This window comes from Branchiibius hedensis (assembly GCF_900108585.1).
GTDB lineage: Bacteria > Actinomycetota > Actinomycetes > Actinomycetales > Dermatophilaceae > Branchiibius > Branchiibius hedensis.
Genome location: NZ_UESZ01000001.1, coordinates 1888131 through 1945801, shown reverse-complemented (window position 1 = coordinate 1945801; position 57671 = coordinate 1888131). Strand labels below are relative to the sequence as shown.

The 57671-nt window shown below is 67.2% G+C and carries 52 protein-coding genes, 1 tRNA gene and 1 pseudogene (2 of these 54 cut by a window edge); 43 read left to right on the top strand and 11 right to left on the bottom strand.

Annotated elements, in window-relative coordinates; genetic code table 11:
* From DR843_RS09480 to DR843_RS09440, 9 genes are all read left to right on the top strand, one after another.
* Window positions 1-920, top strand: the 3' portion of a protein-coding gene (locus tag DR843_RS09480) for a sulfate adenylyltransferase subunit 1 (RefSeq protein ID WP_109685297.1). The gene continues 397 nt to the left of window position 1, outside the view; only the last 920 of its 1317 coding nucleotides appear in the window; its start codon lies beyond the left edge, outside the window; it ends in the stop codon at window positions 918-920.
* A 69-nt stretch (window positions 921-989) separates the two neighbouring features.
* The gene (locus tag DR843_RS09475) at window positions 990-2069 is read left to right on the top strand and encodes an ABC transporter substrate-binding protein (RefSeq protein WP_109685295.1); all 1080 of its coding nucleotides are present in this window, start codon (window positions 990-992) and stop codon (window positions 2067-2069) included.
* Window positions 2066-2866 carry an ABC transporter ATP-binding protein gene (locus DR843_RS09470; RefSeq protein ID WP_109685293.1) on the top strand — a complete coding sequence of 267 codons (801 nt, stop codon included), beginning with the start codon at window positions 2066-2068 and terminating at the stop codon, window positions 2864-2866. The genes DR843_RS09475 and DR843_RS09470 overlap by 4 nt, the downstream gene beginning before the upstream one ends.
* Window positions 2853-3734: an ABC transporter permease gene (locus DR843_RS09465; protein WP_109685291.1), complete on the top strand. Its 882-nt coding sequence runs from the start codon at window positions 2853-2855 to the stop codon at window positions 3732-3734. The genes DR843_RS09470 and DR843_RS09465 overlap by 14 nt, the downstream gene beginning before the upstream one ends.
* Window positions 3735-3847: 113 nt before the next feature.
* Entirely contained in the window at window positions 3848-4420 is a 573-nt protein-coding gene (gene rimP / locus DR843_RS09460; RefSeq protein WP_109685289.1) for a ribosome maturation factor RimP, read from the top strand.
* Window positions 4420-5463, top strand: a complete 1044-nt coding sequence (gene nusA, locus DR843_RS09455; protein ID WP_109685287.1) for a transcription termination factor NusA — start codon at window positions 4420-4422, stop codon at window positions 5461-5463. Before rimP ends, nusA begins: the two co-directional genes overlap by 1 nt.
* Window positions 5464-5509: 46 nt before the next feature.
* A complete protein-coding gene (locus DR843_RS09450) occupies window positions 5510-5809 on the top strand; it encodes a YlxR family protein (RefSeq protein WP_172461489.1) in 300 nt (99 codons plus the stop codon).
* Between the two features lie 184 nt (window positions 5810-5993).
* Window positions 5994-8897 (top strand): translation initiation factor IF-2, encoded by a 2904-nt coding sequence (infB, locus tag DR843_RS09445; protein WP_109685285.1) that lies wholly within the window; start codon window positions 5994-5996, stop codon window positions 8895-8897.
* 206 nt (window positions 8898-9103) lie between these two features.
* Window positions 9104-10456 carry an MFS transporter gene (locus DR843_RS09440; RefSeq protein WP_109685283.1) on the top strand — a complete coding sequence of 451 codons (1353 nt, stop codon included), beginning with the start codon at window positions 9104-9106 and terminating at the stop codon, window positions 10454-10456.
* Window positions 10457-10472: 16 nt separating this feature from the next.
* Here the strand turns inward: DR843_RS09440 and DR843_RS09435 are convergent, their stop codons facing one another.
* Window positions 10473-11456, bottom strand: coding sequence for a linear amide C-N hydrolase (locus DR843_RS09435; RefSeq protein ID WP_109685281.1), 984 nt, complete (start codon window positions 11454-11456; stop codon window positions 10473-10475).
* A gap of 85 nt (window positions 11457-11541) precedes the next feature.
* Between DR843_RS09435 and DR843_RS09430 the strand changes: the two genes are divergently transcribed.
* Window positions 11542-12954, top strand: coding sequence for a pyridoxal phosphate-dependent decarboxylase family protein (locus tag DR843_RS09430; protein ID WP_245934068.1), 1413 nt, complete (start codon window positions 11542-11544; stop codon window positions 12952-12954).
* Window position 12955: 1 nt separating this feature from the next.
* On the opposite strand, the gene DR843_RS09425 is transcribed toward DR843_RS09430, so the two are convergent.
* The gene (locus tag DR843_RS09425) at window positions 12956-13333 is read right to left on the bottom strand and encodes a VOC family protein (RefSeq protein ID WP_109685277.1); all 378 of its coding nucleotides are present in this window, start codon (window positions 13331-13333) and stop codon (window positions 12956-12958) included.
* Window positions 13334-13387: 54 nt separating this feature from the next.
* Between DR843_RS09425 and DR843_RS09420 the strand changes: the two genes are divergently transcribed.
* The 10 genes from DR843_RS09420 (at window position 13388) to DR843_RS09375 (ending at window position 24901) form a co-directional block, all read left to right on the top strand.
* A complete protein-coding gene (locus DR843_RS09420; protein WP_109685275.1) occupies window positions 13388-14248 on the top strand; it encodes a helix-turn-helix domain-containing protein in 861 nt (286 codons plus the stop codon).
* Window positions 14249-14314: 66 nt separating this feature from the next.
* Window positions 14315-15388 (top strand): PDDEXK nuclease domain-containing protein, encoded by a 1074-nt coding sequence (locus DR843_RS09415; protein ID WP_109685273.1) that lies wholly within the window; start codon window positions 14315-14317, stop codon window positions 15386-15388.
* A 4-nt stretch (window positions 15389-15392) separates the two neighbouring features.
* Window positions 15393-16361, top strand: coding sequence for a TRM11 family SAM-dependent methyltransferase (locus DR843_RS09410; protein WP_211310210.1), 969 nt, complete (start codon window positions 15393-15395; stop codon window positions 16359-16361).
* A 39-nt stretch (window positions 16362-16400) separates the two neighbouring features.
* The gene (gene rbfA, locus DR843_RS09405; protein WP_109685269.1) at window positions 16401-16814 is read left to right on the top strand and encodes a 30S ribosome-binding factor RbfA; all 414 of its coding nucleotides are present in this window, start codon (window positions 16401-16403) and stop codon (window positions 16812-16814) included.
* On the top strand, window positions 16747-17691 hold the full coding sequence (truB, locus tag DR843_RS09400; RefSeq protein ID WP_109685267.1) for a tRNA pseudouridine(55) synthase TruB: 945 nt from the start codon (window positions 16747-16749) through the stop codon (window positions 17689-17691). Before rbfA ends, truB begins: the two co-directional genes overlap by 68 nt.
* 81 nt (window positions 17692-17772) lie before the next feature.
* Window positions 17773-18882: a Nickel transporter NicT gene (gene nicT / locus DR843_RS09395; protein WP_245934067.1), complete on the top strand. Its 1110-nt coding sequence runs from the start codon at window positions 17773-17775 to the stop codon at window positions 18880-18882.
* A gap of 44 nt (window positions 18883-18926) precedes the next feature.
* Complete coding sequence (locus DR843_RS09390; protein WP_109685265.1) at window positions 18927-19874, top strand: bifunctional riboflavin kinase/FAD synthetase; 948 nt, start codon at window positions 18927-18929, stop codon at window positions 19872-19874.
* Between the two features lie 7 nt (window positions 19875-19881).
* Window positions 19882-21018, top strand: coding sequence for a rod shape-determining protein RodA (rodA, locus tag DR843_RS09385; protein WP_109685263.1), 1137 nt, complete (start codon window positions 19882-19884; stop codon window positions 21016-21018).
* Between the two features lie 87 nt (window positions 21019-21105).
* Window positions 21106-22920: an AMP-dependent synthetase/ligase gene (locus tag DR843_RS09380; protein WP_109685261.1), complete on the top strand. Its 1815-nt coding sequence runs from the start codon at window positions 21106-21108 to the stop codon at window positions 22918-22920.
* 19 nt (window positions 22921-22939) lie between these two features.
* Window positions 22940-24901, top strand: coding sequence for a TIGR03960 family B12-binding radical SAM protein (locus DR843_RS09375; protein WP_109685259.1), 1962 nt, complete (start codon window positions 22940-22942; stop codon window positions 24899-24901).
* 75 nt (window positions 24902-24976) lie between these two features.
* On the opposite strand, the pseudogene DR843_RS09370 reads toward DR843_RS09375, so the two are convergent.
* A pseudogene (locus tag DR843_RS09370) lies at window positions 24977-26272 on the bottom strand (MFS transporter).
* A gap of 70 nt (window positions 26273-26342) precedes the next feature.
* On the opposite strand from DR843_RS09370, the gene DR843_RS09365 reads away from it, so the two are divergent.
* Window positions 26343-27329 (top strand): GlxA family transcriptional regulator, encoded by a 987-nt coding sequence (locus tag DR843_RS09365; protein WP_211310209.1) that lies wholly within the window; start codon window positions 26343-26345, stop codon window positions 27327-27329.
* A gap of 32 nt (window positions 27330-27361) precedes the next feature.
* Here the strand turns inward: DR843_RS09365 and DR843_RS09360 are convergent, their stop codons facing one another.
* Together DR843_RS09360 and DR843_RS09355 are read right to left on the bottom strand one after the other, a co-directional pair.
* The gene (locus DR843_RS09360) at window positions 27362-28363 is read right to left on the bottom strand and encodes a hypothetical protein (protein ID WP_109685257.1); all 1002 of its coding nucleotides are present in this window, start codon (window positions 28361-28363) and stop codon (window positions 27362-27364) included.
* Window positions 28364-28581: 218 nt separating this feature from the next.
* On the bottom strand, window positions 28582-30456 hold the full coding sequence (locus DR843_RS09355; protein WP_245934066.1) for an ABC transporter ATP-binding protein: 1875 nt from the start codon (window positions 30454-30456) through the stop codon (window positions 28582-28584).
* Window positions 30457-30644: 188 nt separating this feature from the next.
* On the opposite strand from DR843_RS09355, the gene DR843_RS09350 reads away from it, so the two are divergent.
* Genes DR843_RS09350 through DR843_RS09340 form a run of 3 tightly spaced genes read left to right on the top strand, consistent with a single transcriptional unit; the run spans window position 30645 to window position 33658 of the window.
* Window positions 30645-32441, top strand: coding sequence for an NAD-dependent malic enzyme (locus DR843_RS09350; protein ID WP_109685255.1), 1797 nt, complete (start codon window positions 30645-30647; stop codon window positions 32439-32441).
* 13 nt (window positions 32442-32454) lie between these two features.
* Window positions 32455-32934 carry a MarR family winged helix-turn-helix transcriptional regulator gene (locus tag DR843_RS09345; protein WP_170119815.1) on the top strand — a complete coding sequence of 160 codons (480 nt, stop codon included), beginning with the start codon at window positions 32455-32457 and terminating at the stop codon, window positions 32932-32934.
* A gap of 4 nt (window positions 32935-32938) precedes the next feature.
* Window positions 32939-33658 (top strand): 3-keto-5-aminohexanoate cleavage protein, encoded by a 720-nt coding sequence (locus tag DR843_RS09340; RefSeq protein ID WP_109685253.1) that lies wholly within the window; start codon window positions 32939-32941, stop codon window positions 33656-33658.
* Here the strand turns inward: DR843_RS09340 and DR843_RS09335 are convergent.
* Window positions 33655-34362, bottom strand: coding sequence for a TIGR03936 family radical SAM-associated protein (locus DR843_RS09335; protein WP_245934065.1), 708 nt, complete (start codon window positions 34360-34362; stop codon window positions 33655-33657). The two genes, DR843_RS09340 and DR843_RS09335, sit on opposite strands and share 4 nt — an antisense overlap.
* Window positions 34363-34738: 376 nt before the next feature.
* On the opposite strand from DR843_RS09335, the gene DR843_RS09330 reads away from it, so the two are divergent.
* From DR843_RS09330 to DR843_RS09295, 8 genes are all read left to right on the top strand, one after another.
* Window positions 34739-37261: an Rne/Rng family ribonuclease gene (locus tag DR843_RS09330; RefSeq protein WP_109685251.1), complete on the top strand. Its 2523-nt coding sequence runs from the start codon at window positions 34739-34741 to the stop codon at window positions 37259-37261.
* 104 nt (window positions 37262-37365) lie between these two features.
* The gene (rplU, locus tag DR843_RS09325; protein ID WP_109685249.1) at window positions 37366-37674 is read left to right on the top strand and encodes a 50S ribosomal protein L21; all 309 of its coding nucleotides are present in this window, start codon (window positions 37366-37368) and stop codon (window positions 37672-37674) included.
* Window positions 37675-37718: 44 nt separating this feature from the next.
* Complete coding sequence (gene rpmA / locus DR843_RS09320) at window positions 37719-37985, top strand: 50S ribosomal protein L27 (protein ID WP_109685247.1); 267 nt, start codon at window positions 37719-37721, stop codon at window positions 37983-37985.
* A 93-nt stretch (window positions 37986-38078) separates the two neighbouring features.
* Complete coding sequence (gene obgE, locus DR843_RS09315) at window positions 38079-39641, top strand: GTPase ObgE (RefSeq protein WP_109685245.1); 1563 nt, start codon at window positions 38079-38081, stop codon at window positions 39639-39641.
* On the top strand, window positions 39628-40776 hold the full coding sequence (proB, locus tag DR843_RS09310; RefSeq protein ID WP_109685243.1) for a glutamate 5-kinase: 1149 nt from the start codon (window positions 39628-39630) through the stop codon (window positions 40774-40776). Before obgE ends, proB begins: the two co-directional genes overlap by 14 nt.
* A gap of 231 nt (window positions 40777-41007) precedes the next feature.
* Complete coding sequence (locus DR843_RS09305) at window positions 41008-43143, top strand: RCC1 domain-containing protein (protein WP_170119814.1); 2136 nt, start codon at window positions 41008-41010, stop codon at window positions 43141-43143.
* 133 nt (window positions 43144-43276) lie between these two features.
* Complete coding sequence (locus DR843_RS09300) at window positions 43277-44095, top strand: DedA family protein (RefSeq protein ID WP_109685239.1); 819 nt, start codon at window positions 43277-43279, stop codon at window positions 44093-44095.
* 74 nt (window positions 44096-44169) lie between these two features.
* A complete protein-coding gene (locus tag DR843_RS09295; protein WP_109685237.1) occupies window positions 44170-45471 on the top strand; it encodes a glutamate-5-semialdehyde dehydrogenase in 1302 nt (433 codons plus the stop codon).
* Here DR843_RS09295 and DR843_RS09290 read toward each other — a convergent pair.
* On the bottom strand, window positions 45456-46454 hold the full coding sequence (locus DR843_RS09290) for a glycosyltransferase family 2 protein (RefSeq protein ID WP_109685236.1): 999 nt from the start codon (window positions 46452-46454) through the stop codon (window positions 45456-45458). The two genes, DR843_RS09295 and DR843_RS09290, sit on opposite strands and share 16 nt — an antisense overlap.
* A gap of 87 nt (window positions 46455-46541) precedes the next feature.
* On the opposite strand from DR843_RS09290, the gene DR843_RS09285 reads away from it, so the two are divergent.
* The 11 genes from DR843_RS09285 (at window position 46542) to DR843_RS09235 (ending at window position 52237) form a co-directional block, all read left to right on the top strand.
* Entirely contained in the window at window positions 46542-46730 is a 189-nt protein-coding gene (locus tag DR843_RS09285) for a hypothetical protein (protein WP_109685234.1), read from the top strand.
* 17 nt (window positions 46731-46747) lie between these two features.
* Window positions 46748-47338, top strand: coding sequence for a nicotinate-nucleotide adenylyltransferase (nadD, locus tag DR843_RS09280; RefSeq protein WP_109685232.1), 591 nt, complete (start codon window positions 46748-46750; stop codon window positions 47336-47338).
* Between the two features lie 28 nt (window positions 47339-47366).
* Window positions 47367-47723: a ribosome silencing factor gene (gene rsfS, locus DR843_RS09275; RefSeq protein ID WP_109685230.1), complete on the top strand. Its 357-nt coding sequence runs from the start codon at window positions 47367-47369 to the stop codon at window positions 47721-47723.
* Complete coding sequence (locus DR843_RS09270; RefSeq protein ID WP_170119813.1) at window positions 47720-48346, top strand: histidine phosphatase family protein; 627 nt, start codon at window positions 47720-47722, stop codon at window positions 48344-48346. The genes rsfS and DR843_RS09270 overlap by 4 nt, the downstream gene beginning before the upstream one ends.
* On the top strand, window positions 48343-48879 hold the full coding sequence (locus DR843_RS09265; protein WP_109685228.1) for a DUF4442 domain-containing protein: 537 nt from the start codon (window positions 48343-48345) through the stop codon (window positions 48877-48879). Before DR843_RS09270 ends, DR843_RS09265 begins: the two co-directional genes overlap by 4 nt.
* A gap of 83 nt (window positions 48880-48962) precedes the next feature.
* Window positions 48963-49035: transfer RNA gene (locus DR843_RS09260), tRNA-Ala, on the top strand.
* 151 nt (window positions 49036-49186) lie between these two features.
* On the top strand, window positions 49187-49540 hold the full coding sequence (locus DR843_RS09255) for a helix-turn-helix domain-containing protein (RefSeq protein WP_170119812.1): 354 nt from the start codon (window positions 49187-49189) through the stop codon (window positions 49538-49540).
* Window positions 49540-50829, top strand: coding sequence for a tyrosine-type recombinase/integrase (locus DR843_RS09250; RefSeq protein ID WP_109685223.1), 1290 nt, complete (start codon window positions 49540-49542; stop codon window positions 50827-50829). Before DR843_RS09255 ends, DR843_RS09250 begins: the two co-directional genes overlap by 1 nt.
* A 32-nt stretch (window positions 50830-50861) precedes the next feature.
* On the top strand, window positions 50862-51146 hold the full coding sequence (locus tag DR843_RS09245; RefSeq protein WP_146202545.1) for a hypothetical protein: 285 nt from the start codon (window positions 50862-50864) through the stop codon (window positions 51144-51146).
* 243 nt (window positions 51147-51389) lie between these two features.
* A complete protein-coding gene (locus DR843_RS20080) occupies window positions 51390-51566 on the top strand; it encodes a hypothetical protein (RefSeq protein ID WP_170119811.1) in 177 nt (58 codons plus the stop codon).
* A 56-nt stretch (window positions 51567-51622) separates the two neighbouring features.
* Entirely contained in the window at window positions 51623-52237 is a 615-nt protein-coding gene (locus DR843_RS09235) for a hypothetical protein (protein ID WP_109685217.1), read from the top strand.
* Between the two features lie 24 nt (window positions 52238-52261).
* Here the strand turns inward: DR843_RS09235 and DR843_RS09230 are convergent, their stop codons facing one another.
* The 4 genes from DR843_RS09230 to DR843_RS20075 all read right to left on the bottom strand — a co-directional run.
* Window positions 52262-53134 carry a class F sortase gene (locus tag DR843_RS09230; protein ID WP_109685216.1) on the bottom strand — a complete coding sequence of 291 codons (873 nt, stop codon included), beginning with the start codon at window positions 53132-53134 and terminating at the stop codon, window positions 52262-52264.
* A 103-nt stretch (window positions 53135-53237) separates the two neighbouring features.
* Complete coding sequence (locus tag DR843_RS09225) at window positions 53238-55934, bottom strand: hypothetical protein (protein WP_109685214.1); 2697 nt, start codon at window positions 55932-55934, stop codon at window positions 53238-53240.
* A gap of 139 nt (window positions 55935-56073) precedes the next feature.
* Window positions 56074-56955: a M15 family metallopeptidase gene (locus DR843_RS19795; RefSeq protein WP_177647420.1), complete on the bottom strand. Its 882-nt coding sequence runs from the start codon at window positions 56953-56955 to the stop codon at window positions 56074-56076.
* A 97-nt stretch (window positions 56956-57052) separates the two neighbouring features.
* A protein-coding gene (locus DR843_RS20075; RefSeq protein WP_170119810.1) for a peptidoglycan-binding protein crosses the window boundary here: on the bottom strand, window positions 57053-57671 show its final stretch. 656 nt of this gene lie beyond the right edge of the window; 619 of the gene's 1275 nt are visible here — the last part of the coding sequence; its start codon lies beyond the right edge, outside the window — the gene reads right to left on this strand; it ends in the stop codon at window positions 57053-57055.

Below are 57671 nucleotides of genomic sequence, written 5' to 3'. Positions count from 1 at the left end.
GCGTCCAAACCCGCCGGCACGCAGCGATTCTCGCTCTGTTGCGGGTCCCCACAGTCGTCTTCGCGGTCAACAAGATGGACGCAGTCGACTGGTCCCAGGAGCGGTTCCAGCAGGTGGCGGCCGATGTGCGTGAGGTCGCGGCGAAGGTCGGCCTGCGGGGTGTCGATGTCGTCCCGGTGAGTGCGCTCACCGGCGAGAACATCGTCGATGGTGGGCCCGCCTGGTACACCGGCAAGCCGTTGCTTCCGCTCCTGGAAGAGTTGCCCTCCGGCGGGACCGGTGACTTCGAACCGTTCCGGTTCCCGGTGCAACTGGTGATCCGGCCGCGCACCGAAGCGCATCCGGACTATCGGGGCCTGGCGGGTCGCGTGGCCAGCGGCAGCGTGCGGGTCGGCGATGAGATCACCGCGCAACCCTCGGGTCAGACCTCGACGGTGACCGGCATCGACGGACCCACTGGTTCCCAACAGCAAGCAACCGCAGGTGAATCCGTCACCTTGTTGCTGGCCGACGAACTCGATGTCGCCCGCGGCGAAGTCCTCGTCCGCGAAGGTGAGAACGAGCAGTGGGGGTCCGCGATCGGCGTACTGCGGCAAATCGACGGGGTGCTCACCTGGTTGTCCGAGAAGGCGTCCGCGCCCCGCCAGCGGGTGCTGGTCAAAGCGGGCACGCGCACCGTACGCGGGATGCTCGGACCGGTCGCCGCCACCTGGGACGCTGACGAACTCACCTGGCGAGCAGAGGGCGATCGTCTGTGTCTCAACGACATCGGGCAGGTCAGCGTCCAGCTGGCCGAACCCGTCGCGCTCGACGACTATGCCGAACTGCGGGGGACCGGCGCCTTCCTGGTGATCGACCCCGACACGGGCGCAACCGTTGCTGCCGGCCTTGCCGGAGCGAGTGACCGCCTCACCGCCTGACCGACTCTTGCCCTACCCAGTAATTCCCCTATCGCAATTCCCTACGTTTCCCATAGGAGCACCACCGCCATGACCAACCGGTTCTCGATCGCCCTCGCCTCCGCGGCTGCCGCCGCCCTGGCCGCCGCGGCGGTTGCCGGGTGCTCCTCTTCGGATGCCTCCAGCAACGCCACCCAGTCGGGCAACGGCGTCGCCAGCACGTTGCGCCTGGGCTACTTCCCGAACGTCACCCACGCCGTACCCGTCCTGGGCGTCGACGAGGGGTTGTACGCCAAGGCGTTGGGCAAGACCAAGCTGGAGACCCAGACCTTCAACGCGGGCCCCGCAGCGACCCAGGCGTTGCTGTCCGGAGCCATCGACGCGGTGTACGTCGGCCCCAACCCGGCGATCAACGCCTACTCCAAGAGCAACGGCGAGGCCGTGCGGTTGATCGCCGGCGGGGCGTCCGGTGGCGCCGGGCTCGTGGTGAACAGCAAGATCAACTCGGTCAGCGACCTGGCCGGCAAGACCATCGCCACCCCGCAACTGGGTGGCACCCAGGACATCGCCGCCAAGTACTACCTCAAGCAGCAGGGATTCACGGTCAACGGATCAGGCGCCAAGAACGTCACGATCGTCGCGCAGGACAACGCCCAGACTCTCGACCTGTTCAAGCAGGGTCGGATCGACGGTGGTTGGTTGCCCGAGCCGTGGCTGACCCGGCTGGTGGTCCAGGGCGGCGGACATGTGCTGGTCGATGAGAAGACGCAGTGGCCCGGCGGCCAGTTCATCACCACCAACCTGCTGGTCTCCACCAAGTTCCTCAAGCAGTACCCGCAGACCGTGAAGGATCTGCTCGAAGGGCAGGTCGACACCGTCGACTGGATCAATGCCAACCAGAGCACCGCGGCAACCGACCTGGACGCGGCTTTGAAGAAGCTGACCGGGAAGGCGCTGCCTGCGGGTGTCGCCGCCAAGGCGCTGAGCAATGTGACGCTGGGCTGGGACCCGTACGCATCGTCGCTGCAGACGGTCGCCGACCATGCCGTCGATGTGGGCCTGCTGAAGAAGACCGACCTGAAGGGGATTTACGACCTGACCCTGCTCAACGAGGTCCTGAAGGCCAAAGGCAAGCCCGAGGTCTCCGACGCCGGTTTGGGGCAGAAATGACGACCACGACCCAGCAGAAGCAGGCCGCGCAGGTGCAGGTCGACACTCCCCGGGTGCGCGTCGAGGACGTCTCCAAGGCGTTTGAAGGTGGGGACGGCACCCAGGTGCTGGCTCTGGACCACATCAACCTCACCGTGGCCGCCGGGGAGTTCGTGACCGTCCTTGGCGCCTCCGGTTGTGGCAAGAGCACCTTGCTCAATCTGATCGCCGGGCTCGACCAGCCGACCAGCGGCCGCATCGAGATCGCCGGCGGCAAGCAGGCTGCGCTGATGTTCCAGGAGTCGGCGTTGTTCCCGTGGTTGACCGCCGCCGGCAACATCGACCTGGCCCTCAAACTCGGCGGTACGCCGCGTGGTGAGCGAGCGCACCGCCGTCAGGAACTGCTCGACCTGGTCCGCCTCGGTGGCGCGGGGGACCGGCGAGTGCACGAACTCTCCGGTGGTCAGCGCCAGCGAATCGCGCTGGCCCGCAGCCTCGCCCAGGGCGCGGACGTGTTGTTGATGGACGAGCCGTTCGCCGCGTTGGACGCCATCACCCGCGACGTGTTGCACGAGGAACTCTCGCAACTGTGGAGCAGCAGCGGGATGACCGTCATCTTCGTGACCCACAACGTGCGCGAAGCGGTGCGCCTCGGCCAGCGGGTCGTGCTGTTGTCCAGCCGGCCCGGACGGGTGCTGAAGACCTGGGACATCGAACTGTCCCAGCCGCGCAACATCGAGGATCCCGCCGTCGGTGCGCTCTCCACCGAAATCACCCTGGCCCTGCGAGAGGAGATCGTGCGCCATGTCAACCGCTGAGTTGTCCTCCACCACCGAGCTGGACCAGATCAGTGACGGACTCGACGCGCTCGAGGACCAGTCGATCAGCCAGCGCCGCCGACGCATCGACTGGGTTGCCATCGTTGCGCCGATCGCCGTCGTTGCCGCGCTCATCGGCGTCTGGCAGTTGATCTACCTCTCCGGCATCAAAGACCCGTGGGTGCTGCCCAGCCCCGGCACCGTGTGGAGCACGCTGTGGCAGTCGATCCGCTCCGGCGATGCTTGGAGCGCAATCTGGGTCAGCCTGCACCGCGGTCTGATCGGCTTCGCGGTGTCGGTGGTCATCGGGACCGTTCTGGGTCTGCTGATCGGTCAGTTCGCGGTGCTGCGCAAGGGCTTCCGCCCGCTGTTGTCGGCGATGCAGTCGCTGCCTTCGGTGGCGTGGGTGCCCTTCGCCATCGTCGTCTTCCAACTCAGCCCGGCCACCATCTACCTGGTCGTGCTGCTGGGCGCAGTGCCCTCCATCGCCAACGGGCTGATCGGTGGACTGGACCAGACCCCGCCGCTGCTGCGTCGGGCCGGCGCGGTACTAGGGGCCAACCGATGGGAGATGGTCCGCTACGTGCTGCTTCCGGCGGCGCTACCGACGTACGTCTCGGGTCTGAAGCAGGGTTGGGCGTTCGCCTGGCGCTCGCTGATGGCTGCCGAACTGGTCGCGAACGCACCGAGCCTCGGTTCCGGTCTTGGCCAGATGTTGGAGAACGGCAGCACCCAGTCCGACATGCCCACGGTGATCGCCGCGATCGCGCTGATCCTGGTCGTCGGCATCGTCATCGACCTGTTGATCTTCGCTCCCTTGGAGCGTCGGGTCTTGCGGGCGCGGGGGTTGACGCCGGCCGGCCTCTGAGCGCGGTTGCGCGGCAGCGAGCAGTCGCTGCCCCACGGTAGGGTTGCTGACGTCCCACCCACCGCGGCACGCTGCTGCGCGGTGACAACCGAATCCACAACAGGAGAGCCGTCATGAGCACCTCGTCGACCGCGCGCACCGAGCGGATCGCGCAGGAACTCAGCGAGCGATTGGCTCCGTTGCGGTTGCGGGTCGAGGACCTCACCGTCGCCCCGGCGGGCAAACGGCGAATCGTGCGTGTCCTGGTTGACCGCGACATTCCCGACGAGGGGCCGGCCACGACGACTGCGACCGCTCCGGTGGACCTTGACCTGGTTGCCGACGCCACCCGGGTGATCGGCACGGCCCTGGACGACACCGACCTGATGGGCGACGCGGCGTACGTGCTGGAAGTCAGTTCACCCGGCACCGACCGGCCGCTGACCAGTCCACGGCACTTCCGGCGCAACGTCGGTCGCCTGGTGCGGATCACCCGCGAAGGCGCGGATCCGGTCGAGGGTCGCATCGTGTCCGCCGACGCCGACGGCGTGACGCTGTTGGTGACCGGGCCCAAGGGCGCCACCAGTGAGACCTCATTGACGTACGCCGAGTGCGGGCGCGCGGATATCCAGGTGGAGTTTTCGAAGGTGGGCAAAGAGACTTCAGACACGGACGTCGACGAAGACGGTGAAGGGGACGAAGCCTGATGCACATCGACATGGCCATCCTGCGGACGCTGGAGCGGGAGAGCGACATCCCGCTGGACGTGATCATTCCGGCGATCGAGCAAGCGCTGTTGACCGCCTACCACCGCGAGAGCGATACCTATCAGGACGCCCGGGTGGAGTTGGACCGCAAGAGCGGTGACGTGCGGGTGCTCGCGCGCGAACGCATCGACGTCCCGGTCGAGCCCACCGACGAGAACCCTGAGCCGACGCCTCGCTTCGAGTTGGGCCCGGAATTCGACGACACTCCCTCGGACTTCGGTCGGGTGGCAGCGGCGACCGCCCGCCAGGTGATCGTCCAGCGGATGCGCGACGTAGCCGATGAGGCAGTGCTGGGGGACTTCCGCGGCAAGGAGGGCGACGTCGTCGCCGGGGTCATCCAGCAATCGAACGACCCGCGCAACGTGCACGTGGACCTCGGCACCGTCGAAGGGATCCTGCCGTCGGCGGAGCAGGTGCCCGGTGAGGTCTACAAACACGGGGAACGGATCCGCTGCTACGTGGTCAGTGTGAAGCGGGGCATGAAGGGCCCGCAGATCACCTTGTCTCGGTCGCATCCGAACCTGGTGCGCTCGCTGTTCGCCCTGGAGGTGCCCGAGATCGCCGACGGCACCGTGCAGATCGCCGCTATCGCGCGGGAAGAGGGGCACCGCAGCAAGGTGGCGGTGGCCTCGAAGTCGCCGGGTGTGAACGCCAAGGGCGCCTGCATCGGGCCGATGGGTTCGCGGGTGCGTGCGGTGATGAACGAATTGAACGGCGAGAAGATCGACATCGTCGACTACAGCGAGATCCCGCAGGAGTTCGTCGCGGCCGCCCTGTCGCCGGCGCGGGTGCTCTCGGCCACGATCGTGGATCCACGGGCCCGCATCGCCCGGGTCGTCGTACCCGACTTCCAGTTGTCGCTCGCGATCGGCAAGGAGGGGCAGAACGCCCGCTTGGCCGCTCGGTTGACCGGGTGGCGCATCGACATCGTGCCGGATACGGCCCCGGAAGCCAGCGGTTCCGCCGCTGATCGGGACGCCTGAGCCGACCCTGCCGTGGTCGGTGGCAGCACCGGCCTGAGGTAAACTCATGGAGATCCATCACTCACGCGTGCGCACTTGTATCGGGTGCGGACAACGAGATGATCGATCAGCGCTGGTGCGGGTAGTCGCGGATCGGCGGGCAGCGGAGCCGGTTTCGCCGGTCCCTGTGCTGCCCGATGTCCGTGGCGTGCTGCCGGGCCGAGGGGCCTGGTTGCATCCGAGCGCCGATTGCTTGAGTAAGGCGATCCGGCGACGGGCCTTCGGTCGCGCGTTACGACTCACCCAGGCGGTGGATACGAACGCGGTGCAGCAGTTCGTGGCGGAACGCCACGGAAGGCTCGACTGACACCGACGCACACAACGAAGTGCACACCACCCGTCGTACTGCCGGATCTCCGGCTGCGGCATAAGACCGAGAGCGGGTTCGACGCTGATGAGTGACCGATGAGTACTCAGCGATGAGCATCCCCAACAACTGACGGTCCGCGTCACCCCGATTCGGACCGTCACCAACCTCAACGAGGAGAAGCGTGGCAAAGGTCCGGGTCCACGAGCTCGCCAAAGAGCTCGGAATCGGCAGCAAGGAACTACTGGCCTACCTGAAGGAGCAGGGCGAATTCGTCAAGTCGGCGAGCTCGACCATCGAGGCTCCGGTAGTCCGCAAGATCAAGGAAAACCCGCCAGCGACGGCTGCCCCCGCGGCAGCAAAGTCCGCACCAGCGAAGGCAACTGCGGCCAAGGCCACCCCGGCCAAGCCGACGATCAAGCGCGCGCCGTCAGCGCCCGCTCCCACCCAGCCCGAAACAACTGCTCCGGCAGCCGCCACTGCGGCTCCCGCAGCTCCGGCTCCGGCTACGCCCGCGGCACCGGTGAAGCCGGCCCCCGCGGCGCCGGCGCCTGCTGCGCCAGCTGCTGCGGCACCGGCTGCCGCTGAGGCCACGCCGCAAGCTCCGGCAGCCGAGGCGCCCGCCGCCCGTGCGGCGACCCCCGGTGCTTCGGGTCCCCGTCCGGGTCCGGCGACACCGCGGCCGTCCACTCCTGCGCCGGCTCCCCGCTCCGGTGGCAACGCCCCGCGACCGGGCGGCTCTGCCCGGCAGGGCGGTTCGGCTCCCCGTCCCGGTGGTGCCCGTCCCGGCAACAACCCGTTCGCGCCCCGCCAGGGGATGCAGACCGGTTCGGCTCCGCGGCCCGGCAACAACCCGTTCGCCCCGAACCAGGGCATGCCCCGTCCGGCCGCCGCGCGTGGCGCCGGTGGTGCGGCCGGACCCCGTCCGGCTGCTCCGCGCCCCGGAGGCGCAGGCCGCCCGGGCGCCGGTGCCGGTGCTGGTGGCCCGCGTCCCAACCCCGGCATGATGCCGGGCAAGTCCTCCGTCGGCGGTCCCGGTGCTGGTCGCGCCGGCGCCGGTGGCCGTGGCGGTCCCGGTGGCGGTAACCGCGCCGGTGGTGGGGGCTTCGCTGGTCGTCCCGGTGGCGGTGGCAACCGTCCCGGCGGTCGCGGTGGCACCCAGGGTGCGTTCGGACGTGGCGGCGGAAAGGTCCGCGGTCGCAAGTCCAAGCGCGCCAAGCGCCAGGAATTCGAGCAGATGCAGGCGCCCACCATTGGTGGCGTCAGCGTCCCGCACGGTGACGGTAAGACCGTGGTGCGCGTGCGCCGCGGTGCCACGCTGAGTGACTTCGCCGACCGCATCGATGCCAACCCGGCATCGCTGGTGACGGTGCTCTTCCACCTCGGTGAGATGGCCACGGCCACCCAGTCGTTGGACGAGGACACCTTCAAACTGCTGGGTGCCGAGCTTGGCTACAACATCGAGGTCGTCTCGCCCGAGGACGAGGAGAAGGAGCTGTTCAGCGCCTTCAACATCGACCTGGACGCCGAGGCAGAGGCCGAGGACGAAGACGACCTGCAGCCGCGGCCGCCGGTCGTGACCGTCATGGGTCACGTCGACCACGGTAAGACGCGCCTGTTGGATGCGATCCGCAACGCCGACGTCGCCGAGGGCGAGGCCGGTGGCATCACCCAGCACATCGGTGCCTACCAGGTGCACACCAACCATGAGGGCGAAGACCGCGCGATCACCTTCATCGACACCCCCGGTCACGAGGCGTTCACCGCCATGCGTGCCCGTGGTGCCAAGGTGACCGACATCGCGATCCTGGTCGTCGCTGCCGACGACGGTGTGATGCCCCAGACGATCGAGGCGTTGAACCACGCGCAGGCGGCCGACGTGCCGATCGTGGTCGCGGTCAACAAGATCGACGTCGAGGGTGCGAACCCGGCGAAGATCCGTCAGCAGCTGACCGAGTACAACCTGGTCGCTGAGGAGTACGGCGGCGACACCATGTTCGTCGATGTGTCCGCCAAGCAGGGTCAGAACATCGACGCGTTGCTCGAAGCGGTCCTGCTGACCGCGGACGCGGCGCTGGACCTGCGGGCGAACCCGGACAAGGACGCCCGTGGTGTGGCGATCGAAGCCAACCTGGACCGTGGCCGCGGTGCCGTCGCGACCGTGCTGGTGCAGTCCGGCACGTTGCACGTCGGTGACGCGATCGTGGCCGGTACGGCGCACGGCCGCGTCCGGGCGCTGCTGGACGAGCACGGCAAGAACCTGCCCGAGGCAGGTCCGTCGCGACCGGTGCAGGTCATGGGTCTGGCTTCCGTCCCGCGCGCTGGTGACACGTTCATCGTGGCGCCGGATGACCGCACGGCCCGTCAGATCGCGGAACGTCGCGAGGCCGCCGACCGTCAGGCCTCGCTGGCCAAGGCACGCAAGCGGATCAGCCTGGAGGACCTCAACGAGGCCCTGGAGGCGGGCAAGGTCGAGACGCTGAACCTGATCCTGAAGGGCGACGTGTCCGGTTCGGTCGAAGCCCTCGAGGACGCGTTGCTGCAGATCGACGTGGGCGACGAGGTGGACCTGCGGATCATCGACCGTGGCGTGGGTGCCATCACGATGAACAACATCAACCTCGCCGTGGCCTCCGACGCCATCATCATCGGCTTCAACGTGCGGGCCGAGGGCCAGAACGCGGAGTACGCCGAGCACGAGGGTGTCGAGATCCGCTACTACTCGGTCATCTACCAGGCGATCGAGGACATCGAGTCCGCGCTGAAGGGCATGCTCAAGCCGGAGTACGAGGAAGTCGAGTTGGGTTCGGCGGAGATCCGCGAGATCTTCCGCTCCTCCAAGTTCGGCAACATCGCCGGTTCGATCGTGCGCAGCGGCGAGATCAAGCGTGGGTCGAAGGCCCGTATCACCCGCGAGGGCGTCGTGGTGTCCGAGGACGTCGAGGTTGCCGGTCTGCGGCGCTTCAAGGATGACGTCACCGAGGTCCGTGAGGGCTTCGAGTGCGGTATCAACCTCGGGTCCTACAACGACCTGCAGATCGGTGACTTGATCACGACGTACGAACAGCGGGAGAAACCGCGCGACTGACGAAGAGCGAGGGCGGAGGTGTCGACGAAGTCGGCGCCGTAGCCCGAGGTCGAGGAAGTGGCGCCATAAGCACCGCGTTTAGTCAGCTGTCGCAGTAGTGCGCAGAACAGCGATTCCTCGGAGATTTTCAAACGGAATTCTCCGGGGAATCGCTGTTTTCGGATGTCGCGCCATCGCTTCGCGGTCCGGCGGATAACGTGACCGCCATGTCCGACACTGCTGCGCCCCTTCCCAAGCGAATCCTGAACGGGTACGGCCTCGGCAGTATCGCCACCGGCACCTTCGGCACCGTTCCTGGGCTGCTGCTGCTTCCGTATCTGACCGACGTGCTCGGCGTCGCGGCAGGCGTGGCGGCGTTCATCGTCTTCGTCCCCAAAGCCTGGGATGTGGTGATGAACCCGCTGGCCGGTCGGATCTCGGACCGGTCCACCAACCCCGGCGGCCGGCGCCGACCGTTCCTGCTCAAGGGCGGCTTGGCGCTCGCCGTCTTCTTCGCCCTGATGTTCGCCGGCCCAACAGCGCCGAAAGGCCTGGCCGCAGGATGGGTGGTGGCGCTGTTCGTGCTGTGCGCCACGGCGTACGCCTTCTTCCAGGTGCCGTACATCGCGATGCCCGCCGAGATGACCCAGGACTACCAGGAGCGCACCCGGCTGATGACGCCGCGGGTGATCATCATCGCGGTGGCCATCCTGATCTCCGGCGCCACGGCGCCGTTGGTGGTCAACGCGTTCGGCGAGAAGACGGCTTCTGGGTATCGCGCAATGGGACTGTACGTCGCGTTGCTGCTGGCCGTCGGAGTTGTGGGCGCCTGGTGGGCGACCAAGGGTGCCCCTGAGCGGCAGAGCGTCTCCGCCGAGGGTGGGATCAAGCAACAGTTGTCGGCCGTTGCCCACCACCCCGACTTCCGAGCCCTGCTGATTTCGTTCGTGATCCAGTCGCTGGGCGTCGGTCTGTTGCTCGCCGGTGTCGCGTACGTCGCGGAGGACCTGCTGCATAAGAAGGCTGCGTCCTCGCTGCTGTTCGCAGCGTTCGTCGGACCGGCGTTGCTGGTCACGCCGTTGTGGGCGAAGTATGCACACCGCCGGGGCAAGTTGTCCGGGTTCCGGGTGGCCACGGTCGTGATGACAGTCGGGATGCTGTTGCTCTTCGTCGGCCTGCCCAATCTGCACGCGCTGGTATATCTCGCCGCCGCCGTCGTCGGTATCGGGTACGCCGGTGGCCAGATCCTGTCGCTGGCGATGTTCGCCGACGCTGCTGGATTCGACCCCAGCGGCCGCGATGAGAACAGGGTGGGCGTCTTCAGCGGTGTCTGGACCGCGGGGGAGACCCTGGGGCTGGCGCTGGGGCCGGCGGTGTTCGGTCTCGTGCTCGCTCTCGGCGGCTACCTGTCTTCGACAGCGGGTAAGACCGTGGAGCAACCGGATTCGGCGTTGTGGGCGATCCGGCTCGGCTTCACCCTCCTTCCGGCCGCGCTCGTGCTGATCAGCCTCATCCCGTTGCGGGCCTACCGGCTCGACGAGAAACTGGCGCACCGATCCGTTTCTGATTCACCGCACTAGCGGGCTGCGCACTGGGTCAGAGTCCAGCGAACGCGATCGGTCCGGAGTCAACGAATCGCGAGGCAACGTCCCCTGTCTGACCACTGGCCTGCAGCGCCGCCAGGTCGAGGCGCTTGACCGGCGCACCCTCAGATAGATCCAGATCTGCAAGAGCGACCCAGCATCCACCGATCGCGGTGGCCGAGTCGTAGTAGTAGGTCAGGCTCTTGTGGTCGGTCAGGGTCCGCCACCGGGTCGAGGAGATGTTGGGCTGGTCGGGAGTGGACAGGCCGAAGGGCACCGACGTGTTGCGAACGACGGACAACACACTGGCGAGAGCCTCGTCGCGGTCCTCGACCTGCGGAATCGCGTTGATGTAGAAACTCGCGCGTGCGAAGCGGTCTGCGGCACGGTTGGTGCCAGGCAACACCACGGTGCCGCCGATCTGGTTCCAGTACGACGTGACCGCCAGTTGTTCATCGAAGGTGGGGGAGTTGGTCATCACCTGGTATTTACGGTCGTGGTGGATGACCAGTTTGCCGTCGATGTACTCGAAGATCGCACTGTCGCCAGTGGCATCAGAGACCGACAGGTGCATGGTGGCTAGACGCTTATCGTCGCCGGGCACGCCGGCCGTCACGATGGTGAACTCCTCGGCAGCCAGCGCGTCGACGGTCTCCGCCACGGTCGCGAACATGTCGAGCACGTACTGTGCCCACAGAGAGATCGCTACCAGTTTCTTGCTTCCGTCCGGCGTTTCGTAGTGGGACTCCGCCAGCCACAACACATTCGCGCACAGCCCGGCCTCGTTGAGTCCGTCGGTGGTGCAGACGTCGTAGCCGGATGCCATCACGCTGCCGTACTTGGAAGTCCATTCATACGACAAGTCACCGGCATGCCCGTTCTGGGCGATTCCCCGGGGAAACACCCACAGATTGCTGCCGAGGTCGTATTGCCAGTCCATGCTCCGGCCGGTGATGACTCGGTCACCTTTGCCGAAGTACACCATTCTCGTGCACATCTCAGCTCCTTTGCCTCGTGGGGCCGCTTCAGTCTGGCAGAGCGTGAGGACGCCGAAAAGAGGCGCACCGTGCGACCATCACGTCGTGAGCACCCAGCAGATTCTCGAGGCGTTGCAGCAGTTGCGAGCAGCCGATCTACCCACCCACGGCGGCCGCACGTTGGCCTACGTGTATGACTCCGGGGTTGCAGAAGCCGATGAGTTGGGCCGTGCCGCTCTGGCGATGTACGGCGGCACGAACGGCCTTGACCCGACGGCGTTTCCGAGTCTTCTGCAGATGGAACGCGACCTGGTCGACTTCGCCCGGCCGATGTTCCACGGTGCTGATGCAATGGTCGGGACCGTGACCTCAGGTGGGACCGAGTCGATCCTGCTCGCGGTCAAGACCGCACGGGACGCGGCGGCCGTCGAGAAGCCCGTGATCGTCGTACCGGACACGATCCACGCGGCCTTCCACAAGGCGGCGCACTACTTCGGGGTCGAGCGGGTGAGTGTGCCGGTCGACCCGGTGACCTTCCGCGCGGATCCGGCCGCGATCGGAGTGGCGCTGGAAGAGTACGGCGATCGGGTGGTGCTTGTCGCGGTCTCGGCCCCGTCGTACGCGCACGGCGTCCTTGACCCGGTCCAGGAGGTCGCGGACCTGACTCGGCCACGTGGGATCCGGTTGCACGTGGACGCGTGCATCGGCGGCTGGGTGCTGCCGTGGACGGACGACCTGCCCGCCTGGGATTTCGCGGTCGACGGCGTCACCAGCATTTCGGCCGACCTGCATAAGTACGCCTACACGCCCAAGGGCGTTTCCCTTCTGCTGCATGCAGATCCGGGATACCGGCGGGCGCAGTTCTTTGCCAGCGCGGACTGGCCCGGCTACACGATGCTCAACTCGACGGTGCAGTCGACCAAGTCCGGCGGGCCGCTGGCGGCCGCGTGGGCGGTGGTTCGTTACTTCGGCGTGGACGGTTATCGGCGACTGACGCAGGAGGCCTTGGCCGGGACGCAGGCGGTGACCGATGGAGTGGCCGGGATCGATCACCTCCGTGTTGTCGTGCAACCGGATTCGACCCTGGTTGCGATCGGAGCCGACGAGGCACTGGACGTCTTCACGCTGAGTGACCTGATGCTGGACCGGGGCTGGTTCGTGCAGCCGCAGATGTCGTTCAAGGAGTTCCCGGCGACCCTGCACGTCAGTCTGTCCGCAGCGACGGCAGCTTCAGTTCCGGACTTCCTTGCTGCCCTGCGTGATTCGGTCGATGCGGCGGTGGCCGCCGGACCGATCGAGGTCGATTCTGCGCTTCGTGAGGCGGCGAGCGCGATCGACCCCGCCACGCTCGACGACGTGACCTTCGACGCGCTGCTGCAGATTGCCGGTCTCGCCGGAGGGAACGGTGAGGTGGCGGCACCGGAGCGGATGGCACCGGTCAATGCGCTGCTCGACGTCGCACCCCCGGCCGTGCGCGAGGCGTTGCTCGTCGCCTTCCTTGATCGCCTGTCGCGCTGACTCAGCCCCAGTTGGCCAGGTTCGTCACGCAGAACGGGTGGCCGGCGGGGTCCAACAGCACCGTCCAGCGCTCGGCGCCGGGCTGGAAGTCCGGTTTGGTAGCGCCCAACTCGACGCACCGGGCGACCATGGCCTCGACGTCATCCGCCCCCAGATCCAGGTGGAACTGTTTGGTGCCCTCGTTGGGCCACGCGGGGGCAGTGAAGTCGGGTGTGGTGCCGAAACCGAGCGCGGTGCCGTCGCCTTTGAGCATGGCGTACCCGTCGCCCTCGTACGCCACCTCCCACCCGAGGACGGCCTGGTAGAAGTCGGACAGCACCTTCGCGTCAGGGCAATCGATGCTCACCATGGCGAGCGTGGCTGGGGCGGTCGTTGACATGTGGGGTCCTTCGATCGGCGTACGTTGTCGGGCCACTCTCCTAGGCTCGCGGTAATGGGCACTAGGACAAATCCGACACACCTCGCCGAGCGCGGCGTACTGCTCGACCCGGCTGGGTTCGCGCAGCACGCGACGCTGCAGCGCTGGGTGCCCCAGGAGCACGCGGAGTTCGTCGAGCACTACTGGTCGGTGTCCTGGGACCTACCGGCGGGGACGAAGTACGTCGCGTCCCTGGTCCCGGTGTCGGCGGTGAACCTCACTGACGAGTGGGGTGGCTCGATCCGACACGGCGCCGAACGTCCCGGTTGCTACGTGACCGGGGTCGTCAGCCGGCGGCGCTTCGATGTGACGCTCTACGGGTGGGGCCACGTCGTCGGCGTGCGGTACCGACCCGGCGCGTTCTCGGTGATGACCGGGATCGACGCAAGTACGTTGCGGGACAAGACCTTTCGTGCGGAGAAGTACGTCGATCGGATGGACCCGTTGGAAGACGTCGCCCCGCGGAACCCGAACGCAGGATTCCGGCTCGACTCCTTCATCGGCAACCAGATCGCGCGCTACGTCTACGACCTCGACGAGGCGCAGGCGTTGCTGGCCCGTCTTGCGGTCATCGATGCGGCGGAGGCGGATTCTGTGGCCGACCTGGCCGACCGAGTCGGGCTGTCCGAGCGTTCGGTGGAACGCCTGAGCAACACCTACATCGGCGTCGGACCGAAGTGGTTGCTCATGCGACGGCGGGTCCACCGTTCCCTCGAGCGGCTGAACACCGCTGACTACGAAAGCCTTTCAGATCTCGCCCACGAACTGGGCTGGTTCGACTACGCGCACTTCAGCCGGGAGTTCAAACGGATCGTGGGGCAGACGCCGCGGGCGTACGCCGCTCGACTCGCGCAGACTGCCGGATCGCACCAGTAGGGCGACCGATAGCTCCAGGCACCGCGCCTTCCAATGGCTGTCGGTGCCTAGCGAGAGACTCAGCCCATGCCTGACAAGTCGCCCGCGCTGACCGATCCGCCGGAGGGGTACGCCGAGTGGTTCGCCGACCTCAAAGTCCAGATCCGTGCTGCCCAGCAGCGTGCATCCCTGGCCGTCAACACCGAACTGATCGTCCTCTACTGGCAGATCGGTCGCGACATCTTGCAGCGGCAGGCTGCCCAAGGCTGGGGAAGCAAGGTCATTGATCGGCTCTCACACGACCTACGCGAGGCGTTTCCGGATATGGCCGGGTTCTCGCGTTCAAACCTTCTGTACATGCGTGCTTTCGCGCAAGCGTGGCCGACCGGTGAATTTGTCCAACAGCCTGTTGGACAAATTCCATGGGGCCACAACATCGTCCTGCTGACCAAGCTCAAGGACGTCGATACCCGACTCGCATACGCCGCCGCCACGATTGAGCACGGTTGGTCCCGCAACACCTTGGCGATCCAGATCGAGACCCGCGCCATCGAGCGGCAAGGCAGCGCCGTCACCAACTTCCCGGTGACCTTGCCTCCAGCACAGTCGGATCTCGCACAGGAGGCGCTGAAGGACCCGTACAAGTTGGACTTCCTGGGGCTTGATGCGGATGCCCGGGAGCGCGAGATCGAACAAGCCCTCGTTGACCACGTCGCTGACTTCCTCCTCGAGCTCGGCGCTGGGTTCGCCTACGTCGGGCGGCAGGTGCATCTGGATGTCGGAGGAGACGACTTCTTCCTCGACCTGCTCTTCTATCACCTCACCCTTCGGGCCTACGTGGTGATCGAGATCAAGGCCGGCAAGTTCAAGCCAGAGCACGTCGGCCAACTCGGGTTTTACCTCACCGCGGTCGATGCTCAGGTCAAACGCGAGGAGGACGCTCCGACCATCGGCCTGCTCCTGTGCAAGACCAAGAATGAGTTGGTAGCCGAATACGCACTTCGCGATAGCGCTCGACCGCTCGGGATTTCGGAGTACGAGCTGACCACGGCTCTACCGGAGCAGTTGCAGACGAGTCTGCCAACCATCGAGCAGATCGAGCGCGCGTTGGCCAGCGACGGCCCGAATGACGAGAGCGAGGAGTCGGGGCCGCTACCGTGACCGGGTGACACATTTCCTGGTCCTGGTCTCGCCGTCGGCGAATCGGGTGTACGCCGCCGATGCCCCTCGGCTCGCCGCCGCGGAGGCCACCGAGTTGCTCGGCCGTCCGGCCCACGAGGTGCAGCTGGCCGGAGTTCCGTACGTCGAGTGCGAAGCCACCGAAGACGACGTACCCACCTTGTCCAACCTGTCCTCGACGCTGGCCATCTTCCAGTGGGAAGGCGACCTGCTGCGGCCGATTCCGTTGCAGCGCAATGAGATCTATCCCGATGACCTCGTGACGATCCAGAAGTACCAGGGCAAGACGAACGAGACGTGGACCCGACTATGCCTCAACGTGACCGCCGCGCACGCCACGACGCGGACCGCGAAACGCACCGTGATGGATCCGATGTGCGGTCGCGGAACCACGCTGAACCTGGCAATGCTGCTGGGCTACAACGCCATTGGTGTCGACGTAGACAAGCGGGACTTCGAGGCGTACGACGTCTTCATCAAGACCTGGTTGCGCAGCCACCGGCTCAAACACACCATTGCCACCACGCACCGCGGCACCCGCCTGGACCTCGAAACCGCTTGTGACAAGGATGCTTTCAAAGCCGGAGACACCCAAAAGGTCACCTACCTGCGTACCGACACCACGGCACTGGACGGTGTGGTCCCCAAAGCCAGTGCCGACCTGATCGTCACCGACACGCCGTACGGTGTGCTGCACGGCTCCCACGCCGGCCGCGAGCTCAGCCGGGCGCCGCTGGAACTGCTCGATGCCGCACTTCCGGCGTGGCTGCGGACCCTCAAAGCCGGCGGCGCGATCGGGCTGTCCTACAACCGGCACGTCGCACCCACCGATGACCTCGAGCAGCTGCTGGAGCGGCACGGACTGCAGGTCGTCGTACGGGACACCTTCCGGCACCGCGTGGACGCATCGATCGATCGGGACCTGATGGTCGGCGTACCCGTCGGCCGCAACTAGGCTGGTAGCTCCGATTCACGGCTAGGAAGGTGGCTCGCCATGGCTGATCCGGCACGCGCGCGCAAGGTGGCAGAACGCATCAAGACGCTGGTCGCGGAGTATCTGGAGCGCGAGATCAACGACGAACGGCTCGGATTCGTGACGATCACCGACGTCCGGGTCACCGGCGACACCCAGCATGCGTCCGTCTTCTACTCGGTGATGGGCAGCGAAGAGGACCGTGAGACGGCCGAGACCGTGCTGAACGAGTACCGCGGGCGGATCCGCACCTACGTCGGGCAGGGCCTGGGCATCCGCCTGACCCCGTCGCTGGAGTTCATCCACGACGCGGTGCCCGAAGGCGCCGAGCAGATCGAGAAGGCGCTGGCCGAGGCGCGGGCAAGGGATGCTGAACTGGCGAAGGCCGCGGCGGCGGCCAAGCCGGCGGGAGACGCCAATCCCTACAAGGAGTGACTCGCCCGACGGTCTGCTGATCGTCGACAAACCGGCCGACTGGACCAGTCATGACGTCGTGGCGCGAGTGCGCCGGTTGGCCGGCACCCGCCGGGTGGGCCACGCCGGCACGCTGGATCCGATGGCCACCGGTGTCCTGGTCCTCGGGTTGAACCGGGCGACCAAGCTGCTGACCTTCCTGGTGGGCTGCGACAAGACGTATGAGGCGACGATCCGGTTGGGGGAGTCGACGATCACCGACGACGCGGAGGGCTCGGTGATCGCTTCCGCCGATGCGTCGGCGTTGACGGACGCCGATATCAGTACGGCGATCACGGGGCTGACCGGTGACATCCAGCAGGTGCCCTCCTCGGTCAGTGCGATCAAGGTGGACGGGCAACGAGCCTATGCGCGGGTGCGTGGTGGCGACGAGGTGAAGCTCGCGGCGCGGCCGGTACGGGTGTCGTCCTTCGACGTACTCGCCCGTCGCGCTGCGGGTAACTGCGTGGATCTCGATGTGCGCGTTGAGGTTTCGTCCGGCACCTACGTGCGAGCGCTGGCGCGCGACCTGGGCACAGCACTCGGTGTAGGCGGGCACCTGACTGCCCTTCGACGTACGACGGTCGGCCGGTTCACCCTCGACCTCGCCACGCCGCTGGCTGACCTGGACCCCGACGGGCTGCCGGTGATTCCGATGGCGCAAGCGGCTCGTGAGCAGTTCCCGGTGCGTCCGCTGGACGAAGACGAGGCCCGCAGGCTGCGGTTCGGTCAGAAGCTCTCGTTGGCCGGCCCCGTCGGTGACCCCGTCGCGGCGATCGCGCCAGGCGAGGACCTGGTCGCCATGCTGGACCAATCGGGGGACGTTCCTCGCTCGCACGTCGTGTTCCCGATCAGCTGAGGGCCGTCCGGTCGCGGCGGGCGGAAGACCGTTCGAAGGGCCAGACGCGACAAGGTCGCATCAACCGATAGGCTGCCGATCATGTCGGTTATGGACTCCGTGCGCAGTGTCGGGAGCAACGTCAGAGGCTTGACCCGCGGCGAGGTCCGATCGATCGCTGGTATGGCGGCGTTCATCCTTGCGCTGCACGTAATCGGCTGGGGCACATTGGCGTTCATCGTCGCGCCGGAGCACTACGCGGTCGGCACCGACGGCACCGGCAAGGCCCAGTTCTTCGGGATCGGTCTGGGCATCACCGCCTACACCCTCGGCATGCGGCACGCGTTCGACGCCGACCACATCGCCGCGATCGACAACACCACCCGCAAACTGCGCGGCGAGGGCCAGCGACCGGTCAGTGTGGGCTTCTGGTTCTCCCTTGGCCACTCCAGCATCGTCTTCGGGCTCTGCCTGCTGCTCGCGCTCGGGATCAAGGCGCTGTCCCGGACGGCCACCACCGAAGGCACCACGCTGAACACCATCCTGGGCACGTTCGGAACGACCGTGTCCGGCGTCTTCCTCTGGGCGATCGGCATCATCAACCTGATTGCGCTGATCGGCATCATCAAGGTCTGGCGCAGCCGTAAGTCCGGCGAACTCGACGAGGCCGCTTTGGAGGAGCACCTGAACTCCCGTGGCTTCCTGGCCCGGATCCTCAAACCGATGCTGAACGCGGTGAAGAAACCGATCCAGATGTACCCCGTGGGGCTGCTCTTCGGGCTCGGCTTCGACACCGCCACCGAGATCAGCCTGCTGGTCCTGGCCGGGGGAGCAGCCGCGTCCGCGCTGCCCTGGTACGCGATCCTCACGCTGCCGATCCTCTTCGCCGCCGGGATGAGCCTGTTCGACGCGCTGGACGGCATTTTCATGAGCAAGGCCTACGGCTGGGCGTTCACCAAGCCGTTGCGTCGCCTCTACTACAACGCCACCGTCACCAGCGTCTCGATCGTGGTCGCGCTGATCATCGGCACGATCGAGTTGTGCGGTGTCATCGCCGACCGTTTCGACATCACCGCTGGTCCGGTCGCCTCGCTGGGCTCCATCGAGTTGGACAACATCGGCTTCGTGATCGTGGGCATCTTCGTCGGCACCTGGATCCTCGCGCTCGCGGCCTGGCACGTCTTCGGTCTGGACAAGCACGAACTGGCCTGAGCCCGCGCCGTGAGCGACCCTGGCGGGCTGGGTAAGGTTGGCGCGTGCTGCGCCTCACCGCCCTGGACATGGTCCCGGCCGATCTGCAGGCATCTGTTGTCACCATCGGCAACTTCGATGGCGTGCACCGCGGACACCGGGCGCTGTTGACGACCTTGGTGCAACGAGCGCGGGCCGAGCACCTGACCAGCGTGGCGGTTACCTTCGAGCCGCACCCACTCGCCGTACTGCACCCTGATCGCGCGCCCAAGGCGCTCATCGGCCTCGAAGACCGGCTGGACCTGCTCGAAGAGCTCGGCGTCGACATCACGCTCGTGCTGCCCTTCACGCTCGAACTGGCCGCCCAGACACCGCGCGAATTCGTCGAGGAGGTCTTCGTCGACGCGTTGCATGCCCGCCTGGTGATGGTCGGGCGCGACATGCGTTTCGGCGTGCGCAACTCCGGCGACGTGCACACCCTGGCCGAGCTGGGCCAGGAATTCGGGTACGACGTGGCGATCGTCGACGACGTCGGCACCGATCGGCGCTACTCCTCGACCGACACCCGGGCCCGGATGACCCAGGGCGACGTCGCCGGCGCCGCAGAAATCCTCGGGCGCACTCCCGAGGTGCACGGCGTGGTCGTGCGCGGCCTGCAACGCGGTCGCGAATTGGGCTATCCGACGGCGAACCTGGCCGCCGACGCCACCGGCATGGTCCCCGAGGACGGGGTGTACGCCGGGTGGCTGGTCCGCGACAACCTGCCCGACAGCGACCCGGACCACCGGATGCCCGCCGCGATCTCGGTCGGCACCAACCCCACGTTCGACGACGTGCACCGCCGCACCGTCGAGGCGTACGTGCTGGACCGCGACGACCTGGACCTGTACGGCGAGTCGGTGCGGGTGCAGTTCGTGCAACGGGTCAGGGGCAACACGAAGTTCACGACGATCGAGGCGCTGATCGAACAGATCGGGCACGACGTCGACCAGATCCGCGACCTGCTCGGCTGACCGAACCGTGACGGCGCTCGCCCCGGCCCCTGCGCCCTGCGCGCCCCGAACGCCCTGGTGGCGCCTGGACTGGGGGCTGGTCATCGCCGCGCTCGGGTTGTCGTTGGTCGGTGCCACGCTGGTCTACTCCACGACGCATCGCTTCGGGCACGGCTACCTCGCGCACCACCTGTTCAACCTGGCCGTCGGGATGCTGATGGCCTTCGGCGTGATGCGGTTGCGGGTGCGCACGATCCAAACCCTGGCCCCGATCGTCTACGTGCTTGCGCTCCTGGGTCTGCTCGCCGTACTCGGGCCGTTGGGCTCCACGATCAACGGATCCCGGTCGTGGATCGAACTGCCCGGATTGTCCTTGCAGCCGGCGGAATTCGCCAAGGTCGCGCTCTGTGTCGCGTTGCCCATGGTGCTGGCCGAGCGCGGCGAACGCGGCGCACGCCCACCGGCCCGCGACGTGATGGTCGCCGGGGTTCTGGTGGCCGTCCCGGTGGCCCTGGTCGTCCTCCAACCGGATCTGGGGTCGGCGACGGTCCTGGTGATGATCGGCCTCGGCGTGGTCACCGTGTCCGGCGCTCGCTGGCCCTGGATCGCGGGGGCGCTCGCGGCGATGGCGGCGGTCGTCAGCGCGGCCCTGTTCACCCCGATGCTGAGCGCCTACCAGAAGGCGCGGCTGACCGCGTTCCTGCATCCGGACGCCGACCCCGGCGGCATCGGTTACCAGATGCACCAGGTCCGGTTGGCCATCGGCGGTGGCGGGTGGACCGGTCAGGGGTTGCTCCACGGCCGGGCTACGCAGGCGGGTGTCATTCCTTTCCAGCAGAGCGACTTCGTGTTCTCGGCGGCCGCCGAGGAACTCGGCTTCCTGGGCTCCGCGGCCCTGATCGCCCTGCTCGGCTTCGTGGTCGTCCGCGGGCTGCTCATTGCCTGGCACACGCACGACAGCTTCGGCCGGTTGGTGGCCGTCGGGGTGTCCAGCTGGTTTCTGTTCCAGATCCTGCAGAACATCGGGATGAATCTGGCGGTGCTACCGGTCACCGGTCTGCCGCTGCCGTTCGTGTCCTACGGCGGATCGAGCATGTTCGCCTGCTGGATCGGGATCGGCCTGCTGTTGAAGGTGCACGCCGACGATTCCGCGCGCCGGCCGTAGGGCTCGCCGCCCGTAGGGCTCGGCGGCCTGGCCCGAACTCCTGGAGAACAGTCAAGGACGCCGACCTTGCCTGGGTATCATCTGAACATGACGTCCCTCACCGCGGAGGAGACCGCGATCGACCAGCCGCGCTCCATCGCCCACATGTTTTTGGAGCGGGTGGCCGCCACCCCTGATGCACCGGCGTACCGGTATCCCGAGGGGGACGCCTGGACCGCCTTGACCTGGGCACAGACGGCCGACAAGGTGCGCGACCTGGCCGCAGGATTGGTGGCTCTGGGGGTCCAGCCGCAGGGCCGGATCTCGCTGGCGTCCTCCACCCGCATCGAGTGGGTTCTGGTCGACCTGGCCGCGATGTGGGCCGGTGCCGCGACGACGACGATCTACCCCACCAGCACCCAGGACGACGTTCGCTTCATCGTCAATGACTCCGAGAGCGCGGTCGTCTTCGCCGAGAACGACACTTTGGTGCAGTTGCTCCTCGAAGGCCGGGACGCCGTACCCGGTGTCAGCAAGGTGGTGACCTTTGACGGGGAGTCCGACGGTGACTGGGTCATCACGTTGTCAGAGTTGTCGGCGCTCGGGGCCGACTACCTGGCGCAACACCCGGACACCCTCGATGCGCGACTCGCACAGCTGAGCCCGGACGCGCTGGCGACCCTGATCTACACCTCAGGAACGACTGGCCGACCCAAGGGCGTCCTGCTGCCGCACTCCTGCTGGACCTACGAGTCGGTCGCCGTCGACAAGCTCGGCATCCTGGGCACGGACGATGTGCAGTACCTCTGGCTCCCGCTGGCCCACGTCTTCGGCAAGATGCTGCTGAGCCTGGCGGTGCGCATCGGGATGGAGACCGCGGTTGACGGTCGTCCCGACAAGATCGTCGAGAACCTCTCGGTCATTCGCCCGACGTGGATGGGGGCTGCGCCACGGATCTTCGAGAAGGTCTTCGGCAAGGTCAGCACGACGGTCGACTCGGCCGGCGGGGTCAAGGCCAAGCTGTTCCATTGGGCTTCGGACAACGCCCGCAAGGTGTCTGCGGCCCGCGAGAACGGCAAGGTCTCGCCGATCCTTGCCGCCCAGCACGCCGTCGGCGACCGCCTGGTCCTGTCCAACATCCGCACCCTGCTCGGCGGACGCGTCCGGTTCTTCATCTCCGGTTCGGCGGCGCTGAACACGGACGTGGCCCGCTGGTTCGACGGTTTGGGTGTGCCGATCCTCGAGGGCTACGGACTGACCGAGTCCACGGCCGCCGCGGGCGTGAACCTGCCCAGCGACAACAAGATCGGGACGGTCGGCCCGCCACTGCCGGGCACGACGTACCGGATCGCGGACGACGGCGAGGTCCTGATCAAGGGCGGCGGAGTCATGGCCGGTTACAAGGACCTGCCCGACGCGACGGCCGAGGTGCTCATCGACGGCTGGCTGCACACCGGTGACATCGGCGAGTTGCTGCCCAGCGGCCATCTGAAGATCACCGACCGCAAGAAGGACCTGTTCAAAACCTCCAACGGCAAGTACGTCGCGCCTGGTGCGCTGGAGGCCCGGTTCAAGGGCATCTGCCCCTACGTCTCGCAACTGGTCATCGAAGGGGAGAGCCGCAAGTTCGTCTCCGCGCTGATCACCCTCGATGAGGAGGCGATCATGCAGTGGGCAGCGAGCAACAAGGTCCCCGGCGACTACCACGACGTCGTGATGTCCCAGGCCACCCGCGATCTGGTCAAGGGCTACATCGACACGTTGAATTCCGACCTCGGCCGCTGGGAACAGATCAAGCGCTTCATCATCCTGCCGCGGGATCTGACGGTCGAAGACGGCGAGATCACCCCGAGCCTGAAGGTGAAGCGCAAGACGGTCATCGAGAAGTACAAGGATCAGTTGGATTCCCTCTACACCGACTGAGCCGCCTACCCTGGTCGGTATGGCAGGGGAGTCGATCTTCACAGACCTCGAACCGCTCCTGGAGCGGGTGAGTAAACCGATCCAGTACGTCGGTGGCGAGTTGAACTCGACCATCAAGGACTGGAACTGCGGCGGGTTCGGTCCTGCGGGGCAGGAACTGACCGTGCGGTGGGCCCTGATGTATCCCGACGCCTACGAGGTCGGCCTGCCCAACCAGGGCGTGATGATCCTGTACGAAGTGCTGAACGAGCAGCCGGGTGTGCTGGCCGAGCGCACGTACGCCGTGTGGCCGGACATGGAGGAAGCCATGCGGTCCGCGGGCGTCCCCCAGTTCACCGTCGATGCCCACCGGCCGGTGCGCGACTTCGACGTCTTCGGGCTGTCGTTCTCGACCGAACTCGGTTACACCAACATGCTCACGGCGCTGGACCTGGCGGGGATCCCGTTGCATGCCGCTTCCCGGGGTGAGGACGACCCGATCGTGATCGCCGGCGGCCACGCCGCCTTCAACCCCGAGCCGATCGCGTCCTTCATCGACGCAGCCATCGTGGGTGACGGTGAGGAAGCGGTGCTGGCGGTGACTTCGCTGATCCAGCAATGGAAGTCAGCTGGTCGCCCCGGCGGTCGGCGGGCGCTGCTGCTGTCGCTGGCGCGCTCCGGCGGGGTGTACGTGCCGGCCTTCTATGACGTGTCGTATCTGCCGGACGGCCGGATCCAGCGCGTGGCACCGTCGTCAGATCCGTCGCTGTCCGGTGTGCCGTGGCGGGTGTCGAAGCACACCGTCATGAATCTCGATGAATGGGCCTACCCCAAGGCGCCGTTGGTGCCGCTGGCCGAGACCGTGCACGAGCGGATGTCGGTGGAGATCTTCCGCGGCTGCACCCGCGGCTGCCGGTTCTGCCAGGCGGGCATGATCACCCGGCCGGTGCGGGAGCGATCGATCACCGGGATCGGCGAGATGGTCCAGCGCGGGCTGGCCGCGACCGGTTTCGAAGAGGTCGGGTTGCTGTCGCTGTCCTCGGCCGACCACACCGAGATCGGTGACATCGCCAAAGGGCTCGCGGACCGCTACGAGGGCACGCAGACCGGGTTGTCGCTTCCGTCGACGCGGGTGGATGCCTTCAACATCGACCTGGCCAATGAGCTCACCCGCGGCGGTCGGCGATCAGGTCTGACCTTTGCGCCCGAGGGTGGTTCGGAGCGGATCCGCAAGGTCATCAACAAGATGGTCACCGAAGAAGACCTGATCAACACCGTCGCCGCTGCGTACTCCGCCGGTTGGCGTCAGGTGAAGTTGTACTTCATGTGTGGGCTGCCGACCGAGACCGACGAGGACGTCTTGCAGATTGCGGATCTGGCTCGGCGGGTCATCGAGACCGGCCGTCAGGTCAGCGGCCGGCGGGACATCCGCTGCACCGTGTCCATCGGCGGATTCGTGCCGAAGCCGCACACCCCGTTCCAGTGGTGTGGTCAGTTGTCCGCGGCGGAGACCGACGCCCGGCTGCTCAAGCTGCGCGACGCGATCCGGGCCGACAAACGGTACGGCTCCTCGATCGGGATGCGCTACCACGACGGCCAGCCGGGCATCGTCGAAGGACTGCTGTCACGAGGCGACCGCCGGGTCGGTCAGGTGATCGAGGCGGTCTGGCGTGCTGGTGGGCGGTTCGACGGATGGAGCGAGCACTTCTCCTACGAGCGCTGGATGTCCTCTGCTGCAACGGTTTTCGAGGATCAGCCGATCGACGTGGACTGGTACACCACCCGTGAGCGCGACGAGCACGAGGTCCTGCCCTGGGACCACCTGGACTCCGGCCTGGACAAAGAGTGGCTCTGGGACGACTGGCAGGACGCGCTGGACGAGACCGAGGTCGACGACTGCCGGTGGACGCCGTGCTTCGACTGCGGAGTATGTCCGCAGATGGGCACCGACATCCAGGTCGGCCCGACGGGGAAGAAGTTGCTCCCGCTGACGGTGGTCTGAGTCGCCGATTTTTGCAGCGCAACTCACTCTCGGAGTGCTTTCACAGGTGAGTTGCGCTGCAAAAGTCCGGGGCCGTCACACGGCGGCACCCAGCGGATCAGGCTCGGTCTCGGGCGTCGTACGTCGGGCCTTGATCGACAGGCAGCCCACTGTCGCCAGCAGGCAGAGCGCCCCCGCCCCATAGAAGGCGAGGTTGTAGGTGCCCATGTCGTCGCGGATCGCGCCGGCGACGGTCGCGGCGGCGGCTGCTCCCAACTGGTGACAGGCGAAGACCCAGCCGAACACAACGGGTGCCCGGCTACCAAAAGCGCTGCGGCACAACGCCATCGTCGGGGGCACGGTCGCGACCCAGTCCAGACCGTAGAAGAGCACGAAGACCAGCATTGACGGATGCATACTGTCGCCGAAGAGTGCCGGCAACGCGAACAGCGACAATCCGCGCAGGCCGTAGTAGGTCGCGAGCAGCAGCCGCGGGTCGAAGCGATCGGTCAACCACCCGGAGAAGATCGTGCCGATGATGTCGAACACGCCGACGAGCGCCAGCAGGGAGGCGGCGGCCGTCTCGGCCATCCCGTGGTCCATCGCGGCGGGGATGAAGTGGGTGCCGACCAGTCCGTTGGTGGAGGCACCGCAGACCGCGAACGTCGCCGCCAGGAGTAGGAACGTCCGATTGCGTACGGCGTCCCGCAGCGTGGTCAGTGCCAGTCCGGGGGAGGCCGGTGCGGGTGGGAGTGCTTGATGCTCAGGGGTTTCCCCGTACGCAGTCACTCCAACGTCGGCGGGCCGGTTGCGTAGGAAGATCAGCACGACGGGCACGATGAGCAGGGCGGCGCACCCGATGACCAGGGTCGCGCTGCGCCAGCCGTGACTGGTCAGCAGGGCGGCCATCACCGGTAGGAAGATGAGTTGGCCGGTCGCTGCTGCGGCGGTGAGCACCCCGGTGACCAGTCCACGACGGGCCACGAACCACCGCCCGGTGATCGTGGCGACCAGAGCCATCGACACCGAGCCGGTGCCCAAGCCGATGAGCAGTCCCCAACAGACCAGCAGTTGCCACTACTGGGTCATCCAGATCGGCAGGATCGCGCCGGCCGCGATCAGGACGAGTGCGATCGCAGCGATACGACGGATCCCGAATCGCTCCATCAGTGCAGCCGAGAACGGTGCGGTGAGGCCGTAGAGCACGAGGTTGATCGACACCGCCAGGCTCATCGTGCCCATGTCCCAGCCGAACTCGTCGTGTAGCGCCGGCATGAAGACGCCCGGCGCCGAACGGAAGCCCGCGGCGCCGATCATCGTGAAGAAGGTGGCGATCGCGACGATCCACGCCGGATGGATACGCAACGCGCGGAACAAGGGCGAGGTAGTCACCGGTCCATCGTGGCCCCTGGTCTACTTCGAGACGAGTGGCCGGTTGGTCAGGGTGTGCAAGAATCTGGCCATGCAGCCACATCGGGTCGTCGTCCTTGCCCTCGACGGCGTGATCACCATGGAGTTGGGCTTCCCGTCGCGGTTCCTCGGCCATCGCTCGTTGCTGCCCGGCTGGCCGTCGGCACCCGCCGGCAGTGCGCCGTACGACGTGCGGCACGTCACGCTCGGTGACCGGCCGGTCCGGACCAGCGCCGGATTCGACGCTGCCCCAACGCATTCCGTTGACGATTTGCGGCACGCCGACACCGTGATCGTGTGTGGGTTCAACGACAATCCGATACTGACGACGGGTGAGTTGTCCGACGAGCTGCGCGCCGCCCTCGACACCGTCCCCGCGTCCGCGCGCTGGGTGTCGATCTGCACCGGCGCCTTCGTGTTGGCGGCTTACGGACTCCTGGACGGTCGGCGGGCGACGACGCACTGGATGCACGCGCAGGAGTTCCGGCGGTTCTTCCCGCAGGTCGATCTCGACCCGGAGGTGCTCTTCGTGGATCACGGTGACGTGCTGACGTCGGCGGGCAACGCGGCCGGCATCGACGTACTGCTGCATCTCATCCGCACGGATATCGGACCGCAGATCGCCAACCAGGTGGCCCGGGGTTGCGTCGTGGCACCGATGCGCTCGGGTGGCCAGGCGCAATTCATCGAGCGGCCGGTGCCGCAGCGCCTCGATGGTGGACTCGCCCCGGTAAGGGACTGGGCGACAAGGCATCTCGCGGAGTCGATCACCTTGGAGTCCGCAGCCCGACAGGCGGCGATGAGTGTGCGCACCTTCACCCGGCGGTTCCGGGAGGAGACCGGTCAGACGTTCGGTCAGTGGCTGACGGGTGCACGGATTGAAGCGGCGAAGGAGCTACTGGAAGGCACCGACCTCAACATCGAATCCATCGCGGGCCGTTCCGGATTCGGGACCTCGGCCGCCTTCCGGGCGCAGTTCCGCGCCGGCACAGGACTGGCTCCCGCGGCGTACCGGGCGACCTTCTCCCGCGCTGCCTGACCCGGCGCCCCTCCCGACTTTTGAAGCGCTACTCACCTGGGCGCGTCCGGTTCAGGTGAGTTGCGCTGCAGAAGTCGGGGTGGTGGCGTCTCGGCACGCCGCGGATCACGTCGACCTCGTGGGGGAGTGCTCCACGATTGCCACTGGCGCAGGTCGAAGAGCGGGCGCTCGCCACCGAAGCCCTGCGCAGCGAACGCCTGCCACAGTCGTTGGGACAGCATCACTGGTCGCGCGTAGTCGCTGCTGGTCAAGGTCACCGGCTCCAACCGGAGTCGCCGCAGCCGTTCCATCCGGTGGATGTCGTAGTCGCGCTGATCGGCATCGCGCTCGTGATACCAGCCGTCGTACTCGGCGAACACCGACTGCTTGCGCCACAGGAAGTCCGGTTTGCCCACGAAAGCCCCGCACGCGTCGTACAACCTGACGTTGAGTTCCGGCTCAGGTAGGCCCGAACACGCCATGATGAGCCGAGTTCCGCTCTCCCGGAAGGATGCTGAGCGTTCGCGCATCAGCCGCACCGCTTGGCGCAAACGCTGGGAGCCGTGGAAACTGCCGTTGGCGAACTCGCGCAGCTCGCCGATCGTGAGCACGCCGGAGTGGATCAGAGCATCACCCGCGCCGACCAGCCAGACAATGGATACGTGCGGCGCCACGTCAGCCAAGCAGCGCGCGGCGCATAGCACCGGCAGTCCCTCGATCTGCCGAACCTCCCCGAGGGATTGGCGCCGATGAAGCACGATGGATCGCAACCGGGAGGTCTCCTGATGGCTGGTGCTCCAGTGCCGGCGCGGCCCAGGATCAACCTCGAGTCCATACAGCGCCAACCCGGTGAGGTGACTGATCGCCGCCTGGCTCGGCAACACCAGGCGGTCGGCCGCAAGGAGTTCGAGCAACGTGCGCGAGGCTGCGGGTACGTCCCAGATGCCGCGACGGCGATGCACGGACACGAACCGCGGACCGGTCAGTTGGCGGTAGGTGTACCCGGCCTGTAGTCCGGAGGCGGTGCTGAAGGGCGCATCGGGCACAGTGCTCATGCGGCCACCGTGCAGGCACGCCAGCGGTCGGCGACAGCCTGGATTGCCGTTGTGTGGATAGTCGGCCGTCCCCTGTGGACACACCGAGCGTGCGCACCCGGACTCTGCGGCGCACCCCGGACTTTTGAAGCGCAACTCACGCGCGGAGTGCCCGCACAGGTGAGTTGCGCTGCAAAAGTCGGGGAGGGGAGGGGAGGCGGCGCGGGGAGGGGGGCGGGCTACATCACCAGGTCTTCGGTGAGTCGGTCCTGGGCGTGGACCAGACCCGCGTACCGACCCTCGAGCGCCATCAACTCATCGTGCGTGCCCTGCTCGGCGATCCGTCCGCCGTCGAGTACGACGATCAGATCCGAATTGCGCACCGTGGACAACCGGTGGGCGATGGTGAGCGTCGTTCGATCCAGGCCCAGCACGTCCAGCGCATCTTGCACGGCGCGCTCGGTGGCATTGTCCAAAGCCGAGGTGGCCTCATCCAGGACCAGGATGCGCGGGTCGCGAAGGATGGTGCGCGCCAGGGCGATTCGCTGCTTCTCCCCGCCGGAGAACCGGTAGCCGCGAGCGCCCACCACGGTGTCGTAACCGTCCGGCAGCGACGTGATCAGGTCGTGCACCTGCGCGGCGCGGGCGGCGGCGACGATCTGCTCGTCCGTCGCGTCCTCGCGGGCGTAGCGCAGGTTCTCCTTGATGGTGGTGTGCAGCAGGTAGGTGTCCTGGGCGACGACTCCGACCAGGGACGCGATGTTGGCCAGCGTCATGTCGCGCAGGTTCACACCGTCGATGGAGACCGACCCGGCTGTGGGGTCCTGCAGCCGCGACACCAGCGACGCGAGCGTGGATTTGCCCGATCCGGTAGCTCCGACGAGTGCGACGCTGGCACCGGCCGGGATGGTCAGCGAGATGTCGCTGAGCGCGTTGCGATCGGCGTCGGGGTAGCGGAACGACACGTCGCGGAACGTGACCCCGCCGTGTGCAGTGGCCGGGTCGACGACCACGGGGGAGACGGGGTCGTCGATCTCGACCGGCATGTCGAGGTATTCGAAGACCCGGGAGAACAACGCCATCGAGGTCACCACGTCGGCGCCCACGTTGAGCACGCCCATGATCGGGCGGAAGATCGCGGCCTGCAGGGCGGTGAAGGCGACCAATGTTCCGATCGTCATCCCGCCACTGGTGGCAGGCAGTCCGGCGATCAGGTAAATCAGCGCCGGGATGGTGGCGAAGATGATCGCCATGGTGCCCATCTGCCAGCGGCCGGCCATCTGCGACTCGACTTCGTAGCCGGTCATCTGCTTGGAGGTGCCGGTAAACCGTTGCGCCAGAGCGGGACCCGACGCCAGGGACTTGCTGAGCATGACTCCACTGACCGACAACGATTCCTCGATCTGCGTCTGCAGGTCGGCCTGGGCACGCTGGGCGCGGGTCTGGATCTTGCGCCGGATGCGGGCGACCCGACGGGTGCCCCAGATGGCCGGCGGCAGGATGATCAGCGACAGCAGCGATAGGCGCCAGGACAACGCGACCATGGCGATCGCGGTGGCGACGGCCGTGGTGACGTTGGTGGCGATCGAGGTCGCGGTGTTGGTGATGACGCCCTGCATGGCGTTGATGTCGTTGGTCAGCCGCGACTGCAGTTCGCCACCGCGGGTGCGGGTGAAGAACGACAGCGGCATCCGCTGCAGGTGCGTGAACAGTTGGGTGCGCAGGCCGTGCATCACCTGCTGGCCGACGTTGGTCGACAGGTAGGTCTGGACGACGCTGAGCGCCTGGGTGATGACGACCACGACGATCATCGCCACCACCAGGCCCACCAACAACGAGACGTTCTGATGGGGGATGGCGTCGTCGATGATCCGGCGGGTCAGGAACGGGGTGGCCAGACCGATGATCGAGGTGGCCACGATGAGGGCCGTGATGACGGCCAGCGCGCCGCGGTGCGGCGTGAACATGGCGACGATGCGGCGCTTGGACACGGGGTGTTCGTCAAGCTGGGCCAGATCGGCGGCATCGCGCTTCTTGGGCATGAATCCAGGGCCGCCGCCGCGTACGGTGGCGAATCCGGTGGACATGGCTCCGGGGTTGGGTCCTGCTGCCATAGGGCATCAGCCTCCTTGGGTGGGTCCGGAAGGTCGGAAAAGTCTGTGGGCGGTCGGCAGCGCTGCTCTGACCGCATTAGTGAGGTTACCTCACATTGAAGTAACACCACAACACGGCGGGGCATTCCCTCCGGCCTGCCCCGGCGCGCTACGTTGCATCGAGCGGGCCATCCACGAAGGAGTCATTCATGTTCTCCAGGCAAGCGCAGTCCATCCGGGATGCTTCCGGTCGGCGCCGGTTCACAACGCCGGCCCGCGGCTACCAGGTGTTGCGCGATCCCGCGCTCAACAAAGGCACGTCGTTCAGCCAGCAGGAGCGCGACGCGTTGGAGCTGAACGGTCTCCTACCGCCGGTGATCACCCCCACCATGGAGCCGCAACTGACCCGTTCCTACGCGGGCTATCTGGCCCAGCCCACGGATCTGGCCAAGCACATCTTCATGTGGGGCCTGCACGACAACAACGTGACGTTGTTCTACGCCCTCCTGCAGCGGCACCTGATGGAGATGCTGCCGGTGGTCTACGACCCGGTGGTGGGCGAAGCGATCAAGAACTATTCCGAGGTGATGACCCGGCCCCGCGGTGTGTATCTGTCCATTGATGCCATCGACCAGGTCCACGAACGGTTGGCCGCGTTCGGAGCCGCTGCAGACGACATCGACCTGCTGGTCGCCTCCGACGCGGAAGAGATTCTCGGGATCGGTGACTGGGGCTCCAACGGCATCGACATCTCCATCGGCAAACTCGCCGTCTACACCGCGGCCGCCGGCATCGACCCGCACCGCGTCGTGCCCGTCATCCTCGACGCCGGAACCAATAACGAGGTGCTCATCAATGACCCGCTCTACGTCGGTGTGCGCCGCGGCCGGGTGCGCGGCGCAGAGTACGACGACTTCATCGACGCCTACGTCACCGCTGCGCGGCAGCTTTTTCCCAAGGCGCTGCTGCACTGGGAGGACTTCGGCTCGACCAATGCCCGCCGGATCCTGGGTCGCTACCGCGACAAACTGCCCACCTTCAACGACGACCAGCAGGGCACCGGCGCGATCGTGCTGGCCGGCTTGCTCAACGCGGTGCCGCGCAGTGGGTCCACCTGGGCGCAGCAGCGGGTGGTGATCGTGGGCGCGGGCACCGCTGGCTGCGGCATCGCCGATCAGATCCGTGACCAGATGGTGCGCGACGGCGTGCCGCAGGACGAGGCCACCGCCCGGATCTGGCTGGTGGACCTGCCGGGCCTGCTGACCCAGAGCATGTCCGAGGGGATGCTGGACTTCCAGCGCCCGTACGCGCGGCCCGAGGACGAGGTCAAAGACCTGCCCCGCACCACGGCCGCGCCGCTGGCCGCGGCCTTGACCCGCTGGCCCGCGATGGCCGCGCTGCGGCAGCAGGCGATCGACGCCGGCGGCATCATCGACCTGGCGACCGTGGTGAGCGCGGTCAAGCCGACGATCTTGATCGGCACCTCGACCACGCCGGGTCTGTTCACCGAGGACATCGTCAAGGAGATGGCCGCGAACACCCACCACCCGATCATCTTCCCGCTGTCGAACCCGACCGAGTTGCACGAGGCCACGCCCGGACACCTGATCGAGTGGACCGACGGCAAGGCGCTCGTCGCGACCGGGGCGCCCTTCGACCCCATTACGCACAAGGGCGTCACCCACACGATCGCCCAGGCCAACAACGCCGCCCTCTACCCGGGCCTCGGCCTGGGCACGATCGTGGCGCGTGCTTCCCGGGTCAGTGACGAAATGATCCACGCCGCAGCCGAATCCGTCGCCGGTCAAGCGCCACCACCGACCCTCGGGGCGCCGTTGTTGCCGTCCAACAAGGACCTGCGCAGCACCTCCAGCATCGTCGCCGTCGGGCTGGTGCAGATCGCCAAATCCGAGGGCATCGCCCAGGCCGACGACCTCGACGATCCCGTCGAAGCGGTCCGGCGCAGCGTGTGGTGGCCGGAATACGTGCCGGTCGACGCGGTCTAGCTACTCTGGCCCCGTGAGCGAGCCATCGGACAGCAGCCGGGTCGGCGAACTGCTGCTGCGGTGCGCCCACACCGTGCGCAAGACGACCGCTGAAGACCTGGAACCGCTGGGTCTGTCACCGCACCACGCGCGGGCGCTGGAGGTGATCGCTCGCGGTGGTGCGGCACGCGGGGAGCCGCCGATCGACGTACCTCCCCGGCTCAGCCTGCTGGCCGATCGGTTGCGGATCGCCCCTCGGTCGGTGACCGAGGTGGTGGATGCGTTGGAGGACAAGGGTCTGGTACGCCGAGAGCCCGACCCCAGCGACCGGCGAGCAACCGTGGTGCAGCTGACCGACGAGGGTGAGCACACGGCTGCCCGGATCCGGCAGTTGCGGCATTCGCGGATGGACCGGTTGCTGGACACCCTCGAACCGGCCGAGCAGGCGCAGTTGACGGTCTTGTTACAGAAGGTGCTGAACGGCACGGAGCGACCCCGCGGCATGTCACGCTAAGCGCGTGCTGAAAGCCTGCCTCAACGGTCCCCGGTTGCCGCATGAGCACTGGAAGCTGCCGGTGACTCTCGACCAACTCGCCCAGTCCGCGCGCGAATCCGTCGCCGCGGGCGCGGAGGCGTTGCACGTGCACGCCAAGGATCGTCGCGGGCACGACACGCTGGCGCCGGATGTCGTCGACGCCACGGTCGCGGCGCTGCGCGAGGCGGTGCCGGACACAGCGATAGGGGTGACGACCGGCGCGTGGACCTCCGATGACCCGTTGGATCGTGAGCAACAGGTGGCGCAGTGGAGCGTCCTGCCCGACTTCGTCTCGGTCAACTGGCACGAGGTGCGCTCCGTGCCGCTGGCCGAACAGTTGCTCGAGCGTGGCGTCGGCATCGAGCCTGGCCTGTGGACGCCGAAAGCCGTTGCGCAGTGGCAGGACTGGCCGCACCGCAACCAGTGCGTGCGTGTCCTGCTGGAGATCGTCGCCGACCTGCCGGCGGCTGCCGCGCTCGCGGCGGCGCAGGGGCTCATCGACGCGATCGGTGACGACCCGGGAGTGCCGGTGCTGCTGCACGGGGAGGAACGCGCCGCCTGGCCGGTGCTCGAGCTGGCCATCCAGCGTGGCTACGACGTACGCATCGGCCTGGAGGACACCCTCGAAATGCCCGACGGCACAAGGGCGTTCGATAACGCCGCGCTCGTGCGCACGGTCAAGGACATGCTCGCGGCGAGTTAGCCGAGCGGGTCACCGATCGACGTACCCACCAGTGGCCCCTGTGCGAGCCGGGTGGCCACGGGCGGCCGCGGCGTGCTGAACCCGGCCACCGATTCCAATGCCTTCACGACGTCGTCGGGCCGGATCGAGGGCGCCTGATGACGTACGACGATCCGCAGCTGTCCGTCGTCGCTCACCTGAGCGTCGACCAGGGCCGCCCTCATGTCGAAGGTCTTCGGCCCGGCTTTCATCATCCGGGTCACCTCGACCTGCTCGGTCTGCAGCAAGTGGTGCACCGCCGATCGCAGGGCCGCGACGTCGGTGTCGGGTGCGAACGCCAACTGCCAGCTGCTGGCTTCGAGCCGGTCGGCCAGTCCGCCCGGCCCCGCGGTCACCGCGCGCACGATGTCCAGGCCCGGTGGCAGGGCGGCGTCAAGCTCCGCTCGGACCTGGTCGGGCTCGCACTCGCGGGTCAACTGGATCTCGAAGTACTCCGCTTCGCTGGCCGCTCCCGTCGGGGCCGCATTGGCGTAGCTGATCTTCGGGTGCGGATGGAAGCCGGCCGAGAAGGCAATCGGCAGCCCTGCCCGACGGATCGCGCGTTCGAGGGCGCGCTGGAAGTCGCGGGAAGATGAGAAGCGCAGCCGGCCCCGCTTGGCGTACTGCAGGCGCATCTTCTGCACTGCTGGATCGGGGGCTGGCCCCTCGGGGACACGTCTGGCCACGAAGCAGCACCCTAATGCGACGTGGCGGCAGGTCGCGATGCACGGCGGTCCCAGCAAACTGTGAGACAATGACCGGCGGACGTGACCGTATCCACACCGCGGTCACAGCCCATGCAGGCAGCGTCTCGCTCCCGCCACCCGTCACAGCCGGTGTCACCGGCAGCGCGACGAGGGGTGCTGGCAGCGGCGAACCCGCATGGCATCGCGTTTCCCCGGTGCCGCGCAATGCGCGAGCTGGTACGACGAGATGTAGCAGACGACTTTTCCGTCGCGCGCCTCCGGTCGCGCTTCGGGCACACCCGCTCCACGGGGACGAGCGAGCCGCAGGGCTCTGGAAGGTGTGGCCCGTCCTTGTGCCGAATGACAAGGAGGGCCAATGGGCCCTTTCGATGCCGAACATCCTGATCAGTCCGAGGAACAGAACCTCGACCCCGATGCCGTGCCGGCCCCTGCCGAGGATTCCCCCGAGATGGCGACCGAGCCCGAGCCCGAGATCGTCGAGGCTGAACTGCTCGAGCCGGACGAACCGGCCGCCGAGGAGCTGGTCATCGAGATCGAGGAAGTCGACCTCGTCGTCGAGTCCGTCGACGTAGAGCCGGTCGCCTCGCCGTTCTCCCATGACGAAGTCGCCGAAGAGCCAGCCCCGCCGGTCGTGTCGCAGCCCGGCGCAGCCTTCGGTCTGCTGTTCCAAGCGCCCGATCCGGCGAGCGTCCCGCCCCGCCCGGAGCCGGTGAAGTCCGAGTCTGAGCCGGTCGCCGAAGACGCCACCCAACAGGACGACGGTGAGACCGCCGAGGTCGAGGACGCGCAGGAAGCCAACACGCCCCGCCGCCGCCGCGGTGGCCGCGGCCGTCGCAGCCGGGCCAAGGACACCGAGTCCGAAGCCGGCAGCGACCAGGAGGAGCAGAAGAGCTCCGACCAGGCCGAGAAAGTGGACGGCGCCGACGAGTCCGCAGAGCAGTCTGAGGAGACCACCGCGGGTGACGATCAGGGCAGCGAGAGCGGTTCGAGCCGCCGCCGCACCCGTCGTCGTCGCCGCGGCAACGCCAGCGGTGTCGACGAGGACGGCGTCAAGGTGCGCGCAGCCCGCGACGAGGTCACCTCCATCAAGGGGTCCACCCGGTTGGAGGCCAAGAAGCAGCGTCGCCGCGAAGGCCGGGAGAACTCCCGCCGCCGCACGGTGATCACCGAGGCCGAGTTCCTCGCCCGCCGCGAGAGCGTCGAGCGGGTCATGGTCGTGCGGGAGAAGGATGACATCACCCAGATCGGGGTCATCGAGGACAACGTGCTGGTCGAGCACTACGTCTCCCGCGAGACCCAGCAGAGCACGATGGCCGGCAATGTCTACCTCGGCCGGATCCAGAACGTCCTGCCCAGCATGGAAGCCGCGTTCGTCGACATCGGTCGCGGCCGCAACGGCGTGCTCTACGCCGGTGAGGTCAACTGGGATGCCGCCGGTCTTGACGGTCAGCCCAAACGCATCGAGCACGCCCTCAAGTCCGGCGAGACCGTCCTGGTGCAGGTCACCAAGGACCCGTTGGGGCACAAGGGGGCTCGCCTGACCTCACAGGTGTCGCTGCCGGGCCGGTTCCTGGTCTACGTGCCGGGCAACTCGATGACCGGTATCTCCCGCAAACTGCCGGACGTCGAGCGCGCCCGGCTGAAGAAGATCCTGCGCGAGATCGTGCCCGAGGACGCCGGCGTCATCGTGCGGACCGCTGCCGAGGGGGCCTCCGAGGAGGACCTGCGCGCGGATGTCGAGCGCCTGAAGACCGAGTGGGAACGCATCCAGCACAAGGCCAAGACCGCCTCGGCGCCGGCCGTCTTGCACGGTGAGCCCGACATGACGATCCGCGTGGTCCGTGACGTCTTCAACGAGGACTTCGCCAAGCTGATCGTGGCCGGTGACACCGAATGGGATCGGATCAGCGGCTACTTGAATGACGTCGCTCCCGAGTTGGCGCAGCGAGCGCAGAAGTGGACCGGCGAGGTCGACCTGTTCACGACGTACCGGGTGGACGAACAACTCGCCAAGGCGCTGGACCGCAAGGTCTGGCTGCCGTCGGGTGGTTCCCTGGTGATCGACCGCACCGAGGCCATGACGGTCGTCGACGTCAACACCGGCAAATTCGTCGGCTCCGGCGGCAACCTCGAAGAGACCGTCACCAAGAACAACATCGAGGCCGCTGAGGAGATCGTGCGCCAACTGAGGCTGCGCGACATCGGAGGCATCATCGTCGTCGACTTCATCGACATGGTCCTGGAGTCCAACCGCGACCTGGTCGTCCGCCGGCTGCTGGAGTGCCTGGGCCGGGACCGCACCAAGCACCAGGTCGCCGAAGTGACCTCGCTCGGTCTGGTCCAGATGACCCGCAAGCGGGTCGGCACCGGCCTGCTGGAAATCTTCTCCGAGCAGTGTGAGCACTGCGCCGGCCGCGGCGTGATCATCCGCGACACCCCGGCCGACAAGCCCAACACCGCCAACGGTGGCGGGATGAGCAACGGTTCCCGCAGCCAGCGCAAGGGTCGCGGCAGCGACGGGCCGAAGAAGAACCGGCAGGAGCAGGACGCTGAGCCGGCCAAGTCCAGTGGTCCTTCCGCGGCCCAGATCGCGGCCGCCGCGCACGCAGCCGCCGCCAAGAAGTCCGGTGAGACGGGCGCGGAGCAGGACACGTCGCAGCAGCAGGACCCCGGGCCGGTGAGCGAGCAGGCACCGTCTGCAGCTGAGGCGCCGATCGTCGTACCCGAACCGGTGCAGCCCACCGGGCCGGCACCGGTCACCCGGCGCAAGAAGCGGCCGCGCGTCGTGGCCCCTGCCGGCCCGCCCACGGGCGCCGGCAGCATCACCACGATCGAGGAACCGGCGCAGGATTTGGCCGGGCAGCCGACCCACCAGTAATCTAGATAGTCGGTGCGCCCACCGAGCCGGTGTCCCTCTCACCAGGGGTAGCTACTGGCCGGTCATACCGAGCGAGTGCACCAGAACCGAAAGGCAGTTTCGACGTGTACGCGATTGTTCGCGCGGGCGGTCGCCAGGAGAAGGTCTCCGTGGGCGACGTCCTGACCATTGACAAGGTCGCGGTTTCCGCCGGCGACACCATCGACCTCAAGCCGCTGCTGCTGGTCGACGGTGACAAGGTGACCAGCGACGCCGCCAAGTTGGCGAAGGTGACCGTGAAGGCCGAGGTCGTCGCGGCGACCAAGGGCCCCAAGATCACGATCATCAAGTACAAGAACAAGACCGGTTACCGCAAGCGTCAGGGCCACCGCCAGCCGCTGACCCAGGTCAAGGTCACGGCGATCGAGGCCTGAGGCCTCGCACCGTATCGACGACACGAGAAGAAGGCTGAGTAGCTATGGCACACAAGAAGGGTGCATCCTCCACCCGTAACGGTCGCGACTCGAACTCCCAGCGCCTCGGCGTGAAGCGGTTCGGTGGCCAGCAGGTCAAGGCCGGCGAGATCATCGTCCGCCAGCGCGGCACCCACTTCCACCCCGGCGAGAACGTCGGCCGTGGCAAGGACGACACGCTGTTCGCCCTGACCGCCGGTGCGGTCGAGTTCGGCAGCAAGCGTGGCCGCAAGACGATCAACATCGTGACCCCGGAGCCGCAGGACGCCTGAGCCTGCGACTACCGCACACCGTGAACGGACGGGCTCGAAGCTGACTTCGAGCCCGTCCGTTGTTTCTTTACTGCTCTACAGATAGGAATTCCCGTGGCCACCACCTTCGTCGACCGCGTCGTCCTGCACGTGGCCGCCGGCGCCGGTGGGCACGGCGTTGCCTCCGTGCACCGCGAAAAGTTCAAACCGCTGGGTGGTCCCGACGGCGGTAACGGCGGTAAGGGTGGCAGCGTCATCCTGGTCGCCGACCCCCAGATCACCACCCTGCTGGACTACCACCACAGCCCGCACCGCAAAGCACCGAACGGCAAACCCGGCGCCGGCGATGAGAAGAACGGCGCTGACGGCGAGGACCTGATCCTGCCGGTGCCTGAAGGCACCATGGTCAAGGACTCCCGGGGTGATGTGCTGGCCGATCTGGTCGGACCCGGGCAGCAGTACGTCGTGGCTGCCGGTGGGCGGGGCGGTCTGGGGAACAAGGCGCTGGCCTCCCCGCGCCGTAAAGCCCCCGGTTTTGCGTTGCTGGGTGAGCCCGGTGACGAGCGCGACGTGGTCCTGGAGCTGAAGACGCTCGCGGACGTCGCCCTGATCGGCTTCCCCAGCGCGGGCAAGTCGTCACTGGTGTCCGTGCTGTCCGCCGCCAAACCCAAGATCGCCGACTACCCGTTCACGACTCTGGTGCCCAACCTGGGTGTGGTCACCGCCGGTTCCGAGCGGTTCACGATCGCCGACGTGCCAGGTCTGATCCCCGGCGCCAGCCAGGGCAAGGGCCTCGGCCTGGAGTTCCTGCGCCACGTCGAGCGCTGCTCGGTACTGGTGCACGTCATCGACTGCGCGACCCTCGAACCGGGTCGGGATCCGATGAGCGACCTGGAAGCCATCGAGCACGAATTGTCCGAGTACGTCGCCGACGACACCCTCGGCGGCAAGCCGTTGTCCGAGCGGACCCGGATCGTGGTGCTCAACAAGGCCGACGTCCCCGAGGCCCTCGATCTGGCTGAGATGGTCAAACCGGATCTGGAGGCCCGCGGTCTGGAGGTCTTCATCGTCAGCGCCGTCGCCCACCGTGGTCTGCGTGAGCTCACCTTCGCCCTCGCCCGGCACGTGCGCGAAGCGCGCGCCGAGATCGAGTCGGCGGTGGCCATCGCTCCGCGAATCGTGCTGCGGCCCAAGGCGGTCGACGAGTCCGGCTTCCGGGTCAAGGTCGAGCACACGGCCGACGGTGAGGTGTTCCGGGTGATTGGCGAGCGCCCCACCCGCTGGGTGCGCCAGACCGACTTCAGCAACGACGAAGCGGTCGGCTACCTCGCCGACCGCCTGAACCGGCTCGGCGTCGAGGACGAACTGTTCAAGGCCGGTGCCGTGCCCGGTTCGACCGTGCTGATCGGTCCGGAGGACAACTCGGTCGTCTTCGACTGGGAGCCGACCTTGTCGGCGGGAGCGGAGTTGCTCGGCCGCCGTGGCACCGACATCCGCTTGGAAGACACCCATCGGCCGACCCGCGCTGAGAAGCGCGAGCAGTTCCACGGCCGCAAGGACGCCCAGCGGGAGGCCCGCGAGGAACTGGCCGCCGAGCGCAAGGCCGGTCTGTGGACCGACCGGGACCCCGTGGAGGTCGAGGCACCCCAGATCGACGGAAACGATGGCGAGCACTGAGCACACGGCGTACGGCGATCCATCGGCTGTCCGAGCGCGGATCGCCGGTGCCTCGCCGCTGGTCGTCAAGGTCGGCTCGAGTTCGCTGACCCGGGCCACCGGTGGGCTGCTGCCGGAAAAGCTGGAGACGTTGGTCGTGGCGCTCGCGGCCCGGCGCGCGGCCGGTTCCGGGGTCGTGCTGGTGTCCTCCGGGGCCATCGCGACCGGAATGACTCCACTGGGCCTGCGTCGCCGCCCCCGCGATCTGGCCACTCAGCAGGCGGCCGCCAGCGTGGGGCAGGGAGCCCTCCTCGCGGCGTACGACCGGGCGTTCTCCGCGCACGGGATCATCACCGGTCAGGTGCTGCTCACGGCGGACGACGTGACGAGGCGCGGGCACTACACCAACGCGCGCCGCACCCTGGAGCGATTGCTGGCCCTCGGGGTTGTGCCGATCGTCAACGAGAACGACACGGTCGCCACCCAGGAGATCCGCTTCGGTGACAACGACCGGCTGGCCGCGCTGGTCGCGCACCTGATCGACGCGGAGGCATTGGTGCTGCTGTCCGACGTCGACGCGCTCTACGACGGTCCGCCGTCGCATCCGGGTACGTCGCGCATCCCCTTCGTGCCCGGCCCTGAGGCGATCGCCGGGGTGGATATCGGGGGAGTAGGCACAGGGGTCGGCACCGGCGGCATGGTGACCAAGGTCGAAGCCGCGGCGATCGCGACCTCGGCCGGTGTGCCGACTCTGCTGACCAGCGCGGCCAACGCCGCGGCGGCGCTCACCGGCGACGACGTGGGGACCGCGTTCGCTCCGACCGCCGCGCGCGGCCGGGCCCGGCGGCTGTGGATCGCGCATGCGACCACCCCTCAGGGCCGGTTGGTGTTGGATGCTGGGGCGGTGGCCGCGGTCACCCAGCGCGGGAAGTCGTTGCTGCCGGCCGGGATCAAGGCGGTCGAGGGAACCTTCGCCGCGGGTGACCCCGTTGATCTGGTGGACGAATCCGGCACCCGGGTGGCTCGCGGGCTGGTGACTTACGATTCCCGGGAGCTGCCCGGCCTCCTGGGTCGCCGCACCAAGGAACTTGCGGCGACACTCGGCCCGGAGTACCACCGTGAGGTCGTCCACCGCGACGACCTCGTGCTGCTCTGACCTGGACACAGTAATTTCGCAGGATGCGTCAAGCTTCCACCCAGCATTGGTTAGGGTGAGCCCGGCGTCGACGGGCGATGCTGTAGGGGGGCTTGGGTGATGGGGCGCGTTGTCGCGACGGGGATCGTGTCATTTCTGGTGGCGGCACTCGCCTTATTAGCGCCAGCGGCCCAGCCGCAGGCCACCGCCGCGCCTCTCACTGCGAGCCCCGCATCGGCCAAGGTCGCAAACATGATCGCGACGGCACCGACCCGAATGATGGACACCCGATCCGGGGCCCGTCCTGAGGCTGGATCGACCAGATCGGTGACCGTCACCGGACGGGCCGGAATCCCCACGAGCGGGGTATCGGCCGTCGTGATGAATCTGACGGTCGTGAGTCCGGCCAAGTCCGGTTGGGCCGCCGTGTTTCCGGCCGGTGCCACTCGTCCCGTTGTCTCCTCCATCAACTACGTGACGGGGGAAACCGTCGCGAACCAGGCAGTCGCCAACATCGGCAAGAACGGCCAGATTTCCGTCTATACCGCTTCAGCCGCACATCTGCTGGTTGATGTGATGGGGTACTTCCCGGTCGGCGGCGGTTACACGGCCGTGACCCCGTCCCGAGTCGTCGACTCCCGCAGCACCGGCGTCGCCCGAGCGGCGGGTTCGACCACGACCATCGCGCTGGGTGGCAAAGCAGGAGTGCCGCCCTCCGGTGCCACGGCGGCGATAGTCAACGTCACGGTGGTCTCGCCTGCAGGTGATGGGTACGCACAGGTCTATCCCGTGGGGGTGCCACGGCCGACCGCCTCTTCGGTGAACTTCGCCGCGAAACGGACAGCCGCTGGGTTGGCCATCGCGGCCCTGGACGCGCAGGGCCGGTTCAACATCTATACCTCGTCGTCGGCACATCTCATCGTGGACGTTGCTGGCTGGATCGGCAGCGGCTCGACCTACACGCCGGTCACCCCGGTGCGGGCGCTTGACACCCGCTATGGTGTCGGCGCTACACGGGTCCGGGTCCCCGCCACCGGCGGGGTGACCATCCGGCTGGCCGGTACGAATGGGTTACCCAAGACAGGGATCGAGGCAGTCCAAGCGACCGTCACCGCGGTGCGACCCTCGAGTGCCGGATACCTGGCTGCGGTTCCCGCCGCCGGGCCGTCCGGCGAGACGCCGGTTGTGTCGAGCGTGAACTTCGCCGCCGGTATGACGGCTGCCAATGCGGTCACACTCAAGCTGGGTTGGAACGGTGCGGTCACCGTCTCGTCCAGTGCGGAGACCGACCTGATCCTGGACATCACCGGCTACTGGGTCACTCCCGATGCAGCGGCGACGCAGGTCGCGGTCGGCGTGAACCAGGCCTGCGCAGTCCTCTCGACGGGGACGATGCGGTGCTGGGGCAACAACTGGAGCGGCCAGCTCGGCGCGGGCATCCCGGGCACGTCGAAGGGCTTCTCAGCGGTGCCGATGGACGTCGTGGGTCTCAGCGATGTGAAGAGCGCGGCGGCGGGTAGCACCCACATGTGTGCCCTGACCCGGCAGGGGGTCGTGTGGTGCTGGGGCGATAACTGGAACCAGCAGCTCGGCCGCCCCAGCGGCGCAGAACCCGCTCCGGTGCGCGTCGCCCTCGCCGGGTCAGCCACGTCCATCGAGGCGGGGTACGAGCACACCTGCGCCGTGCTGGCCAGTGGTCAGGTCCAGTGTTGGGGACGCAACGACCTGGGCCAACTGGGCAACGGGACAACCGACCAGACGTACTACCCGACATTTGTCACCGGCGTGACGAGTGCTCGGCTGGTGTCGGCTGGATTCGACCACAGTTGCGCGCTGCTGATCGATGGTACGGCGCGCTGTTGGGGCCGGGCCAACAACAACATGCTGGGCGATGGTGATGGAACTGTCGATGGGGTAGTTGTGCGCACCGAGCCGGTCACGGTCAAGGGAGTCTCCGCAGCCACGGGCATCGTGACTGGCAGCGACATGAGTTGCGTGACCGGCACGTCGAACGGCCACTCGTGCTGGGGGCGGGGGTCGGGGGTTGCCACGGGCCTGGCCCAGATCCCCGGATTGCAGCGACCGCAGATGATGAGCCTGTCCTACTGGCACGGGTGCATCGTCACGACGGGTTCCGCGGCCCAATGCTGGGGAGACAACAGTTCCGGGCAGGCCGGTGCACCGTCAGGTTCGCTCACCGGTCCGCGGGTGGTCTCGGGACTGGGATCAGACGTCGTCGAAGTCTCGGCTGGTGGGAATTCCTCATGCGCCGTGCGGACCACCGGCGGTGTGGTCTGTTGGGGTAGCCGCCAAGGGGTAGGTCTGCTCGGCGACGGCCAGGACAGTGGCGCAACCAGCACGCCGGTCAAAGTCCTCGGCTTCGGGTAGGGGCACGGGGAACCAGTCCCCGTCGTTGCCACGTTGGTTGACCTACGAACGGTCGGTCGCGGTCACCTAGCATGTACGGGGCCGCCCTGCCCGATCCGGCGCGGCCGGTTTCCCGATCGTGAGGACCACCCGAATGACCAGCGAGAACCCCGCCGCCAAGCGGGAGTGGTGGGACGACCCGAAGCTGCCCTGGAGCGGTAAACCCAGCCGCAAGGAGCTGTGGTGCTGGTCGGCGATCGCGCTGGTCGGTGTCTACGGGCTGGTGATGATCCCGCTGCGACCGATCATCCTGGGTCTGAACACCTGGGCGCTGGCTGCGGTGACCGGCTCCAACATCGCGATGGTCGACATCGGCGCGAAGGCTGCGCTGGGAGAGACCCACTGGTGGCCGCTGGGTTTGCTGATGGCTGCGCTGACCTCGATCAAGTTCGACTGGATCTGGTGGTGGGCGGGCCGGCTGTGGGGCCACAACCTGATCGAGGTGATCAGTGGCCGATCGCGGTGGGCAGCTCGCACGGGTCGGTACGCCGAGCACCTGGCCCGCCGTTTCGGGTCGCTGGCGATGATCGCGTGCTGGTTCGTGCCGTTCCTGCCCTCGGCGATCGTCTACGCGTTCGTCGGCGACGTGGGGATGCGGCTGCGCAAATTCCTGCTGCTGGACTTCATCGCGGCCGTGCTCTATCGCGGTCTGTGGATGTACCTCGGCTTCCTGATCGGTCAGCCCGCCAAGGACTTCGTCGACCTGCTGGCCAAGTACAGCTTCTACCTGAGCATCGTGGCGTTGGTCCTGGTGGTCGGCTCGGTCTTGTGGCGCAACAGTCGCGGAGGCGGCGGCACGCAGGTCCTGTCCGAGGACGCCATCGCGTCCGACATCGCCGTGGACGAGGTACGGCAGGGGTTGCGCGAGGAACGGGACGAGCAGGACGAGCCCGGCGATCGCCGTACGCTATAACGGTGAGGGCCGACCGAGTTGAGGAAACGAGCGAAGCGAGGCCCGGAGACGAGGAAGGAGGCCCGACAGTAAACATGACGATCGTGACCGAGGCGCCCGCTGACGCCCAGCAGGAGTCGGTACGCCGCGTGCACGAGGTGGCGCGGCGCGCTCAGCTGGCCGCCGCGGACCTGGCGCTGGCGACGCGGGCCGACAAGGACGGTGCTCTGGCCGCGATGGCGCAGGCGTTGGTGGACCGCACCGACGAGATCGTGGCAGCCAACGCGGCGGATCTGGAGCGCGGTCGCGCCGAGGGGATGAACGACGGACTGCAGGACCGGTTGCGACTGACCCCGGAGCGGATCGCGCAGATCGCCGACGCGGTGCGCGAGGTGATTGCGCTGCCGGATCCGACCGGTGAGGTGCTGCGCGGTTCGACGTTGCCCAACGGGCTGCAGATCCGCCAGGTCCGGGTCCCGATGGGCGTGGTCGGGATGATCTACGAGTCGCGGCCCAACGTGACCGCGGATGCCGCGGCACTGGGGGTCAAGAGCGGCAACGCGATGATCCTGCGTGGTGGTTCGGCGGCCGCACAGTCCAACGCCGTGATCGTGGCGGCGCTGCGCTCGGCGCTGGCCGAGCACGGACTGCCCGCCGACAGCGTCCAGTTGCTCGACGGCGGCCGCGAGGACGTGACCGCGCTGATCACCGCTCGTGGTCTGGTGGACCTGGTGATCCCACGCGGCGGCGCCGGTTTGATCCAGACGGTGGTGCTGGGTGCGACCGTGCCGGTGATCGAAACGGGCATCGGCAATGTGCACGTCTACGTGGACTCCGCCGCGGACCTGGTGATGGCTCGCGAGATCGTGATCAACTCCAAGCTGCGCCGGACCAGTGTGTGCAACGCCGCGGAGACGCTGCTGGTGCACCGCGATGTGGCTGCAACGTTCCTCCCCACCATCCTGGGCGATTTCGCCACTCGCGGGGTGCGCCTGCACCTGGACGAGCGGGCCGGGGTGGTGGCGCAGGACACCGGCGTCGGGTTCGACCCGGCGACCGAGCAGGACTGGCGCACTGAGTACCTCGATGCGGAAATCGCCGTCGGTGTCGTTGACTCAGCCGACGCGGCGATCGATCACATCAACGCCTTCGGCAGCCGGCATACCGAGGTCATCGTCACGGAGAACCGCGCTGCAGCAAGGCGGTTCGTGGCCCGCGTCGACGCAGCGGTCGTTGCGGTCAATGCCTCGTCGGCCTTCACCGACGGTGGGCAGTTCGGGATGGGCGCCGAGATCGGCATCTCCACCCAGAAGCTTCATGCCCGCGGACCGATGGCGCTGCCGGAGCTCACCAGCACCAAGTGGGTGCTGGAGGGCGACGGTCAGATCCGGTCGTGAGACTGCTGGTCCTGCGGCGCCGCCAGGTCGGCGTCGTCTGACGGCGGCGGCGCCAACAGGGAGTCGTAGCCGACGTAATAGGTCGGTCGTTGCTGCTGCTGCAGATACACCCGTCCGACGTACTCACCGAGAATCCCCAGGCACAGCAGTTGCAGGCCACCGAAACCGGCGACGACCAGCAGGGTCGAGGTCCAACCCGGGGTGGTGTTGCCGACCACTTTGCTGATGATGGCGTACGCCAGCAGCGCGACCGCGATCGCGAAGCCACCCAGGCCGAACCACGTCGCCAATCGCAGCGGGGCCATCGAGAAGCCGGTAATCGAGTCGATGCTGAGTTTGAGCATCTTCGACAGCGGGTACTTCGACGAACCCGCGGCCCGTTCTGCGCGGCGGTACCCGACCTCGGCTGAGGGGAAACCCAGGGTCGGCACGACCAGGCGCAGCACCCGGTTGGCCTCCGGCAGCGTGTTCACCGCATCAACGGTTGCCCGCGACATCAAGCGGAAGTCCCCGGCGTCGCGCGGGGCATTGGTGCCGGAGATGCCACCGACCAGTCGGTAGAACGCCGCCGCGGTGTGCCGTTTGAAGGCCGTGTCACTGCTGCGGTCGGTGCGCACGCCATAGACGACATCGACGCGTTCGCGCAGCGCCGCGTCGATCATCTCGCGGATGGTCTCTGGCGGATCCTGCAGGTCCGCGTCGATCGTGACCACCCACGCACCGCGGGACCGCTCGAGTCCGGCCGAGATGGCGGCCTGGTGGCCGGCGTTGGCCCGGAGGCGGACGATACGTAGCTGCGGCCACTGGCGACTGAACCGGCTGAGCACCGCCGCCGTGGTGTCGGTGGAGCCGTCGTCGACGGCCACTACCTCGTATGACCGACCCAGGTCGTCCAGCACCGGCCGCAACCGGTCCACGAGCAGCGGAAGGACCGCCGCCTCGTTGTAGAGCGGCACAACAACGGTGAGAAAGATCGGATCCATCACCGTGCAGGATACCGAGCGGGCGTGGGATAACCGGTGTGTCGACAGATGACGCACCTCGCCGGTGGCACCGATACGATAGGCGCCATGTCGTCGTCCTTGGTTTCGCTGGCTCAGGCCGTGCCCAAACTCGAAGAGAACGAACTGCCGATGCCGCACTGGGCGTACGGCGTCCTCGGGCTCCTGTTCTTCGCAGCCCTGCTCGGGGTGTTGTGGTTCTTCCGTCGCACGGTCGGCAAGGGCGTCCCGCAGGACCACAGCAAGCAAGGGCACTGACCCTGCGCCTGGGGGTGATGGGTGGGACGTTCGACCCGATCCATCACGGTCACCTGGTTGCGGCCAGCGAGGTCCAGTCATTGCTGGATCTCGATGAGGTTGTCTTCGTGCCCACCGGTCAGCCGTGGCAGAAGAGCCAGCGTGAGGTTGCGCCCGCCGAGCATCGCTATCTGATGACCGTCATTGCGACGGCCTCCAACCCGCGCTTCACGGTCAGCCGGGTCGACATCGACAGGCCTGGCCCGACGTACACCCTGGACACGCTCACCGACTTGCGGGAGCAGCGTCCGGACGCGGAACTGTTCTTCATCACCGGCGCCGACGCTTTGGCGCAGATCGTGTCGTGGAAGGGCGTGGACCAGCTCTGGGACCTGGCCCAGTTCATCGGCGTGACCAGGCCGGGTTACGAGTTGTCCGGCTCCGGGCTGCCCGCTGATCGGGTGGTCCTCAAAGAGGTGCCCGCGATGGCGATCAGCTCGACCGACGTGCGCGAGCGGGTTCGCTACGGACATCCCGTCTGGTATCTCGTGCCGGATGGTGTCGTGCAGTACATCGGCAAACATTCGTTGTACCGGCCCGGGGACACCGACCCGGTCGCCGAGATCTGAAACGCATCAAGCAACATCAGGAGGGGTAGTGGCCGCAACGCAGCGCGCCATCGATCTGGCCAAGGCCGCGGCAGCCGCCGCGGACGAGAAGGTGGCCACCAGCGTCATCGCGATCGACGTCAGCGACCAGTTGGCGCTGACGGACGTTTTCGTGGTCGCCGCCGCGGACAACGAACGCCAGGTTTCGGCCATCGTCGACGGCATCATCGAGCGATTGCATGAGTTGGGGGTCAAGCCGATCCGTCGCGAGGGGCAGCGTGACGACCGCTGGGTGCTGCTCGACTTCGGCGACATCGTGGTGCACGTGCAGCATGAGGACGAGCGGGAGTTCTACGCGCTCGACCGGTTGTGGCGCGACTGCCCGACGATCGACCTCACGTCGTGACCCAAAGCACGACCGGCCGCCGGCTGATCATCTGGCGGCACGGGCAGACGACCTACAACGCCGAAGGGCGCTGGCAGGGGCAGCTCGACGTACCGCTGTCCGAACTCGGCCAGGAGCAGGCCCGGGCGGGCGCGAAAGCGCTCCTTGCGTATGACATCGACGCGATCTGGGCCTCGGACCTGACCCGCGCGTCGGCGACCGCGGAGGCCCTCGCGGAACTGGTCGACCTGCCGATCACCTTCGACAAGCGGTTCCGGGAGATCGACGCCGGCTCGTGGTCGGGCCTGACCGCCGCCGACGTCAAGGAGAAGTACGCCGATATGCAGGCCCGCGTCGAGGCGGGCGAGGACCTGCCCCGCGGCGGCGATGGCGAGACGCTGACCCAGGTCATGCAGCGGGCCAAGGAGGCGGCGCTGGAGCTGCTACCGACCCTGCCGGATGGCGGCACCGCGGTCATCGCGACGCACGGCATGTGCGGTCGGGCGCTGACCGCGGCGCTGGTCGGGCTGTCCCAGCAGCAGGCGTGGTTGGCGTTCCGGGGGCTTTCGAACTGCCACTGGGGTTCGGTGATCGAGGGCGCGCACGGGTGGCGCATCGAGACCTGGAACGCGGGCGCACGATGAGCCAGGGGTGGACGCCGGACCCGGTGCGGACCTCCACCCACGCGTCGGTGCACCGCGCGCGGCCACGGGTGTCGGCGCGCCTGCTGCGGGTCGGGCTCAACCTGTATCCGCCGCTGCTGGGCGCGGGCATCCGGGTCCTGTCGATCGAGCCGGACTGGTCGTCCTGCTCGGTGGCGCTGAAGCTCACCCGGTGGAACAAGAACCAGCAAGGTACGGCGTTCGGCGGCTCGATCGGTGCCATGTCTGACGCATTCTTCGCGATGCTGTTGATGGGTCAGCTCGGACCGGCCTACAACGTGTGGGACGCGCAGGCGCACATCGACTACCGATCACCTGGTGTCTCAACGGTTTTCGGTCGCTTCGAGATGCCTGCTGATGCTGTTTCGGAGATCCGCGAGGCGGCGGCTTCGGGGGAGAAGGTGCTGCGCTGGTTCGAGACGGACCTGACGTTGAAGGACGGCACGGTGGTTGCTTCGGTGCGCCGGCAGGTCTACATCCGCAAGAAGAAGGAGCGCGCGCTGGCGGCAGCGTGACCGCAGCCCGCCGATTTGGTCCGAGGGGCTGCGGCTGAGTAAGGTAAGGCGGTCGCCAGGGCACACCGGCGGCACTCCCACACGGGGCATTGGCGCAGTTGGTAGCGCGCTTCCATGGCATGGAAGAGGTCAGGGGTTCGAATCCCCTATGCTCCACCGAATAACCGCAGGTCAGGGGCCGTTTGGCCCCTTTCTTTTACCCGTTTTGTGGTGGTCGGTCCCACGGAATCATCCACAAAACTCCGGCGAAAGATCGACCAGTGACGCAAAACCCCCGTCCGCCCGCAGCGCGTCGCACCGTCTGGGCATGTCCAGTCTCACTACACGCGACAAAGTCCTGCGCACCGCGCACTCTCTGGAGCGTCAAGCACAGACGCTTCTCGACCAGGCCGCGACGCTGCGTGAACTGCTGGAGGAGGACGAGTCGCCGGCTGGACTGCACGTCGTCCGTGACCCACAAGGCCCCATGGTCTACACCACCGAGGAAGCCGCTGACGTGCTGCGGATCGGGGAGTCGACCGTGCGCAAGCTGATGGCGCAGGGGCGCCTGCGGAAAGTGATGATCGGCAGTTCGGTGCGCATCATGCGTGAAGACGTGATGGACCTTCTGGAGCGTTCCCGCGCCGAGGACCAGCCGTTGTCCAAGCCGGAGCTCGCCTGATGGCGCGGCCGCGCGAGAAGGGGGGCACGATCAGTCCGGTGGCCAGCGGCGGGTACCGGCTCACGATCACGCTGACGGTCGCGGGGGAGTCGATCCGTAAAGAGTTCCGCGGCACCTCTAAAGCGGCGGTGCTGCGCAAACGTGACGACTGGTTGGAGATCAACGGGCTGGGTCTGGACGACGGACCGCCATCGCCGGCACCAGCCGCAGGGGGGATGCCGACGCTCCATGAGTGGATGCGGGTGCTCGACGAGGAGTACGTCAAGCGGGGCAGATCCGACGCTACCCGGGCTGCGGCAGCCAGCCAGTACCGCAACCACATTCAGCCGTTGCTGGGGGAGCGACGGCTGGACGCGATCACTCCCGAAGACGTTGCACAGTTGCATCGGCAGGCGGCGGCCAAGGGGCTGGCGACTTCGTCTGTGGTGTCGGTGCATAAGTTCTTGTCCCGAGCATTGACGTTGGCGTGCACTCGTGGGGTCCTGATGCAGAACGTGGCGCGGATGGTGCAGCCTCCCGCGGTCAAGGAAGTCTCTCCGGAGCCGTTCACCGATGACGAGCTCCGCGCGGTGGTGGAGGTGGCTAGGAAGGATCCGCAAGCAGTGCGGTGGATGACGACACTGATGACGGGTGCCCGCAAAGCCGAAGTGCTCGGGTTGTGCTGGGACAGTGTCGATTTCGACCGCGGCGCCCTCGTGATCCGACGGACGCTGACTCGCCAGGTGTGGCAACACGGATGCGGCGCAACGCTGATCGCTTCGCAGGCGGGGCATTCGCCCTCGAAGTGTCCGCAACGGATACGCGGCCAGATGTTCGGTCGAACCAAAACCAGTGGCAGTGTCCGGGTGATCGCGATCGCGCCGGAACTGGTCGACATGCTGCGGGCGCACAAGTCGTCGCAGGATGCCTGGTTCAAGATGTTTGGGCGGCGCCCGGAGACTGGGCAGGAGTTCGGTGGCCTGGTGTTTCTGAGCTCGGCTGGCACGCGGATCGACCATCGCGGCGATGACCGACACTGGTTGAAGCTGTTCCAGCGTGCTGGTGTTGACCTGAAAGGCCAGCACGCTTCGCGGCACACGATCGCCACACAGATGCTGGAGGAGGGTGTCGACACTCGGGTCGTCGCGGACGCGATGGGGTGGGCAAGCACCCGGATGGCGATGCGCTACCAGCACGTCGGGGAAAGCCTCTCGCGGGAGGCGTCCAACGCCATCTCCTCGCGGTGGGGCGGGATCTTCGGCAACGACGACACGGTGGTGGCCTTGGACCGGAGTCAACGTCCGGGCTGAGCGCACCGCGGCAAGCGTCGCACCGTGAGGGCATGAGCACTGTTGGTTCCCGCCGCGTGGCCAAGCAGCGCCAGCATGCCCCGAGGCACGATTTCCGCCCCGGTGATGTCGTGGCAGTGTCGGGCGTGTGGCCGAACTGGCACCAGGTGCGCGAGATGCTGCTGGCCGGGTGTGACATCGGGCCGAACATCTACCTCGACGCGGATCGCTTGACGCACGCCGTTCCGGGCGAAGCACCGGGGCCGGACGATCCGCCGCTGTTGGTGGTGACCGGGGCGGTACAGGGTCGCCCGCTGCGCTGCAAGGTGCTTCGTTAGCAGGGTCTGGGAAGGTGCCCCAGTCGCTTCCAGCCAGGCGATTGCAACCCGCGATAAGGGCACTTACCGCAGTCGACATAGCATCGAGTCGAACAGGTGTCCTAAGTTTGGGGGATGGGGCAGTCCAAACGGGAACGGACCTGGCGCACCCCGAAGGCCACCCGGCACGTCTGGGTGAAGCTGCCTGTCCAGGGCCCCGTAGCGCGCGTCCATCCCCACCAAGCTCCTCGTCAGGGGCTCGTCGTGACATGGCGGCGAGTCTCGTATCGCTGGCAGGCCCTGGTCGTCCTGGTCGACGACCCGGAGCTCGACGGAACAAGAAGCCCAGCGCGTGAGCCGATCGTCATTCAGCTGTGGGTCGACGCCAGCGACCTACGACCCGTGCCGGCCGACCCGAACAGAGCGTTCGGACTGCGCTGACGTATGCGACATCGGAGCTGCAACAAGCGCTACACCCGCCTGGCTATGTTGTGAGCATGGCGAAAGTGCAACGCATCACTGGACTCACGGGCGCGCGTTACCGGATCACCGGCAGCCCAGCCGACGTTCAGCGCACCAGAAAGCAACTGGAGGCCGCTGATGCAGCCAACGCCCGGGCCGCTGTGGAAAGGGAGGCCGCGAATGCCCGGTTCCGTGCCGACATGGGCGAGACCTACGACACCTTGATGCACGATCTGCGACGAGATGCAGCCGCAGGAATGAAGACGTCGGCCGCGTTGATGGGCGGCACGGTTGTTGGAACCGCCGCACTGACTGCCGGGATGATCCGGAGCCGTCGCTTCCGCTACATCGCCCAGGCAGTGCTGCACTTCCTGTTCGCCTGCACGGTGTTCTTCATCGCCACCTTCGCCACGTTGGTCCAGGCCGCCGGCCCCGTCAGCGACGACGAAGCCGGCGGCGTCGTGGTCAAGGCGTTTGGCCTCGGACTCCTAGCCGCTCTCGTGGGCGGCTCTTTGTGGACGTTCACCTACGTGAAGCTGCGCACCCAGCGCAAACTGCGCCGACTGGACCTATACAGCCAGTCGCAGATGATGCCCGGTTGCGGCCCGCAGGGGTACTACCCAGATCAGACGTACCCGCCGCAGCAGTAATGAGAAATCCGGCTCCCTGTCGGGCTAGTTCGTTGCGACCGGCACGGCCTGGACGACTTCGTTGTCCTCGTGGCCGTAGTAGGAACCTTGCGGACCAGCCACGGTGCCCATGGCTCCGCCGCAGGTGATGAGGGTCAGCATGCGTGGGGTGGCCGGGTAGAACACGTCCTGCGGCAGGGCGCGTTTGCCGTACAGGTTCTTGGACGCCACCCGCCAGGCGGTCGTCTTGCCGCTGCCGTCGCTGGTGTAGATCAGCGATCCAACGGTCAGCTTCGACAGGTTGGCGAAGACGCCTCGCGTGCCGCCCAGGCTGACGTGGCCGGCGATCACGGTGTTGCCGTTGCTCGCGCTCAGGGGCGCGGACTGGTTGTACCAAGCGGCGCGCCAGTTCTGCGCTGGGATCGTCAGGTAACCGCGGCTGACCTTCTCCGGGATGACGGAGGCGAGCACGCCGATGCTGGGGATCAGGACCCGGTTGGGGTGCAGGGTGGTCACGCTGGACGTGGTGTTGGTCGATGCCTGCTGGGCGTTCGCGTCGCGGATGCTGGCCGAGACGTTGCGGATCGAGCCGGAGTTGTCGCCGCTATAGGCAGCGCGGGCGTCTGCGTCGGTGGCGTCGTCCGGGTTGGTCGTCGCGGTCGCCTGGGCGGCCGGCAGCTCGGGCGCGTCGGCCTTCGCCGCGGCCGGGATCTGGATCAGACCGGCTTGGGTCTGACCGCTGGTCGCGGTGGGTTGCGTTCCTGATTGGCTCGACTGGGTGCTGCTCGGGTCGGCAGCCGCTTCCTGCAGGACCGGGTGGGTGGCTGTGTTGATCACTTCATACGCGCCTGCGCCGACCCCGGCGGTGCCGAGGATGGCCATGGTCAGGAGTGCTGCGTTGCGCTGATTGGTTTTCATGGTGGTGGTGCCTCTTTCGGTGTGTCGGGTGCACAGACGGGGGTGTCGATTGCTCGACACCCCCGTCTGCTTGGAACCTTCCGCTAACTCAGGTGACCCCGAGTCAGTTCTCCTGAGTTGCCTTGCGGCGCAGGCGAAAGGCCCCGATCAGGCCCGAGGCTCCGACGACGGTGATCAGGCCACCGACGGCCAGGGCACCGGTGTCGATGCCGAACACCTCGGCGTCACCGGTCGGTACGACCGGGGGCTTGGGCGTCTTGACGTTCGAGGTCTCGGACTTCTCCCCGAACTTGCCCTTCACCGGGGACCAGACGTGACCCTCGTGGTTGCCCGCGTTGGCGGACTCCACGTACACGTAGGTGCCGTCGGTCTTGTTGACGGTGTACTTGGCCGTCGTGGTCGACAGGTTGCCCTTGGCGTCGGCCTTGCCGGACCAGGTGAACGTGCCGACCTTGACCGCGCCCTTGGGGATCGAACCGTCGGTGGTGACGGCGACACCCTTGGGCAGGTAGTACAGGTCGTCAGAGCCAGTGACGGCCGCGCCGGCCGGGAAGCCGGAACCGATCACCGTGTCGGACAGAGCGTCGCCCTGCTTGACGGTGGCGTTGGAGACCTTGGTCGACACCTTCGGGGTGATGGTCTTCACCAGGGAGGCCGACTCGGTGTGCTCACCGAACTTGCCCTTGATGTTGCCCCAGGTGTAGCCGCCGTGGTTGCCCGCGTTGGCCGACTCCACGAAGACGTACGTCCCGGCCTTGGTCGGGGTGTAGTTCGGCGTGGTGGCGGTGATCTTGCCGTCCGCGTCGGCGGTCGCGCTCCAGGTGTAGGTGGTGATCTTCTCGGCGTTGGCCGGCACCGTGCCTTCGACGATCTGCGTGCCGTAGGGCACGAAGTACAGGTCGTCGTTACCCGTGACGGTCGCCCCGGCGGGGAAGCCGGACCCGTTGATGGTGTCCGAGATCGGCTTGGCCACATCGGTGCCCGCCTGGATCTGGGTGGTCACCACCGGGCTGGTCGGGCTGGTCAGGGACACCGTCTCGTCGGAGTCGCCGAACTTGCCGGTGATCTTGCCCCAGGTGGAGCCGCCGGCGCTACCCGCGTTCGCGGTCTCGACGTAGACGTAGACACCCGGCTTGGTCACGGTGACCGGTGCGGTGCTGGCCTGCAGGTCGCCGTCCTCGTCAGCGGTGGCCGACCAGTCGTACGAACCGACCTTGACGGCGTTCGCCGGCACCGTGTCGGACTCGGTGACTGCGGTCCCGTACGGCAGGTAGTACAGGTCATCGGTACCGGTGACCTTTGCCCCGGCCGGGAAGCCAGAACCGATCACGGTGTCGGACAGCGGCTTGCTGATGTCCTGGCCCGCCTGGACCTGGGTGGCGATGGTCGGGACCTCCGCCTTGGTAAACACCGAAGACTCGGTCGGCTCGCCGAACTGCCCGCTGTAGGCAGCCCACGACGACTCGGTGTTGCTGCCTGCGGCGGAGTGCTCGACGAACACGTAGACGCCGGCCTTGGTGGGCTTGTACGCCGAGGTGACCACGGTCAGGTTGCCCGAGGCGTCGGTCTTGCCCGACCACGGCAGGGTCGTGACCTTGGTGGCGTTGGACGGCACGGCACCCTGGGTGACCGTGGAGCCGTACGGCAGGAAGTACAGATCGTCGGTACCGGTCACCGTCACTCCGGCCGGGAAGCCGGAGCCCTTGATGGTGTCGGTCAGGGACTGCCCCACCTTGCCGTTCGCGATGCTGACCGCAGTGGTCAGCTTCGGGGTGTACCCGTTGGTCGTCGCGCTCCACGCGGCTGCGGCCTTGATCGGGGTGGCCTCGGTGCCACCGATCCACAAGTTCTGCCACTTGGGGCTCTTGGTGATCCACAGACCGTAGTCGGGGGTGGTCGTGGACACCGACAGCGTCGCCCTCGCCGTTCCGGTGTACTTCACCTGCAGCGAGGTCAGCGCCGTGCCGGTGGTGCCGGTCTTGGTGGTCGAGCCGTCGGCGAACGTCGCGCCGCCGGTCAGCGTCGCGGTGTAGGTCTCGCCGGGCACGTACAGGCCGCTGGCGTTGGCCTTCGCCCCGAAACTGACGGTCCCGGTCGCACCGACCTTGCCACCGGCTGCGCCGTTGACGACCATCGTCTGCGCACCGTGGTACTTCTGCGCCTCAGCGAGGTACTGGTTGAACAGCGCCTTGGTCGCCGTGTAGTCCGCAACAGCCGTGGTCGCGGGGACGCCCGCACTGGGCAGACCCGGCGACGCTTCCAGCATGTGCTCCTTGCTGTTGCCGGCCAGGTAACCGTTGAGCGCGTCGACGGCGGTGACCATCCGGGCCCGCGTCGCCAACGGCAGCGACTTGGAGGGGTTGCCGTACTTGTTGATGACGTACGCGGCCTCCTCCAGCGTGGTCGCCGTGTACTTGCCCTCGGTACCGGTGTACGCACCGGTGACCCGCACCGGGATCGACCAGGTGCTGTCGGCGATGGAGTTGTAGCCATTGCCGGACGGGCCGGTCTTCTCGTCCTGGGCGCAGTAGTACACCTTGCCCGAGGCCATGTTCACGAAGCCGTGTGCCCGGAAGCCCTGGGACGAACCCAACTTGGTCCCAGCAAGCGGCTGCGGGTGGTTGGTGTTCGCCGACAGCCAGTAGCTGCTGACCGGCTTGGGCGGAGTCGCGGCCATGGCCGGTGCGGCGATGCCGAAACCGACGGCAGCCAGACCGGCAAACGCAACAGCGCGCGCACCGCGGCCGTAGCTGGAGGGAGTGACGGGAGCCGCGTGACGCGGCTGGAGAGTCTGAGTCATTTTGCTGTTCCTCGGGTGGTAACACGACGAAACCCCGGGCCGACAAGGCCCGGGGTTCTACACGAATTGCGTGTACTGACAACGGTATAGAGCAGCTTCTCGAAGACGCAATGACCGCAGCGAGAAACTTTCGCCAGGGCTACCGGTGCTCGAAATGCTGGTAGTCCAACACCCCGGCCTTCCAGTCGCCGCCCCAACTGAAGCCACCCGCCGTGAATGCCTTGTACGTTGCGTCGCCGCACAGGATCTTGCCCTTGCCCGGTGTCCGCGGGACGTAGGTGCTGACGCCGTACTGCGGATGTCCTTGGTACACGTACGGATTCACCCACGGGTTGATGTCGATCGCCTTGCCGTAGGCGTGCATCGACCAGCCGGTGCCGTTGGTGATCTTGCGGCAGTTGTAGGCCGAGGTGTTGTTGGCTTTCACCGAGTTGTCGTCGTTGCCGCCGAAGTCGTCGACTAGGCGCATCTGCTGGATCGGGAAGTGATTACGGGCCAGCGTGTTGAACGCGGTGACCGTGGCCGAGGCGATACTGGCGTTCACCACCAGTTCTCCAACGTGGTAGCGCTGGTCGTACCCCCAATACGGCACCTTCACGTAGCGCAGACCGCTCAGTGGCACCGGACAGCCAGCCCGGTAGGACGTCTTCATCCGTGTCGCGAGAGCCGGGGTGATGCTCGAAACACTCGCAGCGACAGAGGTTCCCACCGCCGAGCACGGGAAGCCGCCGAGCGCTGACCAGGTGAGCGGGCCGACGATGCCATCGGCCACGAGACGGTGCGACTTCTGGAACGCCACGACTGCGGCTTTGGTTCGAGGTCCGAACACACCGTCGACGCTGACCCGCAGCCGAGACTGGATCGCGGACACCAGGACACCGCTGTCGCCGGACTTGGTAGCGACCACCGAACAGGACAACGTGCTGGTGGCAGCCGAGGCCGACGGAGCGGCCACGAGGGTCGCGCCAAGCGCGACTGCGGCACCGGTGCCGGCGAGAAGCCGAACAAGGTTGTGAGACAAGATGATTCCTTCCGAAGTTGTCTTCTTGAGATGTACGGGAAACGCACTGCGCCCCGGGGGTCCGGGGCGCAGTGCGCGAACAGGGGAGTTGCTCAGCTCAGCCGGTGAAGTTGAAGTGGTAGGACTCACCGGTGGTGCCGTAGGCGTACGGCTGGGTGAACCCGTACTTGCCGCCGTTGGCCCGCAACCAGTTGGAACCCACACCGCCCCAGTCGAACTCGGTGGTGTGGCCGTGCCACTCCTGGAAGTCGACCGCCAGGCCCATGCCGTGGTTGGAGGTACCGGGCTTGTTCGCCTGCGCCGGGCCGAGCTTGTTGTACCAATACTGCTGCTCGGCCCAGTCCCGGTAGGCCAGGTCGATGTTGGCGTAGTGCCCGAACTTGGCCTTGTACGCCGCCTGCAACGAGTCCAGTGCGCGGCCCGCCGAGCAGTTGATGTACCGCGTGGTGTTCACCGTGTAACCGGGGTCGAACGAGTTCGGCGAGTTGTACGCCTTGTTCACCGCGCACAACTGCGACGTCGGGATCTGCGCGTTCACCTTGGTCAGGGTCGCCGAGGTGGTCTCGATCTCGCCGCGGTTGATGTAGCCACCACTGATCTTCACCCAGTCGGTGCTGACCTGCGTGCCGGAGACCGCTGCGCCAGAAGACTTGTGCGCCACCACGCCATAATCGAACCCTGGCCCGGAACGGACGCTGGCGGTGATGCCACCGGTG

Excerpts from the sequence above, each read along its gene's own strand:
- DR843_RS09265 (WP_109685228.1), top strand. The coding sequence starts at position 48,343 with ATGAGCCAGGGGTGGACGCCGGACCCGGTGCGGACCTCCACCCACGCG.
- DR843_RS09360 (WP_109685257.1), bottom strand. The coding sequence starts at position 28,363 with ATGAGCACTGTGCCCGATGCGCCCTTCAGCACCGCCTCCGGACTACAG.
- DR843_RS09330 (WP_109685251.1), top strand. The coding sequence starts at position 34,739 with ATGGGCCCTTTCGATGCCGAACATCCTGATCAGTCCGAGGAACAGAAC.
- truB (WP_109685267.1), top strand. The coding sequence starts at position 16,747 with ATGCTGAACTGGCGAAGGCCGCGGCGGCGGCCAAGCCGGCGGGAGACG.
- DR843_RS09435 (WP_109685281.1), bottom strand. The coding sequence starts at position 11,456 with ATGTGCACGAGAATGGTGTACTTCGGCAAAGGTGACCGAGTCATCACC.
- DR843_RS09365 (WP_211310209.1), top strand. The coding sequence starts at position 26,343 with ATGCAGCCACATCGGGTCGTCGTCCTTGCCCTCGACGGCGTGATCACC.
- DR843_RS09355 (WP_245934066.1), bottom strand. The coding sequence starts at position 30,456 with ATGGCAGCAGGACCCAACCCCGGAGCCATGTCCACCGGATTCGCCACC.
- nicT (WP_245934067.1), top strand. The coding sequence starts at position 17,773 with ATGTCGGTTATGGACTCCGTGCGCAGTGTCGGGAGCAACGTCAGAGGC.
- DR843_RS09230 (WP_109685216.1), bottom strand. The coding sequence starts at position 53,134 with ATGAAAACCAATCAGCGCAACGCAGCACTCCTGACCATGGCCATCCTC.
- DR843_RS09235 (WP_109685217.1), top strand. The coding sequence starts at position 51,623 with ATGGCGAAAGTGCAACGCATCACTGGACTCACGGGCGCGCGTTACCGG.
- DR843_RS09415 (WP_109685273.1), top strand. The coding sequence starts at position 14,315 with ATGCCTGACAAGTCGCCCGCGCTGACCGATCCGCCGGAGGGGTACGCC.
- DR843_RS09245 (WP_146202545.1), top strand. The coding sequence starts at position 50,862 with ATGAGCACTGTTGGTTCCCGCCGCGTGGCCAAGCAGCGCCAGCATGCC.
- rimP (WP_109685289.1), top strand. The coding sequence starts at position 3,848 with ATGAGCACCTCGTCGACCGCGCGCACCGAGCGGATCGCGCAGGAACTC.
- proB (WP_109685243.1), top strand. The coding sequence starts at position 39,628 with ATGGCGAGCACTGAGCACACGGCGTACGGCGATCCATCGGCTGTCCGA.
- DR843_RS09290 (WP_109685236.1), bottom strand. The coding sequence starts at position 46,454 with ATGGATCCGATCTTTCTCACCGTTGTTGTGCCGCTCTACAACGAGGCG.
- DR843_RS09470 (WP_109685293.1), top strand. The coding sequence starts at position 2,066 with ATGACGACCACGACCCAGCAGAAGCAGGCCGCGCAGGTGCAGGTCGAC.
- DR843_RS09305 (WP_170119814.1), top strand. The coding sequence starts at position 41,008 with ATGATCGCGACGGCACCGACCCGAATGATGGACACCCGATCCGGGGCC.
- DR843_RS09225 (WP_109685214.1), bottom strand. The coding sequence starts at position 55,934 with ATGACTCAGACTCTCCAGCCGCGTCACGCGGCTCCCGTCACTCCCTCC.
- DR843_RS09425 (WP_109685277.1), bottom strand. The coding sequence starts at position 13,333 with ATGTCAACGACCGCCCCAGCCACGCTCGCCATGGTGAGCATCGATTGC.
- DR843_RS09450 (WP_172461489.1), top strand. The coding sequence starts at position 5,510 with ATGGAGATCCATCACTCACGCGTGCGCACTTGTATCGGGTGCGGACAA.
- DR843_RS09300 (WP_109685239.1), top strand. The coding sequence starts at position 43,277 with ATGACCAGCGAGAACCCCGCCGCCAAGCGGGAGTGGTGGGACGACCCG.
- DR843_RS09250 (WP_109685223.1), top strand. The coding sequence starts at position 49,540 with ATGGCGCGGCCGCGCGAGAAGGGGGGCACGATCAGTCCGGTGGCCAGC.
- nadD (WP_109685232.1), top strand. The coding sequence starts at position 46,748 with ATGGGTGGGACGTTCGACCCGATCCATCACGGTCACCTGGTTGCGGCC.
- DR843_RS09255 (WP_170119812.1), top strand. The coding sequence starts at position 49,187 with ATGTCCAGTCTCACTACACGCGACAAAGTCCTGCGCACCGCGCACTCT.
- DR843_RS09375 (WP_109685259.1), top strand. The coding sequence starts at position 22,940 with ATGGCAGGGGAGTCGATCTTCACAGACCTCGAACCGCTCCTGGAGCGG.
- DR843_RS09380 (WP_109685261.1), top strand. The coding sequence starts at position 21,106 with ATGACGTCCCTCACCGCGGAGGAGACCGCGATCGACCAGCCGCGCTCC.
- rbfA (WP_109685269.1), top strand. The coding sequence starts at position 16,401 with ATGGCTGATCCGGCACGCGCGCGCAAGGTGGCAGAACGCATCAAGACG.
- nusA (WP_109685287.1), top strand. The coding sequence starts at position 4,420 with ATGCACATCGACATGGCCATCCTGCGGACGCTGGAGCGGGAGAGCGAC.
- DR843_RS09465 (WP_109685291.1), top strand. The coding sequence starts at position 2,853 with ATGTCAACCGCTGAGTTGTCCTCCACCACCGAGCTGGACCAGATCAGT.
- DR843_RS09295 (WP_109685237.1), top strand. The coding sequence starts at position 44,170 with ATGACGATCGTGACCGAGGCGCCCGCTGACGCCCAGCAGGAGTCGGTA.
- DR843_RS09420 (WP_109685275.1), top strand. The coding sequence starts at position 13,388 with ATGGGCACTAGGACAAATCCGACACACCTCGCCGAGCGCGGCGTACTG.
- DR843_RS09350 (WP_109685255.1), top strand. The coding sequence starts at position 30,645 with ATGTTCTCCAGGCAAGCGCAGTCCATCCGGGATGCTTCCGGTCGGCGC.
- DR843_RS09285 (WP_109685234.1), top strand. The coding sequence starts at position 46,542 with ATGTCGTCGTCCTTGGTTTCGCTGGCTCAGGCCGTGCCCAAACTCGAA.
- DR843_RS09475 (WP_109685295.1), top strand. The coding sequence starts at position 990 with ATGACCAACCGGTTCTCGATCGCCCTCGCCTCCGCGGCTGCCGCCGCC.
- DR843_RS09440 (WP_109685283.1), top strand. The coding sequence starts at position 9,104 with ATGTCCGACACTGCTGCGCCCCTTCCCAAGCGAATCCTGAACGGGTAC.
- rpmA (WP_109685247.1), top strand. The coding sequence starts at position 37,719 with ATGGCACACAAGAAGGGTGCATCCTCCACCCGTAACGGTCGCGACTCG.